Source organism: Massilia sp. (assembly GCF_032106685.1).
In the GTDB taxonomy this organism is placed as follows: Bacteria; Pseudomonadota; Gammaproteobacteria; order Burkholderiales; family Burkholderiaceae_D; genus Telluria.
The window spans coordinates 1-55,182 of record NZ_DAMCPG010000030.1; the positions used below are offsets into that span (position 1 = coordinate 1).

Here is a 55,182-nt window from a genome sequence, read left to right on the forward strand (position 1 = left end):
GCGCGACGAGACGCTGGCCGAGAGCAGCGCTCCCTCCGCCCAGTAGTGCTCGTAGGAGAGGTCGAAGCCCAGCGCCAGTTCCGGCTGCAGGTCCGGGTTGCCCTGGTAGTCCGGGTCGGTCGAGCGGTTGTCGACCGAGGTCTGGCGGCGCGGGATCAGGCTCGATACGCTCGGCGCCTTGTAGGTGCGGGTGACCGCGAAGCGCAGCTGGTCGCCCTTGGTCTCCGGGATCTTCCACAGGGTCTGCAGCACCGGGCTCCAGACGCTCGAGCGCGAGCGGCCGGTCTCGAAGGTATTGCCCGACGTGCGGGTGCGGATGCCCTCCCAGCGCGCGCCGAGATAGACCGACAGGCGCGGGCTGATGCTCCACTCGTCCTGCGCATACAGCGCCAGACGCGCGACCTGGGCCTCGAACTGTTCGCCATCCGGCAGGCCTGGGAACACCAGGCGCCCGGCCTCGGTCTCGACGCGTTCGTCTTCGCGCGTGTTGTAGCCGCCGTCCCAGCCCACGCCCAGCGCGTGCCCCTCGAAAATCGTTTTCGAGAATTTGCCGGTGCTGGTCACGCCGCGGTCCTCGCTGTTCGACGCGACGACGTTGTCGAGCGGCCGTGCCGCGCCGGCCGGCGTGACGCGGCGCTGCTCGGTGTCGCTCTCGCCGCGCTGCACGCCCAGCTTGGTGTCGAGCTTGGCGCCGTCGGCCATCTTGTGCACCCAGTTCAGCTCGGTGCGGAAGTAGCTGTTCTTCGATTCGTTGGCCAGGTCCAGGTTCGGATACGGCGCCGGCGCGCCGATGGCGGTGCTCGCGACTTCGTCCGTGCGCGTCCTGAACTTGCCGGCGTTGAGGAAGGTCTGGGAGGTGAGCGTGTCGCCGTTCTCCAGGTTCCAGTTCAGGCGCGGCGCCAGGTTGGCGAAGGTGAAGGAGCCGTGCTCGACGCCGGTCGTGCTGCGCGCCTGGGTCTGCACGCCGCCGTCGGCAAACGCGTCCTCGGTGACGGTGGCGCTGCGGTCGAAGCTTTCGTGGGCGGCCGCGCCGGAAATCGAATACGACATCTTGCCCAGCTTGTCGGACAGCTGCAGGTTCAGGTTCGGCCCACGCGTGCCGCTGCTGGTGCGGCGCACGCCGACCTTCACTTCGCGCTGGCCGCTCCGGATCGCCTTCTTGAGCACGATGTTGATGGTGCCGGCCACCGACTGGGTCGAGAACTCGGCGCTGGCCGCGCGCAGCACCTCGATGCGCTCGATCACGTCGGGCGCCAGCGATTCGATCGAGAAGCCGGCCGGCGCGCGTTCGCCGTTGATCAGGATCTGGGTGTAGCCGGCGCCCAGGCCGCGCATGCGGATCTCGCCGCCGCGGCCGTTGCTGCTGTTGACCGTGATGCCCGGCACGCGCTTGAGCACGTCGGTCACGCTGGTGTCGCCGTACTTCACGATCTCTTCCTGGCTGACCACGATCTTGGTCGCCGTGTCGTCGCGGCGCGGGTCGTAGGCGTCGGCGCTGCCCTTGACCTCGACCTTCTGCATCTTCTGCTCGGGCGCGGGTTGGGCCTGTTCAGCCTTGCTGGTGCGTGGTTGCGGGGTTTCCTGGGCGTGCAGCGGAAAGGTGGATGCCAGTGCCGCGGCCAGCAGCGTCAGGCGGATCGGGGAAAATGCGGCGTGCATATCGAACAGACAATGAAAGAAGCGCGTATTGTCGTCCAGTTTCCCTCATTTGAGTTGCCTGGGAGAATATTTTTTTGATATGCATGCCGCCAGGGGAACGGCCGGACGCCCGGCAAGAGGCCGATGCGCTACACTGGGCGGGCACGGCCGCTGCATAAAACAATGATATGCACCGGCTCGTCCCTTATTTATAATTCGCAATCCTTATTGTCTGGGGCCTCGAACCGTGTCCGACCGCTTTAAAGTACTGCCACAATACGTCCTGCCGAAGCAGGCGCTGACCTCGTTTGCCGGACGCGTCGCCGGCGCCAGGGGCGGCGCAATGACGACCCGCCTGATCCGCTGGTTCGTCGGCAAGTACGGCGTCGACATGGCCGAGGCCGCGAATCCCGACATCGCCAGCTACGCCAGCTTCAACGAATTCTTCACCCGGCCCTTGCGCGACGGCGTGCGTCCGCTGGCCAATGCCGACTTCGTCTGCCCGGTCGACGGCGCGATCAGCCAGTTCGGCGCGATCGACGACCACCGCATCCTGCAGGCCAAGGGCCACAAATTCACCACCGCCGAACTGGTCGGCGGCGACGCGCAGCTGGCCTCGCACTTCCAGCACGGCAGCTTCGCGAATCTCTACCTGAGCCCGAAAGACTACCACCGCATCCACATGCCCTGCGACGGTCGCCTGACGCGCATGATCTACGTCCCCGGCGCGCTGTTCTCGGTGAACCCGACCACGGCGCGCGGCGTGCCCGGCCTGTTCGCGCGCAACGAGCGCGTGGTCTGCGTGTTCGAGTCCGAGGAGTTCGGCACCTTCGTCATGGTGCTGGTGGGCGCGACCATCGTCGGCAGCATGGCCACCGCCTGGCACGGCGTGGTCAACCCGCCGCGCATGGCGCGCATCTGCGACTGGACCTACGACACCCAGCCGGTGGTGCTGAAGAAAGGCGAAGAGATGGGCCGCTTCCTGCTCGGCTCGACGGTCGTGATGCTGTTCAAGGAAAACACCATCGACTTCAATGGCGACTGGGCGCCGGAGCGTTCGGTGCGCCTGGGCGAGATGATGGGGAACCGGCCGGCCCGGCAGGCCTGAAGCGTTTCGCACCGAGGGGCCGCCGCGCGCGGCCCCTGCGTTTTCAGGCAGTCGCGGCGGCTTGCGCGGCGCCGCTCTGCATGGCCCCGGAAAACAGCACGTGCTTGCCGACCGCGCTCGGGACCAGGGTCAGCAGCGCCTGGGCCACGCGGTCCGCCTCGATCGGCCGCAGGTTCATCGGAATCAGGGGGCGCAGGCTGGCGCCGATCCGCGACGCGATCCCTTCGCCGAAACGGGCCGGTTGACCGAGCGCTGCGCGGTCGCCGAGCAGGAGCGAGGGCCGGGCGATCACCAGCGCCGACCATGCCAGCCTGGACAGCGCATGCTCGAGCTCCCCTTTCACACGGTTGTAGAAGACGCGCGAGCCCGCGTCCGCGCCCATGGCGCTGACCAGGCCGATGCGGCGCGCGCCCGCTTCGAAGGCGGCGTTCGCCACCGCCAAGTTGGCGTCCAGGTCGACGGCGCGGAAAGCGGCGCGGCTGCCGGCCTGGCGGATCGTGGTGCCGAGCGCCAGATACACCTCGTCCGCCTGCGGCAAGGCCGCCAGCTTCGCAAAATCGACGACATGCGCATGCAGCTTCGGATGCGCGCGCATCGGCGCGCGGCGGCCGACGACGTGCACCGCGCCGACGCTGTCGTCGGCCAGCAGCCGGTCGAGGATGTGTCCGCCCACCAGCCCGGTGGCGCCGGCGAGGATGACCCTGCGGCCAGGGGTGGGCGGGATGGAGGAAGCAGTGGTAGGCATGGGCGCCATTCTAGCAAGCCGCCGGTCAGCGCCGCGCTACCCGATCGCTTGCGCCGGATGCGGCGCTCCTTGTCCGGCTCAACGGGGACGGTAGATCGCGCACAGCTTGTTGCCGTCCGGATCGCGCACATAGGCAAGGTAGAGCGCGCCCATATTGCCTTCGCGTAGGCCCGGCGGGTTCTCGATCGAGGTGCCGCCGTTCGCCAGGGCCGTATCGTGGAACTGGTGGACCTGCTCGGGCGAGTGGCACTTGAAGCCGATGGTGGCGCCGTTGCCGGGCGCGGCCGCTGCGCCGTCGATCGGCTCGGTGATGGCAAAGTTGCTGCCGTCGTGACGGTAGAAATAGCGGACGTGGCCGGACGGCGCCAGGTTGCGCACCGGCTCCCCTGCCCCGAGCGTGCCCAGCACCGCATCGTAGAAGCGCTTCGAGCGCTCGATATCGCTCGAACCGAGCATGACGTGATTCAGCATCGTGGTTGTCTCCCTTGTGTGCCGGCCCAGTGCCGGCCTGGAGACGCAGTATAGATGAACTGGCGGCGCGCGTTTCAGGCCAGCGCCAGCGCCTCGAGCGCGGGAATCACTTCGCGCAGGCTGGCCGCTTCGACGCTCGGGATGGCGAGCGAGGTGTTCTCGATGCCGGCCGGGTTGAACCAGCAGCTGTCGATGCCGAAGCGGTTGGCGCCGAGGATGTCGGCATCGAGGCGGTCGCCGACGATCACGGTCTGTTCGCGCCGGAAGGCGCGCGCCATGCCGGCGGCGTAGTCGAAGAAGCGCGTGTCCGGCTTGGCGTGGCCGCAGGCTTCCGAGGTCGCGACGAACGAGATGAATTCGTCCAGCCCGGAGCTGGCGATGCGCCGCTTCTGGATGTGGTCTACGCCGTTGGTGATGATGCCCAGTTCGCCGATCGCGGCCAGGCTCGCGCACAGTTCGCGCGCGCCGTCGACCAGCACCACGGTCTGCGGCAGCGACTCGAGATACAGGCTGCTTGCGGCCTGCGGGTCGAGATCGAGCGCGCCATAGGCGAAGGTCTGGCGGAAGCGCTCGACCTTCAGGAAATCCTTGGTCACGGTGCCGGCTTCGAAGCTGCGCCAGAGCGCCACGTTGATCGCCTGGTAGTGGCGGAACAAAGCGTCGATGTCGCCTTGCAGGCCGAGCGCGCGCAGGGTGCGTTCGAAGGAGAGGTGTTCGGACGCGCGGAAGTCGAGCAGCGTGTCGTCCAGGTCGAAGAGGAAGAGCGTGTGTTTCAAATGCGGGCTGCGGATGGTTCGGTCTGGAGCGCATCATAGCATGCCCGGCAATGGCGTCCGGGCGCCCCACGGCCCGAAGGAAGCCGCAGCCATCGGGACTTGCTTCGGATCGCGCATCGATGCGCCCATTTGCTCCCGTGCCCGCTCTCCTCCACAATCGCGGTATCAGAAACCACCATGAGGTCCGCCATGCTCGTCAATGCCGATTTCTCGCGCCGCGCCGTCGTCGCGCCCGACCAGTACGAATGGGTCGCTTCGCCGGAAAGCGGCGTCGAGCGCGTCATGCTGGACCGGATCGGGGCCGAGAAAGCGCGCGCCACCAGCATCGTGCGCTATGCCCCCGGCTCGCGCTTTCCCCGCCACGCGCATCCGGCCGGCGAGGAAATCCTGGTCCTGTCCGGGGTCTTCTCGGACGAGGATGGCGATTATCCGGAAGGCTGGTACCTGCGCAATCCGCCCGGCTCGGCCCACGCGCCCTCCAGCCTGGGCGGCGCCACCATCTTCGTCAAGCTGCGCCAGATGGCTCCCAGCGAACGCAGCCGCGTGCGCATCGATACCCGTGCGCCCTCCTACTGGCGGCAGGAGGGCGCACGCGCGGTCTGCCCGCTGTTTTCCGCGGACGGCGAACAGGTCTCGCTGCAGCGCGTCGATGCGGGCGCAGCGATCCTTGCCGGGCCGGTGGAAGGCGCCGAACTGCTGGTGCTGGCCGGCGAGGTCGCCGCGGGTGCGGAGCGGTACGCGGCCGGCGCCTGGATCCGGCTACCGGCCGGCGCCTATCCGGACTACCGCGCCGGCGCGCAGGGCGCCAGCGTCTACCTGCGCATCGGTCCTCCGGCGGCGCTGCCGGACCGGGAGCAGCAACGCCCTCCGGCCTAGCGCCCTTCCTCCCGCCCCGCTTCGCTGCAGAACATCTCTTCCATCATGTCGAGGAAGGCCCGGGTCTTGGCCGGCATCAGGCGCCGGCCCGGGAACACCGCCCAGCCGGTGGCGGTCGGCATGTCCCACTCCGGCAGCACCCGCACCAGTTCCCCCTTGCGCAGCAGCGGCGCCGCGAACAGTTCGGAGCTGGCCGCGATGCCGGCGCCGCTGCAGGCGATGCGGGCCAGCAGGTCGGGCGAGTTCGCGGTCAGGCGCGCCGGCAGCGCGCGCTCCCAGCGCACCTTGCCGCGCGTGAGGACCCAGGGCACGGCGCCGCCGCTGCGGCTGAGCAGGCACAGCAGGTCGTGTCCGAGCAGGTCGTCCGGGTGCTCCGGCAGGCCGCGCACGGCCGTGTAGCAAGGCGAGGCGTAGAGGCCGAAGCGCTGCAGCGTGACGCGGCGCGCGTTCAGCGACGCGTCATCGGGCAGGTCGCCCATGCGGATCGCGATGTCGAAGTTCTCGGCCACCAGGTCGACCCGACGCGGCGACAAATCCAGCTCGACGTTCACCGCCGGGTAGCGCTCCAGGAAGCGCCCGATCATCGCGCTCATGCCGAGGTTGGCGAAGTCGGCCGGCAGCGAGATGCGCAGGCGCCCGCTGGGCGCGGCCTGGCGGTGCTGGGCCAGGGCGCCGGCCGCTTCGGCTTCCTCGGCCACCTTGCGCGCGTGCTCGAGCAGGCTGGCGCCGAATTCGGTCAGCACCAGCTTGCGCGTCGTGCGCTGGAGCAGGCGCTCGCCCAGGCGCGCCTCCAAGAGCGAAATACGGCGCGAGACGGTCGACTTCGGCAAGTTCACGCGCAGAGCGGCCTTGCTGAAGCTGCCGGCGTCCACGATGCGCGCGAACAGCAACAGGTCATTCGGTTCGACTTCCATACGATTGTTCCACTGGCTGAATAATGTTATCCATTCTAGCGGCTTCTGGTTTGATTTTGGAATTGCTAAAGTACGTTCCATCGAAACACCACCCGTCTAACGAAAAAGAGGAAGACACCATGAACATCCTGCAGATCACCTCCAGCCTGCGCGGCGCCCAATCCGAATCGACCCGCGTCGCCAACAGCATCGTCGCCAAGCTGGTCGCCGCCAACCCGGGCGCGGTCGTGACCACCCGCGACCTGGCGCGCGATCCGCACCCGCAGCTGGACGAAGCCGCCCTGGGCGCCCTGTTCACCCCGGCCGAGCAGCGCACTGCCGAGCAGGCCGCCCGCGTGGCCCTGGACGACGCCCTGATCGCCCAGGTGCAGGCTGCCGACGTGGTCGTGATCGGCGCGCCGATGTACAACTTCGGCATCCCGGTGCAACTGAAGAGCTGGTTCGACGCCATCGCCCGTGCCGGCGTGACCTTCCGCTACACCGAGAACGGCCCGGAAGGCCTCTTGAAGAACAAGAAGGTGTTCGTGGCCACTTCGCGCGGCGGCGTCTACCCGGTCGAGGCCGATCCGCAGGTGCCTTTCGTGCGCATGCTGCTGAACTTCCTGGGCATGCTTGACCACACCTTCGTGTACTCGGCCGCCCAATCGATGGGCCCGGACGCCGCGGCCAAGGGCCAGGCCGAGGCCGACGCCGCAGTCGACGCGGCACTGGCTTAAAAGACGTAACAGCCGCCGCGGCGGCGCAGAACAGGAGAAGACGATGACCCAGGTAGTGAACACCCAATCCGTGACGAAGCCGCGTGGCGTCGAGCGCGTGATCGCCGGACAGTACGTGATGGACGGCGCCGGCGTGAAGATCAACCGCGTCCTCACCGGAGCCCTGCAGCGCCGCCTCGACCCCTTCCTGATGCTCGACGCGTTCGGCAGCGACAAGGCCGGCGACTACATCGCCGGCTTCCCGGAGCACCCGCACCGCGGCTTCGAGACCGTCACCTACATGCTGAGCGGCCGCATGCGCCACCGCGACAGCGCCGGCAACGAGGGCCTGGTCACGGACGGCGGCGTGCAGTGGATGACGGCCGGACGCGGCGTGATCCACTCCGAGATGCCCGAGCAGAACGAAGGCCTGATGGAAGGCTTCCAGCTGTGGCTCAACCTGCCCGCCCAGGACAAGATGAGCGCGCCCTGGTACCGCGACATCCCGAACGAGGAAGTGCCGCGCTTCACGCTCGACTCGGGCGCCACCGTGCAGGTCATCGCCGGCAGCAGCCACGGCGTGGCCGGCGCCGTCCAGCGCGACGGCACCGAGCCGCTCTACCTCGACATCGAGCTGCCCGAAGGCGCGACCTTCGAGCAGCCGCTGCCGGCCGGGCACAACGCCTTCATCTACGTCTTCCGCGGCGAGGCGGTGGTGGCCGGCCGCGGCGTTCCGCAGACGCGCATGGCGATCTTCGACAACGCGGAAGGATCGGACGGCGTTGTGGTCAAGGCGGCCCAGTCGACCCGCCTGCTGCTGATCGCGGGCCGCCCTTTGAGGGAGCCGATCGCGCAATACGGGCCCTTCGTGATGAATACGCAGGCCGAGCTGCACCAGGCCGTCGAGGACTTCCGTTCGGGGCGCTTCGCTTAGCGCGCCGAAGAACGCTCCCATGGCGCTCAACCTGATGGGCTGAAACGCGGCCGGCGAGTCGATGGATTCCCCGGCCGCGCTTGCGTTACACTTGCGTCATGTGCACTGTCCGCCCTTCCCTGCCATGCCCCTGATGCCCATCGTGCTCGACCTGCTTTCGAAAGCGAGCCACGCGCTGGGCTTCGAGACCATCGACCGCTTCCCCGCCGGCCACGCCTACGCGCGCACGCGCTGGGACCGGGCCTATTTCGACATCGCCTCCGACCTCAAGCCCGACGCCATCGAGCGCTCGCTGTGCGCGTCGATCGCCAACACGCCGTCGGTGTTCGCCCACATCGTGAACCCGACCCCGGCCATGCAGCGCACCCTGCTCGGCGTGATCGATACCCGCCTGCGCCGCTCCTGCAGCGCGCCGACCGACCTGGTGGCCCTGCTGGTCGAGGCCTACCGCAGCCCGCACACGCTGGAAGCGCGGCCCGGCCTGCGCGCCGCCATCGAGGCGACGAACGGCATGGACATGCGCGAGCGCGTGCACGCGACCCTGGCTTTCCTGGGCGCGATGCCGGCCGCCTTCGACGTCATCGAGGCGCGCGACTGAACATCGGCCGCGCCTGGTTGCTCGGCACGTAGCGCTCGCGCAGGCGCATGAAGGGCGTCTCGACCAGCCGGTACAGGAGCCACCCTGCCAACACCGACAGCGCCAGCAGAGAGACGATCGCCACTGTCGTCTGCGGCCCGTAGCCGAGCGTGCTGAGGACCTGGGCGCCGAGCGCGCTCACGCCGCGGTGGCTCAGGTAGATCGCGTACGACCACAGGGCCAGGCCGGCGGCGCCGGGAATGCGCAGTTCGCGCAGCCCGGAGTTGTCCGACAGCGCGGCCAGGATCAGCAGGCCGAAGCCCAGGCCCAGCAGCGGATAGCCGAACACCGTCGGCGCGAAGCCGTAGCGGTCGTCGAGGAAGCGCCAGAACGCCAAGGCGGTCACGGCCAGGCCGGCGAGCAGCCACAGCTTGCCGTGGCGCGTCAGCGCGGCCCAGGCCTGCGGATGGCGGTTCTTCAGCAGCGCGAGGGCGACGCCGGCCACCAGCTCGTCGAGGCGGCATAAGCTCGAGTAATAAATGAGCTTGTAATAGAAGTAAATCCCATACTTGTGCGCGTCGACGTGGGCGCTCCACAGCCAGGCGCGCAGCAGCATGCCGCCGATGACCACGCCGCCGATGACGATCCAGGCCATCGAAATGCGCAGGCGCAGCGCCGCCCCCAGCATGGCCAAGGCCGGCAGCAGCAGGTAGAACTGCTCCTCGATGGCCAGCGACCAGCTGTGCGAAAAACCGGTGCCCGGCTCCAGGCCGATGTTCTGGGTGAAGCTCAGGTAGCGCCACAGCGGCAGCAGGGGCGCGTCCTCGCCGAAGGCCGGCCACAGGAAATAGATCGCCAGCACCACCCAGAAATTCGGCAGCGTGCGCAGCAGGCGGCGGGCATAGAAATGCTTCAGCGACAGTCCCTCTTTCGACGCCAGCGCGGCGAAGATCTGGTTGCCGATCAGGTAACCCGACAGCGCGAAGAACAGGTCGACCCCGGCCCAGCCGATGCGCCCGACCCAGCCGAAGGTGTCGTCGTCGTTCGAGACGAACAGCGTGTAGTGGTGCAGCACCACCAGGGTGACGGCCAGGGCGCGCAGGGTGTCGAGACCGTGCACGCGCGTACTGCGCGAAGATGTCATTGCGTGGACAGGTTGCCAGGGTTGCAAGGGTTGCGAATGATGCCACGGGACACGCACGCGGGCCAGGGATTCCCGATAAAATGTAGCCACCGATATTTCCTTGGATCACCACCGCATGAGCTCCGCCCGCAATTTCCAGTTCAAATCCGTCAACTATACCGGCCTCGGCCAGGGTCCGCGCGTCATCATCATGGGTGCGACGCACGGCAACGAAGTCTGCGGCACCGAGGCGATCAAGCGGGTGATGGCGGAACTCGACAGCGGCGCGCTGCGTATTGCGGCCGGCAGCGTCACCTTCGTCCCGGTGGTCAATCCCCTCGCCTACGCCAAGAACGAGCGCAACGGCGACCGCAACCTGAACCGCAACCTGTTCCCGAAAGACGAACCGCAGGACTTCGAAGACCAGGTCGCCAACTGGCTGTGCCCGCTGCTGGCCCAGCACGACGTGCTGCTCGACCTGCACTCCTTCAACGCCGCCCACGGCGAGCCCTTCGTGATGGTGGGCCCGGTCGACAACGACGGCGAACTGGAACCATTCAAGCATGCCGAGAAGGAACGCGCGCTGGCGCGCCGCCTGGGCGTGCGCCGCTTCGTGACCGGCTGGATGGCGGCCTACGGCGGCGGCGTCCAGCGCCGCATGCGCGGTAGCGCGGCGGAACTGGAAACCGTGCTGCGCTACGGCGTCGGCACCACCGAGTACATGCGCACCACGGGCGGCTACGCGCTGACCCTGGAATGCGGCCAGCACCTCGACCCGAAAGCGCCGGAAGTGGCCTACCGCGCCATCGTGAACACCCTGGCCCACCTGAAGCTGATCGAAGCGCCGGACCCGGAACCGGTTCCCTTCGACGAGATGGAAGCGCTGCACATGGTCGCGGTCTACGACAAGCTCGACGCCGCCGACGGGTTCAGCCGCGCCTGGGCCAGCTTCGACCCGGTGATCGAAGGCGAGCAGATCGGAACGCGCGCCGACGGGACCCCGGTGGTGGCCGAGTTCGGCGGCCGCATCCTGTTCCCGGACGCAAAGGCCGGCGCGAACTCGGAGTGGTACTACCTGACCCGACCGAATCCGGCGTTCGGCCGCGGCTAAGCCGTCCTCCTCCCGCTCGAAGGCGGCGCCGGCCCGCGCCTTCGAGCGCCCGACCAGCCTTTCGGAGTCCAACGAATCCATGCGCCCACCTCGCCCCTTCCCGCCTTCGATGGAACGCCGTCACCTCCTGTTCGCGCTTGCCGCCTTGCCGTTTGCCGCAGCCGCGGCGCCGACGACGAACGCCGGTTTCGCCGCGCTCGAAGCCGGGCTGGACGGCGAGCTCGGCGTGGCCGCCATCGACACCGCCACCGGACGCACGTTCGGCCATCGCCAGGACCAGCGCTTCCCGATGTGCAGCACGTTCAAGGCCGTGCTGGCGGCCGCGGTGCTGGCGCGCGCGGCCATGGAGCCCGGCTTGCTCGACCGGCGCCTGTCCCTGCCGAAGTCGGTGTTTGTCGACTGGTCGCCGATCACCGGCAAGCACATCGACGGCGACATGAGCGTGGCGCAACTGTGCGCCGCGACCCTGCAATACAGCGACAACACCGCCGGCAACGTGCTGCTGCGCGAGGTGGGCGGCCCGGCCGGGCTGACGCGTTATGCGCGCGCACTCGGCGACCAGGACTTCCGGCTGGACCGCTGGGAAACCGAGCTGAACACGGCAATCCCTGGCGACGAACGCGATACCACGACGCCGATGGCGATGGCGCGCACGCTGCGCAAACTGCTGTTGCTGGACGGCTTGCCGGCGGCGGCGCGCAACACCCTGCGCGACTGGATGCTCGGGAACACGACGGGCGCCGCGCGCATCCGCGCCGGCGTGCCGGCCGGCTGGCAGGTCGCCGACAAGACCGGCACCGGCAGCTATGGCAGCGCCAGCGATATCGCGGTGGTCTACCCACCGGGCAAGGCACCGATCGTGCTGGCCATCTACACCCGGCAGTCGGAAAAAAACGCCGACGCGCGCAACGATATGATTGTCCAGGCGACAAACATCGCCATCGCCGCCTGCGTGTCGTAAGCGCGCCCTCCAGCGCCGTCCGGCCAGTGCGGCTAGAATCTGGTCAGGCATGCAAGCCAACCCGAATCCAAGGAGAAATCGATGACCGACCAGCAGAAGCACGGCGTATACGAACCACCGAAAGTCTGGACCCCGACCGTTTCCGGCGGCAACTTCGCCAACATCAACCGCCCGGTCGCCGGCGCGACCCACGAGCAGGAGCTGCCGGTCGGCAAACATCCGCTGCAGCTGTATTCGCTCGCCACGCCGAACGGCGTGAAGGTCACCATCCTGCTCGAGGAGCTGCTGGCCTTGGGCCACAGTGGCGCCGAGTACGACGCCTGGCTGATCAAGATCAACGAGGGCGCCCAGTTCTCCAGCGGTTTCGTGGCCGCCAACCCGAACTCGAAGATCCCGGCCCTGGTCGACCGCAGCGGCGACAAACCCCTGCGCGTGTTCGAGTCGGGCTCGATCCTGCTGTACCTGGCCGAGAAGTTCGGCGCCTTCCTGCCAAAAAATATCGCGGCGCGCACCGAGACGATGAACTGGCTGTTCTGGCAGATGGGCTCGGCGCCCTTCTTGGGCGGCGGCTTCGGCCACTTCTATGCCTACGCGCCGGAAAAATACGAATACCCGATCAACCGCTACGCGATGGAAACCAAGCGCCAGCTCGACGTGCTCGACCGCCAGCTGGCCGAGCACCGCTACGTGGCCGGCGACGAGTACACCATCGCCGACATGGCGATCTGGCCCTGGTACGGCCAGCTGGTGCTGGGCCATCTCTACAATGCCGGCGAATTCCTGTCGGTGCACGAGTACAAGCACGTGCGCCGCTGGGCCGACGAGATCGCCGCGCGTCCGGCTGTGATCCGCGGCCGCAAGGTCAACCGCGTGTTCGGCAACCCGGAAGACCAGGTGCCGGAGCGCCACGACGCGTCCGACCTGGGCTGATCCGTCCCGCCCGCTGCGGCGGGTGTCGGAGCGTCTGACAAAGACGCTCGACATGCCGCCAACGGATGCGCGGGCAGGCAAGCGCAAGGAAGGCCTGCTCGCCTTTCGCATTCGATGCGCGGTCCGCGAAAGCGGTGGCGCCAGCCCGATGTGTGCTTGCAGCCTGCGCTCGCTCCTCGCTGCGAGGCGTTGGGCCATGATATGGACTGCGACAAGCGACTACAGACTCCAGGCGGCACCCAGGCTAGAAGGCTCCACTCGATGGAAACTGGCTGGGCTTCTTGCAGTGAGCCATCGCCTCAGCCATGTTCAGGCGCGCGTGCGGCGGCGGACGGCGCCGATGGCGGTCATGCCGGCCGCGAGCAGTGCCAGCGACACCGGTTCCGGAACGTCGGCGGGCGCATCGGGGAGGACAAAGTGCATCTCCGCGATCTGGCCCACATACTCGAATGCGCCGGGCAAGCGCGAGTAGCTGCACGAGCCGCCATTCTGCCGGCTGCATTCGGCCAGGCTCGTGTAGCGCTCGAAGCGGAAGAAAGTGGAAGTTGAACTGTTGAGCTTTGGCAGTTCGCCGAAATCGTGAACGTCGTTGAAGAGGGGCGTTCCCGTTGCCGAGATATACAGGTAGACAGCGCTGTAGGCGCGTTCCAGCCGCTCTCCGTCTGCGCTCGTCACGAAGCGGCCCGTGTCATTTACCAGGAAATAGTCCGCTCCCGTCGAGTCAAAGTAGGAGGACTGGTTGCGAACCACTCCGGACTGCGTGCCGCCGCCCGTGGCGTCGGGGATGAGACTGTACGCCCCGAACTCGCCGGAGAAGCTGGCCTGGAGGATCACGGGCGAACCGAGAACAGGCGCGTAGTTTGTGCATGTGCCATCGCGAAAGGCGCTGCAACCGCTATAAGTGTGCACTTCATCGCGGACGCTGCCGACATTGTTTTCGTACCGGTGGGGCTGCCCGGCAACATCGAAGGTCAGGGTTCCCGCGAAGGGTTTGCCGGCGTAATCGCCGTTGACGGTATCGCCTGGATGGGGCATATAGGGCAAGACGAGCGTACCGGAAAAACCGATCGTGACCGGTGCGGCCATTGCCTGGCTACCAGCGAGGGAAAGAGCTGCCGCAGCCAGCGCGAAACGGAGATGCATGTGTGCTCCAAATGTTAGTGATGTCATTACGCAAACATTATGACATTTCAACAATATTTGAGCTAGTAAATATTGCGCCGCCGTCACGCGCCGCGCCTGCGCGAATGATCGCTGGGCCGGCAGCCAGTGTCGCCTGCATATCAATGCACCTATCCATTGCCATCAAAACAACAGAAGGGTATGCCCAGGCGCTCTGATCGACCTGTCCGCACTTCCAGGAAGCCCTCAATCGACCTGCCCCAGCGCATAGCGCCCACGCCCCTCCTTCTTCGCGTTGTAGAGCGCCGCATCCGCCGCGGCGCCCAGGCACTCGGCCTCGACTTCGGCGCTGCCGCTGTAGGCCACGCCAATGCTGGCCGAGACCATCCGCTCGCCCTGTTCAAGGACCATCGGCCGCTCGAAGGCGTGCAGGATCTTGGCCGCCACCAGGGCCGCCTCGCCGGCCGATTTCACCCCTTCCAGGATCACCGTGAACTCGTCGCCCGCCAGGCGGCAGACCGTATCGGTGGCGCGCACCGCCCCCTTCACGCGCTGCGCGAATTCGTGCAGCACGGCGTCGCCGGCGGCGTGGCCCAGGGTGTCGTTGACCTGCTTGAAATGGTCGACGTCGAGGTACATCAGGGCGATCGACAGGCCGCTGCGGCGGGCGCGGCGCAGCGCTTCCTTGAGCCGCTCGCCGTAGCTGCGCCGGTTCGGCAGGCCGGTCAGCAGGTCGATGCGCGCCAGCCGGTTCAGTTCCTCCTCGTGGCGCTTGGCCGCCGACACGTCGGCGCTCAGGACATACACGCCGCGGCAGGCGCCGTCCTGGACGTCGGGAATCGCGGTGACCTCGACCGTCCGCGGGCCGTCCGGTCCCGACATGCGCGTCTCGAAGCGCACCGCTTCGCCGTGCAGGCCGCGGCGCAGGAAGTCGGCGTCGCGCGCGTACAGTTCCTCGCCGAAGGCTTCGCGCACGGTCTTGCCGACGATGTCCGCCACCGGCACGCCGTACCACTTCTCGTAGGTCGCGTTCACGAAGCGGTAGCGCTCCTCGGCGTCGATGTAGGCGATCAGCACCGGCAGGTTGTCGGTGATCGTGCGCAGCGTGCGTTCGCTCGCTTCCAGCCGGCGCGCCGATTCGCGCAGCTCCGTTACGTCCTTCAGGGCGATCACCGCGCCGATGTTGGTGCCGTCAAGCGCGTGCAGGGCGCGCCCGCTGGCGAACACCGTGCGCGGCGCACCGCCATGCAAGCGCTTGACGACGACCTCGGCGTTTTCCACCAGCTCCCCCGCCAGCGCCCGGTTCAGGGGCGTCTGCGGACCCGGGATCGGGGTCTCGCCGTCGGCCGCCAGCAGCTGGTAATGGCGGTCGCGTTCGCCGAGCTCGACGGCGCCCGGCGGCAGCCCGTTGATCTCGCGCGCCGCGCGGTTGCACAGGGTGACGTTGCCCTCGCGCGAACAGATGATGACGCCGACGTCGATCGATTCGAGCACCGCGTTCAGCAGTTCGCGCTCGCGCGCCAGCTCGTCCTCGATGCGCTTGCGTTCCGAGATGTCCTGCATGAAGGTGCCGAAGAAGTGGGTCGCGCCCTCGTTCACCAGGCCGATCGTCATCTCGACCGGGAATTCCTCGCCGTTCCTGCGCTGCGCCGCCAGTTGCAGGCGCCTGCCGACCACGCCGCCGCTGCCGGCGATCGAGAAGCGCTCGATGCCGCGGTCGTAGGCGTCGCGGTAGCGCTGCGGGATGATCAGGCTCGACACGCTGCGGCCCAGCGCCTCGTCGCGGGTCCAGCCGAAGATCTCCTCGGCGCGCGGATTCCAGTCGATGACCTTGCCGGCCGCGTCGACGCCGACGAAGGCGTCGAGGGCGGTGTCGATGATGGCCCGGGTGCGGCGCTTGCCGGCGCGGCTGGTGGCCACCGCCGCCTCCAGTGCGAGCGTACGCTCCTGCACGCGCGACTCGAGCGTCGCGTTCAGTTCGCGCAGGCCCTGTTCGTTCCCGCGCAGTTTCGCCAGCAGGGCGTTCAGGGCTTTCTGCAGGATCTGCACTTCCGCCAGCCGGCTGCCCACCGGCGGAATGTCGCGCAGCGCGCCTTCGCGCAGCTGGTCGGCGTAGGCGGTGATGGTCTGCAGCGGGCGGGTGATGCTGCGCGCCAGCGCCCACACGGCCAGCCCGCCCAGCAGCGAAGCGGCCAGGCCGCCCCAGAGCAGCTTGTCCTCGAGGACCGAGATCGGACGGTAGGCTTCCTCCAGCGGCTGGCGCACCACGACCACCCAGCCCAGCCCCGGATAGGGGCCGTAGGCCCGGCTCGGGCTGTAGCCCACCAGGTAGCGCCGGCCGTCGGGCCAGGTCTCGATCATCGAACCGGTGCCGCCCTGCCGGGCCAGGCGCACGCTTTCCTGGTCCAGCACCTTGCCGAGAAAGGCCTTCGGCCCCAACAGGACCGCGCCGGCGCGGTCCGTGATCAGGGTGTCGACGGCCTTGCGATCGGCCAGCGGGCGCAGGACCGAGCGTTCGACGTCGGCCGCCCACTGCCAGCTCAGGTGGGCGCCGAGCACCCCCGCGATCGCGCCGTCCTTGTCGCGGAAGGGAAAGGCGATGTCGACGAAGCGCCAGGGTTCGCCGCCCGGGTTCGGCAGCAGTTTCGCCAGCAGCACCGCCTCGTGGACGTCGTGCAGGTGCTCGCCCTTGTGCGCGGCTGCGAACCAGGGGCGCCCGGAGACCTTGGCGTCTTCCAGCAAGCCCCTGGTGGCCACCTTCACCCGCCCTTCCCTGTCGGTCAGGCCGATCCAGGCGTAATACGGATAGGTCGCCTGCATGCTGTCGAGCACGGCGCGCTTGGCGGCAGCGGGCACGGCGCTGTCGGTGATCTCGTGGCGCTCGGCCATCAGCATCACTTCGCGGTAGCGTTCGTACATGCCGCGGTCGAGCTTGTCGGTGGTCTGGAACGCCAGTTCGGCCAGGCTGCGCCCGGCGTCAAGCTCCGCCTGCTCACTGGCCGTATGGCCGACCAGCTGCAGCGTCACCAAGGTCAGCAGCAGCACGGCGGCGGCCATGGCGATGCCCAGCGACGGCGCCAGCGCGATATGATCGGAACGACGCAGGTTGAAACGGAGCTGTAAAGACATGGAGTGAAGACCGATCGACGTTGCAACCCAGAATCGTAACACGCAGTCGACCTCCGCGAACTCCCTGCAGTAACGAGGCAGGCACCGATCTATTCGGACGGCGCGGATCGGCCATCGAAACAAGCGGCCGCAAGACGCGCAGCGCCGCCATAGCGCCTGGTGCGGCGAGGATGTGCAACGCAGCAGGACGTTCGTTATCCAGGCCAAGACCGCCGTCACGAATGCATCGGTGCGTCCCTAGGTTTCGACCGGCGTCGCGGCGCGCGGTGCGGCCGCGGGCTTGACGGCGGTGCGATGCACCGCGGCGCAGGAGACCACGCCGCCCACCAGCAGGACCAGGGCCGCGCTCTCGGCGGACGTGGGCCAGCGCCCTTCCCACAGGAAGCCGTAGAGCGCCGCGAAGATGGTCTCGAACACGATCATCTGCCCCATCAGGCTGAGCGGCAGGGCGCGGCTCGCGTAGTTCCACAGGCCGTTGCCGATGACCGAGCAGAACACGGCGACCGCCGCGACCAGGCCGCCGAAGGCCAGCCAGTCGGCCGCCGCGTGCGTCCGCTCGGCGAACAGGAAGGCCGGCAGCGCCAGCAGCAGCGCCTGCGCGCCGGTCATCACGCCGGTCAGCAGGCTCCATTCGTGGGCGGAGACCGCGTCCAGCCGCGCCAGGGTGCGGCTGTTCGCCACCGCATACACGGTCCAGGAAGCGAGCGCACCGAGCGCGCAGGCCAGGCCGGCGAGCGAGCCCTGGCCCGGTGCGCGCAGGGATTCCCAGCTGATGCACAGCAGGCCGGCCAGGCCGAGCAGGAGCGAGGGCAGCAGCCGGCGCAGGGGCACCGCGCCCCGGTCGCGGCGGCCGGCCAGGGTGACGGCCAGCGGCAGCAGGCCGATCACCAGCGAGGCCATCGCCACCCCGCCGGCGCGCACCGCGCTGGCCAGGAACAGGTAGTAGACGATGTTGCCGCACAGGGCGAGCCAGAACAGCGTGCGCCATTCGCGCCGTCCGAGCCGCGGCGCCACGCGCCGCCAGGACGGCGCGAGCAGGAGCGCCGCCACCAGGCCGTAGACCAGGTAACGTCCGGCCGAGAGCTGCATCGCGTCGAAGCCGGAGGCCAGTTCCGGGGCGAGGAAGACCAGCCCCCACAATGCGCCGGCGAGGATGCCCGCGCCGATGCCGAGCCAGGTTTGTTTCACGAGCATGTCCAGTCTCCAGAAAACCTGGAGTCTGAACGGCGCGCCGCGAAAAATCTTGGCCGCTTCTACGGCGTTTTTGGCAAATCCTCCACCCCTGCCATCCTGGCGCCGGCCTGCGCCAGGATGGCCTGCGGCGCGTCGGTCTCGACCGGCTTGACCAGGCAGTGGTCGAAGCCCGCCGCCAGCGCGGCGTCGCGCTCGCCGTGCTAACCATAACCGGCGGACGCCACCAGCGTGGCGCCGGCGGTGGCGGGATCGGCGCGCAGGCGCTGCGCCAGCTCCTTGCCGTCCATGTCGGGCAGGCCGATGTCGAGCAGGCAGAGCGCGGGCGCCGCCGCGCGTGCCCGCGCCGGCGCCGCCCGCGTATCGCCGTCGGCATCGAATATCGGGCTGCTGCAGGCGCTCCGGAAACGCTCCGGAAGCGTTCCGGAAGCGCTCCGGAAGCGCTCCCCAAAGCGCACCTGACCATCGGGCAGCGTGAGCGGGCGCTTGTCGCCAGATCAAGCGTGCGCTGTCAGCCGTGCGGCTTTTCCCGGCTGCGGCGGCGGTAGGCGGCCGGCGTCGTCTCCAGGTGCCGGCGCATGGCGCGGGTCAGGGCGCTCTGGTCGGCAAACCCGGCCGCCAGCGCCACCTCGGCGACGGGCAGTTCGCTCGCCGCCAGCTGCCGGCAAGCCAGCGCGATGCGTTTTTCCAGCAGCCAGGCGTGCGGGCTGGTGTCCAGTTCGATGCGGAACAGCTCGTGCAGGCGGCTTGCGCCCAGGCCCGCGCGGCGCGCCATCGTCTCCACGTTCCAGGCCAGGCCGGGCTGGGCCTCGACCTCGGCCAGCAAGGCGGCCAGGCGCGAACGCGGCTGCGGCGCGTCCAGCGCCAGGGTGTCGAGCAGCAGCGGCACCCAGCCCGCGAGCAGGGGGCGCACCGGCTGGAGGCCGGCGACGATGCCCATGTATTCGACCAGCTTGCGGGCGGCGGCCCCGATCGGCGTGAAGGGACGCTCGCGCAGCCGTTCGAAGGCGGCGTGCGTCATCGCCGCGGCATCGATATCGACGATCAGCGAGCGGTTGGCGACCCGGCTGTATTGCGAATGCCAGGCGCCGGGCACGACCAGGGCGCCATGCAGGGCGTCGAGCCGCCCTTCCCGGCCCGCGATCTCGAGCCGCACCTCGCCCTCCAGCGGCAGCACCAGCTGGGCGAAGGGGTGGCGATCCGTCGCCGGCTGTGCCGGGTAGCTGCGGATCGCCAGGTCGAGGGATGGGGTCTCGAAGGTGGACACGGTTTGGAAGCATGCGGTTCGGATTCCGAGTCTAGCATGCCCTCCCGGCCGTCGCCTCAGGCCAGGTCACGCATCCCGGTGCGGCTGGCCAGCAGCGCCGGGTCCCAGCCCTGGCCGAGCAGGATCATGCGGGTGAACAGCGCCTCGCGCAGGCCGGGATCGACCTCGCGGCCCAGGCAGCGCAGCGACTTGTCGCGCAGGTCGACGTAGAGCAGCGGATGGCGCTGGGCCAGCGCGCGCCACAGCGCATGCGCCCCGCTCGACTGGCGCGCGCCGCTGAGCAGGCAGCGCCCGCTGTCCAGCCACCAGCGGTAGACCGCGGTCGCGATGCCGCGCCGCTGGTAGGCGCTCCGGTACTTCGAGTGCGGCGCGCGCAGGTGGCGCGCGGCGCTGCGGCCGGCCTCGGGCACGTGGTTGAACACCGTGTAGCCGGCCAGGATGCCGGTCACGGCGTCCTCGACGTAGACGTAGTGCTCGCCGCCGGCCTCGCGGTGGCGGAACACGAACCCGGGCAGCGCGATCCCCAGCAGCGGCAAGCCGTGCAGGGCGTCGCCGCGCAGGCCGATGCGCCGCTGCAGTTCGTCGAGCTCGCGTTCGAGGTCTTCCGCCGGGCGTTCGACGTCGATGCGCAGCTCGGACGGCTCGCCGCGCGCCGGGCCGGCGAACAGGCGTGCCAGGCCCTGCGGGAACCATGCCTGGAGCCACGCCTGGAGCCACGCCCTCGGCGCGGGCGCGGCATGCGCCAGGCCCGTCACGCCCCGGCCCACCAGCCGCTGAGCAGGCGCGCGGGACGCAGGCGCGCATGCACGCGCCCGCTCGACTCCCAGGCCTCGGCATGCACCTGCAGCCCGGCGTACACGCCGTAGCCGGCGCCGGCCTCGATCTCGTCGCCGGCCTGCAGGCTTTCGCCGGCCTTGATCGCGCCGAGGGCGACGATCGCCTCGCCGGCCTTGATGCCCCAGCCGGCTTCCATGTGGCTGGCGCAGTCGATGCCGGCGCCGGCCTCGATGCCGTGGCCGGTGCGGATGCGGCCGTGGGCGCGGATCGCGCCGCCGGCGCGCAGCCCCTTGCCGCAGTCGATGGCGGCGCCGGCGTCGATGCCGCCGCCGGCGATGCAGTTGGCGCCGACCGCCAGGTCGCGTTCGCAGGCGACGTCCCAGCCGGCGCGCAGTTCGCCGGCCACGCGGATGCCTTCCTGGGCCTGCACGCCCCAGCGCGCGTGCAGGCCGGCGCCGGCCTCGATCGCGCCGCCGCTGACGACCGCGCCTTCGCAGTGCAGCTCGCCGCCGCAGGCGATGACGCTGCCGGCGCGCATGCCGCCGCCGCAGCGGATGCCGCCGCCGGTACGCAGCACCGAGCCGATGTTGATGCTGCCTCGCACCTCGAGCGTGCCGGCGAAGACCAGGGCATCGGCCTCGAGCGAGTCGAGCGCCAGCACGGCGTCGGTCGGTCCGAACTGGGCCAGCAGCCAGCAGGCGTCGTCGACCCTGCCGTCGGCCACCAGCGCGTCGAGCAGTTGCTGGTAGCCGGCGCCGTCCTGGTGGTGGCGCAGGAACCAGCGGAAGCCGTCCGCGCAGGGACGCTTCGCCTTCACGAAAGTCTTGGTGAGTTCCATTTCTTGATCAAGCATCAAGCGACAAGGGCCGCGGCGGCGCTGCCGGCGGCCAGGACCAGGCCGATCACGGTCATCAGCGCGCTGTCGCGCCGGTTGTCCTGCCTGTGCTCGCGCCAGGCGGTCCAGAACAGGCAGGCGCCGATGATCGCCAGCGCCAACACGAGTTCTTCCATTCCTTTTTCCTCCATCATCCAGGGCAAGGGCAAAGGCCGCGACGGCCGCGTCAGCCCAGCAGGAGAGTATCGGCCATCGGGGGTCGCTTGCCTATTCGCCCAAGCCCCTAAGGGTTTCCCTTATGCCGGCGGCCGGGGAATTCCGTATACTCCCGCCTTTGCCCTCCTCGCGCGGCGCCGGCGCCGCCTTCACCATGAACGACTCCCGTGCAGTCCGCGCGGCCGGACGCGGCCTCGCCTTCGTCCTGGCCTACGTGGCCTTCGACATCCTCAGCGGCCCGGAAGCGCGGCTGCAGGTGATCGCCCCGGTCTGGCATCCGGCCGCCGGGCTGGCCCTGTACGCGCTGCTGCGCCACGGCCGCCACGCGGTGCTGCCGCTGGTCGCGGCGGCCCTGGTCGCCGCCGCGATCACGCCGGCCCTGCCCGCGCGTCCCGGCTTTTCGCTGCTGGTGGGGCTGATGCCGCTGCCGGTGCTGGTGGCGGCGGGCTGGCTGACGCGCCGCCTGCTGCCGGGCAGCGCCTTCTTCGCCACCCACCGCGGCCTGCTGTCCTGGGCCGGCATCGTCACCCTGGCCAGCATCGCCGGCGCGGCGCTGTACGCGGGCATGCTGCTCGGCCCCGGCACGCTGGCCGGCGAGGCCTGGATCGAGGCGGTGCTGCGCTACGCGGTGGCCGAGACCGCGGGCATGCTGGTGGTGGTGCCGGCCGCCTGGTGCCTGCTCGATCCGGCCCTGCGCGCCGAGGCGCTGCAGCGGGTGCGCTCGCCCGAGACGGCCGCCTACGCCGCCCTGATCGCGCTGGTGCTGTCGATCGCGCTGCAGGGGCCGGCCCTGGATTCCTTCGCCTACCACCTGTTGATCCTGCCGCTGGCCTGGGCCGCCGCGCGCCAGGGGATGGCCGGCGCGATGACTGCCGCCATCGTGCTGGAGGCCGGGGTCACCGTCGCCGCCCTGCGCCCGCTGGCCTACGCCGCGCACATGCCCGACGTGCAGATGCTGGTGCTGACGCTGACCCTGTCCGGCTTCCTGATCGGCATCGCGGTGGACCTGGCGCGCCGCGCCAGCGACGAGCTGCGCCAGTCGCTGCGCCTGGCGGCCGCCGGCGAGATGGCGGCGGCCCTGGCGCACGAACTGAACCAGCCGCTGACCGCGCTCTCGGTCTACGGCAGCGCCTGCCAACGCCTGGCCGGGCGCGACGGCGGCGACCCGCTGCTGCAAAAGACGATCGGGGCGATGGTGGTCGAGTCGCAGCGCGCCTCCGACGTGCTCAAGCGCCTGCGCGAATTCTTCCGCACCGGCAGCGTGCGCCTGGAGCCGCTGTCGCTGCCGGCCCTGGTCCAGGGCAGCGTCGATTCGCTGGCGGCGCAGGCGCGCGAGGCCGGGGTCGGGATCGCGGTCGGCGCGCTGCCGCCGGCGGCCCTGCTGGGCGACGGCGTGCAGCTCGAGATCGTGCTGCGCAACCTGCTGTCCAACGCGATCCAGGCGCTGGCCGGCATGCCGGAAGGCGCCGAGCGGCGCGTCGCGGTCGATGCCGGCCAGGACGGCGGCACGGTCTGGATCAGGATCGCCGACAATGGTCCCGGCATCCCGGCGTCGATCCGGCCGCGCCTGTTCGAGCCCTTCGTGTCGCTCAAGTCGAGCGGCCTGGGACTCGGGCTGGCGATCAGCCGCGCGATCGTCGAGGCCCACGGCGGCACCCTGGCCGCCGAGGCCGGCCGCCATGCGGTATTGAAGATCGTGCTGCCGGCATCCACGCCGGACGAAGAGAAAGAGGAAACCGATGAACCCTGACGACACCGTCTTCATCGTCGACGACGATGCCGCCGTGCGCGACGCGCTCGGCCTGCTACTCAGCCTGCACGGCTACCGCACCGCCTTCTACGCCGACGCCGCCGCCTTCCTCGGCGCCTGGCACCCCGGCATGCGCGGCTGCGTGCTGATCGACATCCGGATGCCCGGCATGGACGGCCTGCGCCTGCAGAAGGCGCTGCGCGAACGCGGTTCGCTGCTGCCGGTCCTGATCATCACCGGCCACGGCGACGTCGAGTCGGCGCGCGAGGCGTTTCGCGCCGACGCCGTCGACTTCCTGGAAAAGCCGCTGCAGGAGGCGGCGCTGGTGCGCGCGATCGAGGAAGCCTGCGCGCGCCAGGCCGGCGGCGCGGGCGAGGACGCGGCGCGCGCCGACTGGCTGCGCCGCCACGCCAGCCTGACCCCGCGCGAACGCGAGGTCATGCTGCAGGTGGTGGCCGGGCGCCACAACCGCGAGCTGGCGCAGGCGCTGGGCATCAGCGTGCGCACGGTCGAGGTGCACAAGGCGCGCATGATGGACAAGCTGGGCGCCCCGACCGTGGCCGACCTGGTGCGGCGCCACCTCCAGTACGGCGACGGACCTGGCGACACCGGCTGATGCCGCTCCCTGCCGGGGTCAGGCCTCCTGCGCCAGGACCAGCCCGGGCGCGCCGCCATGGGCGCGGCTGGCGGGCCTGAGCAGCGAGGTGGCGGGGCCGATCAGGACGTCGCAGTCGGCGTCGCGTCCGATGCGGCGCGCGGCCTCGCCCAGGGCGTCGCGTCCGCAGCGCGCGGTGCCCTGGCGCCCCAGCACGATCAGGTCGGCCCCGATGCGGCGCGCGCAGGCGCGGATCACCGGCACCGGGAAGCCCGAGTGCACGGCGCGCGCGCGCGGCTGGCGCATCGGCTTGAGGGTATCGATCCAGCTTGAAAGCCGCTCGCGCGCCTTGTCGATACCGCGCACCACGTAGGCGTCGATGACGCTGGCGGGCACCTCGAACTCGCGCATCAGGCCTTCGTCGGCCAGGCGGTAGGCGTGCAGGAAGGTGAAGTGGGCGCCGGGCGCGAGCGCCAGCGCCATGCGCGCGGCGGCCAGCGAATCGTCGGAAAAGTCGACCGCCACCAGCACCCGCTGGTAGACGTCGCAGGGCTCCCGGTGCACCACCAGCACCGCATTGCGGCTGTGGCGCACGATCTCGTCGCTGTCGGAATGCGCCAGCATCTTGAGGAAGGCGTTGCGCCGGTGCGGCGCCAGGATGGTCAGGTCGGCCCCCATCTGCTCGGCGCGCCCGACCACGACCGCCGCCGCCGACTTCGGCTGCACGTTCCACAAACTGTCGATGGCGTCCGGATGGTCGGGCATGGCGAAGGGGCGGCGCTGCCCGGCGATCCAGGCGCGCAAGCTGCCGCTGCCGACTTCGAGATGGCTGAAGGTGGTGGCCGGCGCGCCGATGCCGCGCCTGCTGTGCTTGACCGCGATCATGTCGAACACGCCGACGTCGAGCTGGGCGCTGAGCAGCGCCGCGCGCAGCTCGGCATTGCGCGACTGCTGGGTTTGACTCGTGGCCAACAAGATTTTCTTGATGTCGTGCATACGGTTCTCCTTTGCCATGGGCGGCGCCGCGCCTCGGGCGGGCGCCGATCGTGAAAAAACGGTGGTGCGGCAATGCGCGCCGCGTCCTGCGGCGCCTCGACTACCTAGGCGCTATAGGCGTACTGCGCCGAGCGCGACCGGTGCGGCGGCCAGTCGGCGCGCACCGGCGGCGTGACGTGCAGGATCTCGAAGCGGCAGGCGCCGTCGCCCCCGTCCTCGAGGCCGACCACGCTGCCGCTGGCGCGCCCGAGCACGGCCAGCGCCAGGGGGCTCAGGAGCGACACCCGGGCCAGCGCGAGGTTGGCATCCTGCGGGCAGGCGATGAAGACGCCTTCGCGCTCGCCGCTGCACAGGTGGCGGCAGCTGACGTGGGAATACAGCGCGGCGTAGGGCGCCGGCCGCACGGACTCGGGCAGCAGGATGGCGCTGGCCAGGACCTCGGCCAGGCGGGTGCCGGCGCGTGCGCGCTCGCCGCCGGCGCGCAGCCAGGCGGCGGCCAGCCGGCTCAGCACGGCGGCATCGTGTTGTTGCAGGTAGCGTGGTTCGGACATTGGAATAGCCTCCCGCGGCCGGCGCTTCCTGCGCGGCCGCCAAAACGACGTGGGACGCCGGCGCGCATGCGCCGGCTGCTCGAACGGATCGTGAGGTGGCTCGGGAGGCCGGGCGCCTGGGCGCCCGACGCTCGCCGAGCTTACGTGAGGCCGGCGATATCTCGCGTGGAGAGATGCACGAGGCGGGCGAAGCGGGCGCCGCACTCATGCGAGGAGAGGCTGGTGGCAGGACGTGAACGGCCGTGCGCGACGCGGCGCCCTGCCCGGTGCGGGCAAGCGTGTGCGGCGTGGCGGCGGATGCGGTGGGTGTTCACGTCGGTGCGATGGTGGTGTGATCGAAACGTGGTCGAGTATAGCGCATCTGGTATTTTTTGCAACGCCACGCGGCCCTGGCGCGGGTCAGTTTTCCTTGAACTTGGTGATGCTGACGGCCCCCTCGCCCTCGATGAAGGCGGCCTTGACCTCGCTGACGCAAGCGATGCTCTGCTGGCGCAGCGAACTCATGAGCTCCTCCTCGGTCAGGAACTCGCGCCGCATGTTACACCGGAGCAGGCGGCCGTCGCGGATCACCTGGATCGGCGGCGAGGACACCAGCTTCTCGATGAAGCGGAAGCGGTAGCTGGCGGCATTGATGAGGAAGTCCCAGCCGATCAGGACCAGGACCAGGATCAGGATCAGGCCCTCGGACACCGAGGTGTACAGGCCGAAGCCGTTCGACGCCGCCTCCGCGATCAACAGCACGAAGATCAGGTCCATCGTCGCCAGTTCGCCGCCGATCCGGCGCGGCATGAAGCGAAGCAGGACCAGGATTGCGAAATACAGGATCGTGCCGCGCACGGCCAGTTCGAGTACCGGGGTCTCGACCACGAACAGGTCGGACCACGCGTCGGGAAGCCAATTCATCGTCACCTCTACGCTGCGCACGTCGCGGATGCGCCGGCGCGGCAGCATCGCGCCGGCGCCCTTACTCTACCGTGCCGGGCGGTTTCGCGACGCCCGGCTCGACCTCAATTCCCCTCGGCCAGCCCGACCAGCGCCTCGAAGGCGAGCGAGGCGCGACTGCGGTAGCGCTCGCGGTGGCGCAGCAGCCAGAAGGCGCGCGGCGCGAGCTCCAGGTTCGCCTTCACCAGCCGGCCGCTTTCGAGGTCGGCCGCCAGCACCAGTTCGGAGACCGCGGTCGCGAACGGCCCGGCCAGCACCGCCGAACGCAAGGCCTCGTTCGACGGCAGCGTCAGCGCCACCGCGAGCGACTCCGGCGCCACGCCCAGCGCGCGCAGCGCCGCCTCGAAGGCCGAGCGCGTGCCCGAGCCCTGCTCGCGCAGGATCCAGGACGCCGCAAGCAGGTCGGCCGGCCCCAGCTTCCTGCCGTCGGCCCAGGGATGATCGGGCGCGGTCACCACCACCATCCTGTCCTCGGTCACCGGCCGCGCCGCCAGCGCGGCTTCGGCGATCTCGCCTTCGACCAGGCCGATGTCGGCCGCGCCTTCGAGCAGCGCGCGCGCCACGCCGTCGGTGTTGTCGACCGTGACCGCCAGCTCGATCTGCGGATAGGCCTTGCGGAAGGCGACCAGCCAGGGCGGCAGCCAGTAGCTGGCGATGGTCTGGCTGGCCTGGATCGCCAGCCAGCCGCGCTTCAGGCCGCTAAGGTCGGCCAGGGTCTGCTCGGCGCTGCGGGCGCTGGCGAGCGTGCGCCTGGCCTCCTGCAGGAACAGGCGGCCCGCCTCGCTGGTTTCGATGCGGCGGCCGATGCGGTTGAAGAGCGGCGTGCCGTAGCGCTCCTCGAGCGCCTTGATCTGCGCGCTGACGGCCGACGGCGTCAGCGACAGGGCCGCGGCCGCCTGCGTGAGGTGCTGGCGCTCGGCGACCGCCACAAAAATGCGCAACTGATCGAGGGTCATCATCGTTCGTTTTCCCTGAACGTTTTATCCGTAATTTCAAGATGGACCTAACGATCCACCGGGCAAGATAATGCAGATATTGAGTTTTGGAAAGAAGAAAAATCATGACATTATCGATATCTCCGGTGCGCGCGGCCCTGCCCGGCCTGCTGCTGTGCGCCGCCGTCAGCGCCGCCAGCCTGGCCCTGGCCGCCGGCGAAGCCGCCCTCTTCGGCCGGGCATGGGTCGAAGCCCTGGTGCTGGCGATCCTGCTCGGCGCCGCCGTCAAGACCTTCCACGGCGTCGATGCGCGCTTCCAGCCTGGCATCGACATCGGCGCCAAGCTGCTGCTCGAGATCGCCGTGGTGCTGCTCGGCGCCTCGGTCAGCGCCGCCGCCCTGCTTGGCCAGGGTCTGGCGCTGGTGGCCGGGATCGCGCTCCTGGTGGCGCTCGCGATCGTAATCGGCTACGCCATCTGCCGCGCGTTGGCGCTGCCGCCCAAGATGGCGCTGCTGGTCGCCTGCGGCAACGCCATCTGCGGCAATTCCGCCATCGCGGCGGTGGCGCCGGTGATCGACGCCGAGGGCCGCGACGTGGCCGCCGCGATCGCCTTCACCGCGGTGCTGGGCGTGCTGGTGGTGCTGGCGCTGCCGCTGCTGGCCGGACCGCTCGGGCTCTCGCCGGCGCAATACGGGATGTTCGCCGGCCTGACGGTGTACGCGGTGCCGCAGGTGCTGGCCGCGACCGCGCCGGTGTCGGCCGCCAGCGCCCACGCCGGCACCCTGGTCAAGCTGCTGCGGGTGTTGATGCTCGGGCCGGTGGTGCTGGTGCTGTCGCTGCTGGGCAGGCACGAGGCGCACCAGGAAGGGCGGCAGGAAGCGCACCAGGAAGCGCGGCAGAAGGCGCGGCAAAAAGCGCGGCGTCCGGCCCTGTCCGAGCTGCTGCCCTGGTTCATCGGCGGTTTCCTGGCGCTGCTGGCGCTGCGCTCGCTCGGCGCGATTCCCCAGGCCCTGCTCGGCCCGGCGCACGAGACGGCCGGCTTCCTGACCCTGATGTCGATGGCCGCGCTCGGGCTCGGCGTCGACGCCCGCGCCGTGCTGCGCGCCGGCCCGCGCGTGGCGGCGGCGGTGGTGCTGTCGCTGCTCGCGCTGTGTGTCCTCGGCCTGGGGCTGGTCGCCCTGGTCGGCCCGGCCTGAGCGGCGCCGTTTCAGGGGCCGTCGGCGCCGTGGGAGGTGCCGGGCAGGCCGGCGCCATGCTGCGCCATCAGCACCACGACCCAGTCGATGAAGACCCGCAGCTTCTTGCCGGGATGGCGGTTCGCCGGATACGCGATCGTCATCGCCAGCGGGTCGATTTCCCAGTCCGCGAACAACGGCACCAGGCCACCCTGGGCAAGGTGGGGCCGCGCCATGTAGTCGGGCAGCCAGAGCACGCCCAGTCCCGCCAATCCGGCCGCCAGGTAGGCATTGCCGTCGTCGATCGCCAGCAGGTGGCGCCCCTGGATCGACACGCTCTCGCCGCCGCGCCGCATGCGGTAGGGCGAGCCGGCGCCGCGCAGCCCGCGAAAGCGCACGATGCGGTGCCGGCCATCGTCCAGCGCCTGCGGATGCGGCGGCGTGCCGGCGCGCGCCAGGTAGCTCGGTGCGGCATACACGCCAAGGCGCAGTTGCCCGACGGTGCGCGCCACCAGCGACGCGTCGGCGATGACGCCGCCACGCACCACGCAGTCGACGTTCTCCCCGATCAGGTCGACATTGCGGTCGCTGACGCCCATGTCGAACTCGATGTCGGGGAACCGCGCGTGAAATTGCGGCAGGGCCGGCACCAGGACCAGCGTGGCGAACGGACTGGGCACGTCCACGCGCAGCTTGCCGCGCGGCGCCGCCGCCGCGTTCGGCAGGCTGGTCTCGATGTCGTCGATCTCGGCCAGCACGCGCACGATGCGCTCGTAATAGAGCGCGCCGTCGGCCGTGAGATGCACGCGGCGCGTGGTGCGGTGCAGCAGCTTCAGGCGCAGGCGGGCCTCGAGCTGCTGCACCAGCTGGGTCACGGTCGTGCGGCTCATGTGCAGCGTCTCGGCCGCCTTCGTGAAGCTGCCCGCCTCTGCCACGCGCACGAAAGCGCGCATCGCGTCGAACCTGTCCATGTGTCTCCCTGATGATTGTTTGGATTATACAAACAATGTTGACGCAACTTGCCCGTTTATCGGGGCTTCGCGCCTTGATAGAGTGCCGTTGCCGTCAACCGGCGGCATCCATTTGAGGAGATATCGATGACAATCCGCGACGTGGTGTTCCCGCCCGGACGCCAGGCCCTGTATGAAAAGAACCGCTATTCGCCCGCCGTGCGCTGCGGCGACCTGCTGTTCGTGTCGGGCCAGGTCGGCAGCCGCGAAGACGGCTCGCCCGAACCCGAACTGGACGCGCAGGTCAGGCGCGCTTTTGCCAACCTGAACGCGATCCTGGCGGCGGCCGGGGGCGGTTTCGGCGACGTCGTCGACGTGACGGTGTTCATCGTCGACCCGGAAGCGCGCTTCGAACGGATCTGGAGCGTGGCCCAGGAATACTGGGGCGAAGCGCCCTACCCGACCGTGACCGCCGTCGGCGTGACCTGGCTGTACGGCTTCCAGTTCGAGATCAAGGTGGTCGCGAGGATCCCGGCGCCCGTGCAGGCTTGACGCGCGGCCGGCGCCCCTTCAGCGCTGGCCGGCGAAGAACTCGCCCGGCGTGACCCCGGCGAACCGGCCGAAGGCGGCGATGAAGGCCGACATGCTGTCGTAGCCGCAGGCGATCGCGACGTCGGTGACGCGCTCGCCCCGTTCGAGCAGCGGCAGCGCCGCCAGGATGCGCAGGCGCTGGCGCCAGGCGCGGAAGGTCAAGCCGGTCTGCTGCTGGAACAGCCGGCTCAGGGTCTTTTCCGACACCGCCAGCCGGACCGCGTGCTCGGCCAGCGTGCGCGCGCTGTCGGGCCGCGCCTGCAGCTCGCGGCAGATGCGGCGCAGGCGCGCGTCGACCGGCAGCGGCAGCGCCAGGCCGGCCTCGGGCGCGGCCGCCAACTGGTCGAGCAGGACCGCCGCCAGCCGGCCCTGGGCCCCGTCTTCCTGGTACTCGACCGGGAACTCGCTGAAGCCGCGGATCAGTTCGCGCAGCAGGGGGGCGACCGCCAGCACGCGGCAGGCGCGGCCCGGCGCATCGGGCGCAGCGGGGAAATGCGGCGCCGCCAGCGCCGCCGGGTCGATGTAGAGGCTGCGGATCTCGGTGCCCTCGGCGCAGCGCACGGCATGCGGCACGCCCGGCGGCACCCAGACCGCGTGGCGCGGCGGCGCCATGTAGCGGCCGCCGTCGGCGATCACCTCGACCACCCCCTTCGCCGCGTACGACAGCTGGACCCAGGGATGGCGGTGGCGGCGCCCGATCGCGCGGTTCGACAGGCCGAGGACGTGGCCGTAGACCGGGCGCGGCAGCCTGGGCAGGGCCGCCAGGTCGGCGGGGCCGGCGCCGGGAATGTCCGTTTGCCGACGTTTCATGGGCGATTCACGATAAAGCTCTTCATCGCGCTACGGTACAGTACGCCCCGCCTCCGGGCAAGCGGCGCCCGCCAGGGCGTGGCGCGTGCGTCCGCGTTCGTCCGCATTGCCCGTACCCCGTGCCCTTTGCCTGGGCCTGCGCCCCAACCCGTCCCGACATGATCGATTTTCAAGACCGCCACGGCGAGCTGCGCCGTTTCCGCCGGCGCCTGCTGGCCCTGTTTGCCTTCGTCGTGCTGTGCTTCGGGCTGCTGGCCGCGCGCCTGGCCTGGCTGCAGTTGGCGCGCCACGCGCACTACATGGCGCAGTCCGACGGCAACCGCATCGCGCTGCTGCCGGTCATGCCGACGCGCGGCCTGATCCTCGACCGCAACGGGGTGGTCCTGGCGCGCAACCAGCCGGTGCACACGCTGGAAGTGACGCCCTCGAGGCTGCGCGCGCGCCTGGACTCGGTGCTCGACGAGCTGGCCAAGCTGGTCGCGATCGACGCGCGCGACCGGCGCCGCCTGCGGCGCCAGGTCGCCGACAACCCGCCGTTCGCGGCCAGCCTGCTGCGTAGCGGCCTGACCGACGAGGAGGTGGCGCGCTTCACCGCCCAGCGCTTCCGCTTTCCCGGGGTCGAGCTGCGCGCGCGCCTGCTGCGCGACTACCCGCTGGGCGAGGTCGCCGCGCACGCGGTCGGCTACGTCGGGCGCATCGACCCCGCCGCGCAGCGCGCCCTGGAGGCCAATCCCGACCCGGGGGTGGCGGCGAACTACCGCGGCACCGACACCATCGGCAAGGAAGGCCTGGAGAAGAGCTACGAGCGCCAGCTGCACGGGCGCACCGGCTACGAGCAGGTCGAACGCACCGCCGCCGGACGCCCGGTGCGCACCCTGTCGCGGGTCGAGCCGGTGCCGGGGGCCAACCTGGTGCTGTCGCTCGACGTCGGGCTGCAGCGCGTGGTCGAGCAGGCCTTCGGCGACGCCCGCGGCGCCCTGGTGGCGATCGACCCGGCCAGCGGCGAAGTGCTGGCCTTCGTCTCGCGCCCCGGCTACGACCCCAACCTGTTCGTCGGGGGCATCGACCCGCAGAGCTGGCGCGCGTTGAACACCTCGCCCGACCGCCCGCTGCTGAACCGGCCGCTGGCCGGCACCTATGCGCCCGGATCGACCTTCAAGCCCTTCATGGCGCTGGCCGCGCTCGAACTGGGCAAGCGCAACGCCACGCACAGCATCCACGACGCCGGCTACTTCATGCTCGGCGGGCACCGCTTCAACGACGACAAGCCGGGCGGCCACGGCGAGGTCGACCTGTACCGTTCGATCCTGGTCTCCTGCGACACCTGGTACTACCAGCTGGGCAACGAGCTCGGGATCGACGCCATCAGCGCCTTCATGGCGCGCTTCGGCTTCGGCGCGCCGACCGGGATCGACCTCGAGCACGAGCGCGCCGGGGTGCTGCCTTCGCAGGACTGGAAGCGCAAGCGCTTTGCCCGCGGCGGCCGCTGGAACGGCGGCGACACGGTCTCGATTAGCATCGGCCAGGGCTACAACAGCTACACCATGCTGCAGCTGGCGCACGCGGTGGCCCTGCTGGCCAACGACGGCTTGTCGCCCAGGCCGCACCTGCTGCGCGCGCTCGAAGACGGCGTCACGCATGCGCGCCGGCCCTTCGACCCCGGCCCGGCGACCCGGCTCGCGCTGCGCCAGGAACACCTCGACCTGGTCAGGCGCGCGATGGTCGGCGTCACCACCGAGCGCGACGGCACCGGCTACAAGGTCTTCCGCGGCGCCGCCTACACGGCCGCCGGCAAGAGCGGCACCGCCCAGGTCGTCGGCCTGAACGGCGGCAAGTACGACCACCACGGCACGCCGGAGCACCTGCGCGACAACGCCCTGTTCACCGCGTATGCGCCGGCCGACCGGCCGCGCATCGCGATCGCGGTCGTGGTCGAGAACGCCGGCTGGGGTTCGGCGGTCGCCGGTCCGATCGTGCGCAAGGCGCTCGACTACTACCTGGCGGAGCGCGATTGAGATGAACCGATCCGGTACGACGAAACCGGCGCGCCGGCAGCGGGTGGCGGGACGCGCCGGCCACGCCTTCGCCGCCAATCCGCTGCTGGCGCGGCCGCTGCCGCCATGGCGTTCGCGGCTGCTGCAATTGCTGCTGCTGTGCGCCTTCGCCGCGCTCGCCGGGCGCGCCGCCTGGCTGCAGCTGGTGAGCGTCGACTTCCTGCAGAAGCAGGGCGCCAGCCGCTATGCGCGCACCCTCGACCTGCCCGGCACGCGCGGCCAGATCCGCGACCGCGACGGCCAGCTGCTGGCCGCCTCCGTGCGCGCGGTGGCCGTGTGGGCGATCCCCGAGGACCTGCGCGCGGCGCCCGCGGCGGCCATCGCGGACATCGCACGGCTGCTCGGGACCGACGCTGCCGGCATGCGCCGGCGCATCGATCGCGCCCGCCACTTCGTCTACCTGAAGCGCCAGGTCGAGCCGGACGTCGCCGTGCGCCTCGCCGCCCTGAAGGTGCGCGGCCTCGGCTTCACCGACGAGTTCCGCCGCGTGTATCCGCAGGGGCCGGTGGCCAGCCAGCTGGTCGGCTTCGTCGGGCGCGAGGGGCATGGGCTGGAAGGCATCGAGCTGGCGCGCGACGCCGCGCTGAGCGGCAAGGACGGCTACCGGCGCGTGATCCGCGACCGGCTCGGCAACATCGTCGAGGACGGCGGCGCGCTGCTGCCGCCCACGCCGGGAACCGACGCCGTGCTGTCGATCAGCGGCGCCATGCAGTATGTGACCTGGAAGGAGCTGCGCGCGGCGGTCGAGACCTTCGAGGCCAGGGCCGGCAGCGCGATCGTGGTCGACGCCCACAGCGGCGAGATCCTGGCGCTAGCCAACTACCCCAGCTATGAGCCAAACGGCGCGAACGGCGCCGCAGCAATGCCCGGCGCGGCGCTGCGCAACAAGGCGATCACCGACAGCTACGAGCCGGGCTCGGTGATGAAACCGTTCACGGTCGCGCTCGCGCTCGATCGCGGGCAGGTGCGCGCCGACACCCTGGTCGACACCGGCGCCGGCCGCCTGGTGATCCGCGGCGCGCCGATCTCCGACACCAGCGCCCACGGCCTGATCAGCGTCGCCGACGTACTACGCTATTCCTCGAACATCGGCACCGCGAAACTCGCGCTCGACATGCCGCCGCGCGCGATGTGGGAGATGTACATGAAGCTCGGCTTCGGCCAGCAGCCCCAGCTGGGCTTTCCGGGCGCCGCGGCCGGGCGGGTGCGCCCGTACGCGGCCTGGCGCCCGATCGAGCAGGCCACCATGAGCTACGGGAACGGCATCGCGGTATCGCTGGTCCAGCTGGCGCGCGCCTATACCGCCTTCACCAACGACGGCGAGGTGATCCCGCTGAGCCTGATGAAGGGCGGCGGGCGGCCGGCCGGCACCCGGGTGTTCTCGCCCGCGACCGCGCGCACGCTGCGCGCCATGCTCGAAAACACGGTGCTGCACGGGACCGCGAAGCGCGGCGCCATCCCCGGCTACCGGGTCGGCGGCAAGACCGGGACTGCGTACAAGGCCATCAACGGCAGGTACACGCTGCCGCGCAAGTACATCGCCTCCTTCGTGGGGATCGTGCCGATGTCGGCGCCGCGCTTCATCGTCGCCATCATGATCGACGAGCCGGGCGGGCGCCAGCACTACGGCGGCCAGGTGGCGGCCCCGGCCTTCGTCGGCATCGCCTCCCAGGTGCTGCGCGTGGCCAACGTGGCGCCGGACGGCGGCGTGGCCGACCTGATCGCGCCCGCGCCGATCGATCCCGACGAGGTGCTCGACTAAGAGCGCTCCAAGGGCCGCGCATGGGGCCGGCAACGCGCCATGCGTGCGCGCCGTTGTACGCGGCGCGGTTCTGGTGGATAATTCGCACCCATGAACGATACCGCCACCCTCCCCCCGCTCCCAGACCGGCTCTCGATCGACCCGAGCAGCCCTTTCCATAACCGCGACGTGTTCCAGCGCGACATCGGCATCCGCTTCAACGACAAGGACCGCCACGACGTCGAGGAATACTGCATCAGCGAAGGCTGGATCAAGGTCGCCGCCGGCAAGGTGCTCGACCGCAAGGGCAAGCCGATGCTGATCAAGCTGAAGGGCAAGGTCGAGGCGTTTTACCGCTGATCGATCGCGGCCTATATTCAAGATAACGCAGGCGCCTCTCGAGGGCGCCTTTTTGTAGGGTGGGCACTTGTGCCCACGCGGTCTCACGGCATGAATGGTCGAACCGCAAATAAGATGGCCAGAGGATGATCGGCGCCGGATCGGTGGGTTCAAGAACCCACCCTAGGTTGTAGCAGCGCCGGTCGCAGCATCATCACGGCGTCAGCAGCTTCAACCCCGCAATCCCCAGCGCGATCAGCCCGATCGAGGCGATCCGCAGCGCGCCGGCCGGCTCGCCCAGCATCACCATCCCGAACACCGCCGTGCCGATGGTGCCGATGCCGGTCCACACCGCATACGCCGTGCCCAGCGGTAGCTGGCGCAGCGCCAGGCCCAGCATGGCGACGCTGCCCGCCATCGTGGCCAGGGTGAAGGCCGAGGGCCACAGGCGCGTGAAGCCTTCCGTGTACTTCAGCCCCACCGCCCAGGCCACTTCCAGCAGCCCCGCCACCACCAGGTAAATCCAGCTCATCGATCGCCTTTCGCGGCCACGGCCGCTGTCAAAAAAACCGGCGCAGTATACCGCTGCGCGCGCAAATCGGCCCCGGCCGTACGACGCCGCCGCAAAAACGAGGCGTCCCCGGCAGGAATCGCGCGCTTCCCTTAAGATGGCCGCCAGCAAATTATTCGAGGAGCATGCATGACCACCCTGTTCGACCCGATCAAGATCGGCGCCTTCGAGCTGCCGAACCGCATCGTCATGGCGCCCCTGACCCGCGCCCGCGCCGTCGGCGCAGGCCGCGTGCCGAACGCGCTGATGGCCGAGTACTACGCCCAGCGCGCCAGCGCCGGCCTGATCCTGTCCGAAGCGACCTCGGTGACGCCGATGGGCGTCGGCTACGCCGACACGCCGGGCATCTGGTCCGACGAGCAGGTCGCCGGCTGGAAGCAGGTCACGGAGGCCGTGCACGCCGCCGGCGGGCGCATCGTGATGCAGCTCTGGCACGTCGGCCGCATTTCCGATCCGGTGTTCCTGGACGGCGCCGCCCCGGTCGCGCCGAGCGCGATCAAGCCGGCCGGCACCGTGAGCCTGGTGCGCCCGAAGCGCGAGTACGCCACGCCGCGCGCGCTCGAGACCGAGGAAATCGCCGGCATCGTCGCCGCCTACCGCCAGGGCGCCGAGAACGCGAAGCGGGCCGGCTTCGACGGCGTCGAGATCCACGGCGCCAACGGCTACCTGCTCGACCAGTTCCTGCAAGACAGCACCAACCGCCGCACCGACGGGTACGGCGGCACTATCGAGAACCGCGCGCGCCTGATGCTGGAAGTGGCGGATGCCTGCATCGAGGTCTGGGGCGCCGACCGCGTCGGCATGCACCTGGCGCCGCGCCGCGATTCGCACGACATGGGCGACTCGACGCCGGCGGCGACCTTCGGCTACGTCGCCCGCGAGCTGGGCAAGCGCGGCATCGCTTTCATCTTCGCGCGCGAAGCGGTGGGCGAGGACAGCCTGGGGCCGCTGCTGAAGAAGGAATTCGGCGGTCCCTACATCGCCAACGAGAAGATGTCGGTCGAGACCGCCGAACAGCTCCTGGCCGAGGGCAAGGCCGACGCCATCGCCTTCGGCCTGTGGTTCATCGCCAACCCGGACCTGCCGCAACGCCTGCAGCAGGGCGCCGCGCTCAATCCGCTGCGTCCGGAGGTGATCTACGGCCAGGGCGGCGAAGGCTATACCGACTACCCGGCGCTGTCGGCGTAAGCGCCCCGCGGGCGGCCGCGGCCGCCCGGCCTGCCCCTGCGCTGTTTCCAAAGCGCGCCCGTCAATACAGGCGCCGCGTGCATACGCAACTCCTGCGCAACGCCCGTTGCGCCCGTGATATTCTTGCGCGATTCGCAATGTGCGCTCCCGGCGGGAGCGCCCTTACAAGGAATCGCTTTGAATATTTTCGCTCCCCGCGCCATGGCGCTGGCCATTGCATCCGCCCTCGCCTGCGGCGCCGTCCATGCCGCGCCAGTCCAGGCCAAGGCGCCCGTGCGCGCCGAGAACGCCTTCCTGTCGCAAGAGGACGCCGCCGCCCGTTCGGCGCGCGTGTCGAACGTCGCCTACGCGCTCGCATTCACGCTGACCGGCAAGGAAAGCTTCAGCGGCGTCACCACCGCCAGCTTCGACCTGAAGGACAATGCGGCGCCGCTGACGATCGACCTCGACAAGGCCACCGTGAAGTCGGTGACGGTCAACGGCAAGCCGGTGGAGGCGAAGTACAACGGCTGGTTCGTCACCATTGCGGCAAGCGACCTGGTGGCCGGCCGGAACACCGTCGTCATCGCCTACGAGCGCCTGCACAGCACCAACGGCGAAGGCCTGCACCGCATGGTCGACCCGGTCGACGGCCGGGTCTACACCTATTCGCACTTCGAGCCGGCCGCCGCGCACCAGATGTTCGCCGTGTTCGACCAGCCCGACCTGAAGGCCACCTACCAGGTGACCGCGACCGCGCCCGCCGACTGGCACGTGGTCTCGACCACCCGCGAATCGAAGATCGAGCAGGCGGGCGAGATGCGCCGCTGGACCTTCCCGGCGACGAAAAAGCTGAGCCCCTACAACTTCTCGCTGCACGCCGGCCCGTATAAGGTCTGGGAAGACAACAGCGGCAAGTACCCGATGCGCTTGTTCGCGCGCCAGTCGGTGGCGGCCCAGGTGACGCCGCAGGACTGGTTCCGCTACACGAAGGATGGCCTGGCCTTCTTCGACAACTACTTCGGCATCCCCTACCAGTTCGAGAAGTACGACCAGCTGCTGGTGCCGGACTTCCTGTACGGCGCCATGGAAAACGCCGCCGCGATCACCTTCGCCGAGGGCCGCTTCCTGCACAAGGCGAAGATGACCGACGCCCAGCGCCAGTCGCTGGCCTCGGTGATCATGCACGAGATGGCCCACCAGTGGTTCGGCGACCTGGTCACCATGCAGTGGTGGAACGGCCTGTGGCTGAACGAGAGCTTCGCGGCCTTCATGGGCACGCTCGCCACCGCCGAAGCGACCGAGTTCAAGGACGCCTGGCAGGCCTTCTATTCGGGCGGCAAGCAGGCTGCCTATGCCCAGGACCAGAAGGTCACGACCCACCCGATCGAGGTGCCGGTGCCGTCGACCGCCAACGCTTTCGACAACATCGACGCCATCACCTACTCGAAGGGCGCCTCGACCCTGATCCAGCTGCGCCACCTGCTGGGTGCGGAAACCTTCCGCAAGGGCGTGCACAACTACCTGGTCAAGTATGGCTACCAGAACGCGAAGCTGGACGACTTCATCGGCAGCCTGGGCCAGGCCGCCGGCCGCGACCTCTCCGGCTGGACCCGCCAGTGGCTGTATCAGCCGGGCGTGAACACGATCGCCGCCGATTTCACCTGCAAGGCCGGCAAGATCGCCACCTTCAGCCTGAAGCAGAGCGCGAGCAAGCAGTTCCCGACCCTGCGCGAGCAGCGCGTCCAGGTCGCGACCTTCAAGGTCGACGGCGGCAAGGTGGCGCTGGCGCAGAACGTGGCCGTCACCTACTCCGGGGCGGCCACGAAAGTGCCGGGCCTGGTGGGGACGAGCTGCCCGGACCTGGTCTACTCGAACTACCAGGACTGGGGCTTCGTCAAGGTGCAGCTCGACGGCCGCTCGTTCGCCACCGCGCGCGCCAGCCTGTCCCGGGTCGAGGATCCGCTGCTGCGCACCATGCTCTGGCAAAGCTTGTGGGACGGCGTGCGCGACGCCCGGCTGCCGCTGAACGAATTCATCGAGACCGCGCTGGCGAATGCGCCGCTGGAGAAGGACTACACCCTGCTGGGCGACGTGCTCGGCAAGGTCGCCGCATCGAAGGAGTACCTGGACGCGATGAACCTGGACACGCCATGGGCGCGCCAGACCCGCGCCGCGCTGGAAGAGATGGCGTGGAAGGGCGTGCTGGCGAACAAGGGCAACGAGAACTTCCAGCGCCGCTGGTTCTCGAGCTACCTTGGCCTGGCGAGCACCCCGGCCGCGCTCGAGCGCCTGCAGGCCCTGCTGGCCGGCAGCACCAGCGTCGACGGCCTGAGCATCGACCAGGACCTGCGCTGGGCCATCATCAAGCACCTGAACCGCTACGACGCCGCAGGCGCGGCAAGCCTGGCCGAGCACGAAGCCCGGCGCGACAAGTCCGACACCGGCCAGGCCGCCGCGCTGGCCGCCACCGTCGTGCGTCCGGATGCGCAGGTGAAGGCGCAGTGGCTGGGCACCGTCGAGGACCTGCAGACCACGCTGCCGTTCTCGAAGATCCGCACCGCCATGGGCAGCCTCTATCCGAGCGAGCAGAACGCGCTGTCCGAGCAGACCGCCGACGCGCGCCTGGCGAAGCTGCCGGCGATCGACAAGGCGGCCGGCCCGGTCTACATGCGCTCCTACGGCGGCGCGCTGATCCCGGCGACCTGCACGCCGCACAGCGTCAAGCGCCTGGGCGCGGCCGCCGACAAGTACCGCGACCTGTCGGCCGGCACCCGCCGCGCCCTGCTCGACGCGCTGCAGGAAGACCAGCGCTGCGTCGCCATCCGGCAGGCCATGACGGCGCCGAAGTAAGCCGCGTGCCGGGCGGGCTGCTCGCCTCGCCGGGCCGCATGGCCAGCCGAATCGGCCCCGGACCGGGCAATGGCGCCAGCCCGATCAGCGGGGATCCGGAGCGCAAATGGGAGCGCTTCGCCGGCGCCGGCCACGGCGTGACGGTCTGCCGCAAGGCCGTAGACAGCCGCGTGCGCCCGACCCGGCTCCAGTCGCCCGCAGCCGAAGCTCAGGGCGCCGGATTGCCCGACGGCCGGCACAGCTCGGCCACCCGGCGCCAGTCGCCGCTGGCGACGCAGCCGGGCAGCGGGCCCTGGCGCAGCAGGTCCTCGATGTGCAGCGGCGCCATCTCCTTGACCCGCACCTCGCGGTTGATCGGCAGGCAGGCCGCGTCGTGCCACGCCGCGCTGACGCCGGCCGGGGCCGGCAATGGGCCGCGCAGGTGCACGGCCGCGGCTTCGCATTCCTGTTTCGTCTCGTAGGCGCCGCGCAAGCTGCTGCCCTCCAGCGTCACTTCCAGGTTCTGTTGCAGGTAGAGCAGCAGGACGATCGTGTACATGGAACCTCCGCGACAGTACAGCCGGGTTCGCTCACCAAGCCTGCGCTGGATCAGCCCGGCTCGGCGCTAGAAGCTTAGGCTGTGCGCTTCGAACAAAAGAGGACAGCAATGCCCAAGCTTATCACCTGGAACATGCAGTCGGCCCGCACGGCGCAAGGCGGCGCCGACCTCGATCGCGTTGTCGCCACACTCTCGCGCTTTTCCCATTTCGATGTCCTGTGCCTCCAGGAAGTAGCCTGCGGATACGAGGCGCGCGACGGCAGCCCGCTCGGCGACCAGTTCAAGGGCCTGGCCCTGCGCCTGCCCGGCTACAACCTGGCCACCTGCGCCACGCTCGACACCCTGGCGCCCGAGGGCAGCCGGCGCCGCATCGGCACCATGATCTTCTCGCGCTACCGGATCCTGCAGGTCTTCCGCCATTCCCTGCCCTGGCCGCCCGACCCCGGTGTGATGAGCATGCCGCGCAGCGCGCTGGAAGTGACGCTGCAGACGCCCTGCGGCCTGCTGCGCGTGCTGTCGGTGCACCTCGAGTATTTTTCGCTGGTCCAGCGCATGGCCCAGGTCGAGCGCCTGCGCGAGCTGCACCGCGAAGCCGCGCTGCATGCGCGCACGCCGCGGCCAGGGGAACCCGAGGCCGGCCCATTCGAGGCGCTGCCGCGAGCCGCCCACGCGATCCTGCTGGGCGACTTCAACATGCTGCCCGGCTCGCCCGAATACGCGCGCCTGCTGGCGCCCTTCCCCGACGGCACGCCGGCGCTGCGCGACGCCTGGAGCCTGACCCAGCCGGGCCGGCGCCATGCGCCGACGGTCGGCCTGCACGACGACAATCCGGACGCGGGCGCGCCCTTTACCTTCGATTTCGCGTTCGTCAGCGCGGGCCTGGCCGAACGCGTCGGCCGGGTGCGGGTGGACGCCGCCGAAACCGGCTCGGACCACCAGGCGCTGCTGCTCGAACTGGCCTGAGCCTGCGCGCCGCCGGCCCGGCGGTTAGAATGGCGCTTTGCCGGCGGGCCCGGGCGGCGCAGCAGCGCGCGCGTCGGCCGCGGCCGACGCTTGAAGGGAACCGATTTGAACTGGGATTATCCGCAACCGTACACCCTGCCGCTGGCGCCCCGTCCCGAGGACATCGACGGCCTGAACCACACCAACAACGCCGTCTACGTCCGCTGGTGCGAGCAGGTCGGCTGGGCCCACTCGGTGTCGCTGGGCCTGAGCCTCGAGGATTACCGGCGCCTGGACCGCGCGATGGCGATCCGCCACGGCGAATACGACTACCTCCTGCCCACGCTGCTGGGCGAAGAACTGACCTTGGGCACCTGGCTGGTCGGCGGCGACGGCAAGCTGTCGATGGAGCGCCGCTTCCAGCTGATCAGGAACAGCGACGGCGCGACCGTCCTGCGCGGACGCTGGGAACTGGTCTGCATCGACATCAGCGGCGGCCGCCCGCGCCGCATGCCGCCGGAGTTCCTGGCGGCCTACATGCCCCAGGTTGTCCAGGTTTGAGCCATGCACGGGCGCGCGCGAGCTATCTTGCGTGTGCTCAAAAGAAACCTTGATCAAACCGGGCTGGGCAGCGGGAGCGCCGGGTGAAACTTTGGGAAGCACTGATCTATTCCGACGGATGGGATTGGCATGGAGAAAAGCGGCCGGCAAGGCGCAAACCACAGCCATACCGCGTGGTATGGCGAGGATTTGCAACGCGGCAGGACGTTTTTTCTCCACGCCAAGACCGCCGTCATGAATAGATCAGTGCTTCCCTAAGTGCACCCTGCTACAAGGAACACCATGACCGGCCCCGCCCACCGCGCTCCCCTTCGCCGCGCCCATCCGCTCGCCGCCCTGCCGTGCAGCCTGCTCCTGTTCGCGCTCGCTGGCTGCCGCTGGGGCGAGGGCTCGTCCGAGCAGCTCGTGGTGCCCGAGGTCGTGCGCACCAACCTCTACGTCGCGCCGAACGGCTCGGACGCCAATCCCGGCACCGAGGCCGAGCCTTTCCGCACCATCAGCCGCGCGGCCCAGGTCGTCACGCCCGGCACGACCGTCTACGTCGCGCCCGGGCAGTACACCGGGGGCTTTCGCACCGAGGTCAGCGGCAGCGCGGAAGCGCGCATCATCTTCCAGTCCGTCGAGCGCTGGGGCGCCCGCATCGTGCCGCCGCTCGACTCGCGCACCACCAGCGCCTGGGACAACCGCGGCAGCCACGTCGACATCGTCGGCTTCGACATCGACGGCACCCAGTACCAGAGCGGCAACAAGTGGCTGAGCGGCATCCACAACGGCGGTTCGCACAACGTCATCCGCCACAACCACGTGCACCACCTCGGCCTGGACGTGCCCTGCGAAAGCGCGGGCGGCGCCGGCGTCGTGGTGGACAGCCTGTACAAGGGCAGCGAATCCGACCTGGTCGGCAACAACGTGCACGACATCGGCCCGGCCAACTGCCGCAGCCACCATGGCCTGCTCATCGGCACCGAGGCGCGCGTGAAGAGCAACCTGGTCTACCGCGTCACGGGCGCCGGCATCCTGCTCTGGCACGACGCCCACCGGGTCGAAGTCACCGGCAACACGATTTCCACCTCGGGCTCGGGCATCGTGGTGGGCGGCGGCGACTACCGCCATACCCAGGGACCGAACGACCATACGGTGGTGGCGAACAACATCGTGTTCGACAACCTGCTCGGCATTCTGGAGCAGGGCCAGACCGGCGAGAACAACGGCTACCGCAACAACCTGGTGTTCCAGAACGCCGTGGCCGACTGGCTGCTGCCCCCGGGCCGCAAGCACGTCGGCACGGTCGCCGCCGAGCCGGCCTTCGTCGAATACACCCGCACCGGCACCCCGGACTTCCGCCTGACGCCGCGTTCGCCCGCCATCGGCCGCGGCGCCGGCGACGACGCGCCCGAGCAGGACTACCAGGGCAAGGCGCGCAGCAAGGCTACCGGGTACGACATCGGGGCCTACCAGCACTAGGCGCCGGCGCGCCTATCCGGGGCGGTGGGCCGGGTTGACCGTTGCTAGAGGATTTCCCGCACCAGCTCGAAGGGCCGGCACAGGCGCACGCCCTTGGGCGTCACCACGAAGGGGCGGTTGAGCAGCACCGGATGGGCCAGCATGGCGTCCAGCAGGGCCTCGTCCGAGGTGCCGGGGGCGTCCAGGCCCAGCTCGGCGTACAGGCTTTCCTTGCTGCGGATCGCTTCGCGCGGCGTCAGGCCGGCGGCGGCCAGCATGGCCTGCAGTTGCTCGCGGGTGGGCGGGTGGCTCAGGTACTCGATGACGCGCGGCTCGTGGCCGGCGTCGCGGATGGCCGCCAGGGTATTGCGCGAGGTGCCGCAGCGCGGGTTGTGGTAGATCGTGATGTCCATGGTCGTGAATCGGCCTCCTCGAAGGCCGGCAATGATCGGTCGATGAAGCGCGCATGATACTACGCCGCCGTCTTACAACAGACGCGGCGGTTTTGCTTGTCGCCCTCCCGCCGCCGCTATAGAATCCTTCGCTTGGTTTTCCGGGAAGTAAGCTTGCTTCCTTACAAGAACAGCAAAATACAAGACTACGGCCGGCTCAGTCCCTCATCTGACGCACGGCGCGACGGAGAGAACATGAGCGACCACCTGCTGCGTCCCGCGGCACTGCCCACCTGGGGCCAGCGCACTTCGCTGCGCCTGCTGAACCTGATCGGCTGGAAGATGCACTACAAACCGCTGCCCGGTCCGCACGGCATCGCGGTCGTCTACCCGCATACCTCGAACTGGGACTTCCTCGTCGGCCTGCTGGGCAAATGGGCGCTGGGCCTGCAGTTCCGCTGGCTGGCCAAGGACTCGCTGTTCAAGGGTCCGATGGGCGCGCTCATGCGCTACTGGGGAGGGATCGCGGTCGACCGCCGCGCGCCGATGGGCGCCACGCGCTCGCTGGCGCAGAACATGCTGCGCGAAGAATGGTGCTGGGTCGCGATCACGCCGGAAGGCACGCGCGGCTACCGCCCGCACTGGAAGAGCGGCTTCTACCACCTGGCGGCGGCCGCCGACGTGCCGGTGCTGCTGGTCTACATGGACTACCGCGAAAAAGTGCTCAGCGTGGTCGATACCGTGCGCCTCACCGGCGACCAGGACGCCGACATGGCCGCGATCGCCGCGGTCTACGCCGGCAAGCAGGCGCTCTACCCGGAGCTGGCCGCGCCGATCAAGCTGGCGCCGCCGCATACCGGCCCGGAGCGCAGGAAGAGCGCCTGAGTTTGCGTAAGGCGGGATCGTCGAGGCCGGGGGGCTCGATGACGTGCCCACGCGTCATGTTCGAATGGCGCTGGCGTAGCAAGATGGGCCAACGATGTTCACCGTTCACGCGTGGGCACGGGGCGCCCACCCTACGGGTACTGACTAAACAGCATCATCCCGATCCTGAGTGACGTTCTCAGGCCGCGACGCCCTTGCGCTCGCGTACGAACAGGGTCTTGTAATAGATCGCCGTCGCGCGCCAATGGCCGTCGGGCGTCGCACAATACTCCGGCAATTCGCCGACCCGGGTATAGCCCAGGCGCCGGTAGAGCGCCTCGGCGCTTGACCCCGCCTCGGTGTCCAGGAACAGCAGGCCGCGCCCCAGGGCCAGCGCCTGCACCTCCAGCGCCTCCATCAGCGCCGTCGCCGCGCCGGCGCGCCGGGCGCCGCTGTGCACCAGCAGCTTCTGCACTTCCGCGCGGTTCAGGCCGTTCGGCTTCTGGCACAGGTCGAGCTGGACCGTGCCGACCAGCACGTGGTCGCGCCAGGCCACCAGCAGGACCCGCGAACCCTCGGCCAGCGCCGCGCGGACGTCGTTCCAATAGGCGTCGGCTGCCGCCTCGTCGATCGTGGCGGTGAATCCCACCGAGGCGCCATGCGCGACCGCGTCGAGCAGCAGTGCGCGCAGCGGGGCCGCGTGCGCCGCCGCGCCGGCGGCGTCGAGCATTCGGATCTGCATCATCGTTTCCTCCGTTGTTGACGACGCAGAGCGTGCAGGATTCGTGCCTGCCTGTCCAGCAGCGGCAAGCCACGATCGGCCGCCAGCATGCACCGTTCTGGTGCAACTGAGTTGTGCATGCACTAGAAACGGACCCCGGCGGCGAGCGCCGCGACGTCGCGGTCGGCAACCTGGTTGTAGTCGCCGCCCCAGCCCGGCAAGTACTGCAGCTCGAGCAGGTAGCGCTGGCGGTACTCGAAGCGCAGCGCCAGGTTGGCCGTCCTGCGTCCCTCGTTGAGGAGAAAATCGCCGGACCAGCCTTGCACGTCGTGCGCGAACGTCAAGCTGGCGCTCGCCGCCAGCCCTTGCGCCAGGGCCGGCAGGCGCGCGTCCAGCCGCAGCCGGTAGCCCCAGGCGTTCGCCGTGGCGTAGCCGCGCAGGCTGCACTGGCGCGCCGCGTCGCCGGTGGTCACGGCGCAAGCGCCGTTCACCGGGCCGGCGCCGAAGATGTCGGCGCGGCCATAGCGCCGCAATGCCTGGTCCGGCAGCTCCGCCGCATGCTTGCCCACCGCCTCGGCGGTGCCCGCCAGCGCCACCCGGCCCCATTGCCATTCGTGGCGCGCGCCCAGCTGCAGCTGCGTCATCGCGTACAGGTCGTAGCCGTGGAAGATGCCGCCCGGCGGCACCGCGTTGGCGTCCGCGCGCAGCAGGGCCGGCACGGTGGCGTTCAGGAAGGGCGGCAGCACGTCGCCCGGGGCCAGCATGAAGGGCTGGCGCGGCCGGTACGAGGCTTCGCCGTAGAAGCTGGCGCGCCCGCGCTGGTGCTGGACGGTGAGCGCGGTGATCGCCAGGTCCTGCGGGTACTCGGTGAAGTACGCCATGTTGCGCCCGTCCGGGTCGCCGGCGACCAGGGCCGGGCCGTTGGGACGGGTGCTGCGCCGCAGGCTGGGCAGGGCGGTGCGCGCGTTGTAGCGCGCATGATACAGGCCAAGGTCCAGGCCGAGCGCCTGCGACTTCCAGCTCAGTCCGAGACCGTATTCGGGCCCGTTCACCTCAGGCGTGGACAGGCGTTTCTGGTAGGCGCGCAGCGGGATGCGGGCGCGGTCGCTGACCATCGGCTGGCCCGACATCACCAGGTCGCAGCCTTCGGCCAGGTAATCGCTCAAGGCCCACAGGGTGCCGCACATGTCGAGCGCGGTCGGCTTGTGGCGGGTCTGGTAATACGCTTCGACGCCGAACGCGGGCGTGACATCGATCCGGCCGGACAGCATCGGCACGGCCACGCGCAGTTCCTGGGGGACGGCGCCGGCCCTGCGCAGGGCCGGCAAATCCTTTGGGTTGAGCGCCTCCAGGCCGCCGGGCGTGATGGCGCGGTCGCCCCAGCCCAGGGATTGCTGCCCGAGGCGGGCGCTGTAGCGCAGCGTGCCGGCCTGGCCGGCATACTGCAGCCAGGCCTCGCCCAGGGCCACGCCGGAAAAACGCGACAGGCGCGCGGCGCCGGCATCCGATAGCGGCGCGCCGGCCGCATAGCCGTTGGCGACGTTGCCCCAGGGCCGCCCGCGCTCCTCCAGCGCCTCGTCGCGCCAGGCCTTGACCCGCACCAGCGCCGACCACCCTCCCTCGCGCAGGCTGAGGTCGACGTAGGCCTTCAGCGCCAGCGAAGCCAGGTCGCCGCGGCGGTAGTTCAGGTTGGCGTCGTCGGCGTTGCCGCCGGCGCCGAAGCCTGCCAGGCCGAGCGCGGCGGCGTTCACGCCGGTCAGCAGGCGCGGGTCCTGGGACTCGACGCGCGCGACGGCGCCGACGTTCACGCGTCCGCTGACCTTGGTCTCGATGGCGTGGGCCGCCGGCAGGCCGGCCAGCGCCAGGCCAAGGACGGCCGCGCCGCGTTTCAGGTTGAGGGAAACGCCGATGCTGGTGCCGGGTCCGGCGCAGGGTCCGGACGATGCGAGCGCAGCCATGGCACGGCCCGGCTCAGGGCGTAACGCGTGCCAGCATGCGCTTCCAGAACACCAGCTCGAACAGGCCGGCGGCCGCGAACAGCGCCATGGAATGCGCTGCCTGCCCTGCGATCCACAGGCTCGTGGCGGCGATCGCACAGCCGACGGTGACGGTACGGTGCATGGCAGCCTCCCTCATTTTTTTGATTGTAGGTAAATACTGCCATAGCACTTAACCCATCGCAATAACCATCAGGAACTTTTGTTGTTGGACAACGCATCCCAGGCCATCGCCGTGCTCAGAAACACTTGTCCGTTCAACCGGGCCAGCAAGTCGCTCTGCTTGAGCCTATCCATCACCGGTCCCTTCACCTCGGCCAGGTGCAGCACGATCGCGCGCGCGCCCAGGCTCGCGTTCAGTTCGGTGAGCGCGAACAGCGCCGTGGTGTCGACCTCGTTCACCGCCGACAGCACCAGCACCAGGTCGCGCGTGCCCGGATGCGCCGCCAGCTCGTCCTCGATGCGTTCGTTGACCGCGTCGACGTTGCCGAAGAACAAGCCGGCATCGACCCGCAGCATCAGCAGGCCCGGCACCGTCTCGGCCGCATGGCGGGCGATGTTGCGGAAGTGCTCGGTGCCGGCGATGCGGCCCAGCACCGCGATGTGCGGGCGGCTGGCGCGCCAGATCAGGGCGCCCATCGACAGCGCCACGCCGATCACCACGCCGGCCTCGACGCCCAGCGCCAGCACGCCGCCGGCGGTGGCGACCAGGGCCGCGGCGTCGGCACGGTCGAAGCGCCAGGCGGTGCGCAGCGTCGTCGTATCGAGCATGCCGAGCACCGCCACGATGATGGTCGCCGCCAGCGTCGGCAGCGGCATCAGCGCCAGCCAGCCGGTCGGCGCCACCAGGGCCAGGGCCAGCAGCGCCGCCGTGATCAGGCTGGCCAGCTGGGTGTTGGCGCCGGCGGCGTAATTCACGGCCGAACGCGAAAAGCTGCCGGTGACCGGGAAGCCGCCCGTCAGCGCGCTGCCGAGGTTGGCCGCGCCCAGGCCGACCAGTTCGCGGTTGCTGTACAGCTTCTCGGCGCGCTTGAGCGCCAGCGCCTGCGCCCCCGACATGCTGATCAGGAAGACCATGAAGCCGATCAGGAGCGCCGGCTGGAGCAGCGCCTGCCAGTGGCTGGACGAGGTCTCCAGCGCCAGGATGGGCAGGCCGGTCGGCACGCTGCCGGTGGTGTGCACGCCCAAGGCCTGCAGGCCGAGCAGCGGCACCAGGGCCGTCGACCCGAGCACCACCACCATCGGCGCGAGCTTGGCGCCGATGTCGGCAGCGGTCGCCGGCATGCCGAGGCGGCGCAGCAGCGGAGCGAGGCGGCTGCGCGCGAACAGCAGCAGGAGCAGCGAGCCGATGCCCAGCGCGGCGCTGGGCAGGTGGACATCGGGAAGCTTCGCGCCGAGCAGCGCCGGCAGCTGGCCGAGCGCGATCACGATCGAGGACCCGATGGTGAAGCCGCTCATCACCGGGCGCGAGAAGAAGTTGGCGATGAAGCCGATGCGCAGCAGGCCGCACAGCAGCAGCACCGCGCCCGAGATCAGCGCCAGCTGCGCCGCCAGCGTCGCGTAGAGCGCGCTGCCAGCCGGGGCCAGCGGGGCCAGCGCGGACGCGGTCATCAGCGAGATGATCGCCATCGGCCCGACCGACTGGGTGCTGCTGGTCCCGAACAGCGCATACAGGACCGGCGGCACGATGCTGGCGTAGATCCCGACCACCGGCGGCAGCCCCGCCACCAGCGCATAGGCCATGCCTTGCGGGATCATCATCATCGCCACCACCAGCCCGGCGCTGATATCGCCCGGCAGCATGGCGCGCCGGTAGTGCCTCAACCAGTCCAACATCGTGTTCTTCTCATGCGTGTGTTTCGAAGGCGCAAGCGTAGCATGCCGGACGGTGGGAATGACCGCCCTTCCGTAGGGTGGACTCGCGAGCCCACGCGGGATGGTGCGTTAACCCGCCGCGGGAATGCCCGGAGAAGCCAGCTTCGAAAGCCTTGTAGGGTGGACACCTGTGTCCACGCGGATTGGTGCCGTGGCGAACCACGGGAACCTCCTGAGCCGGAGGCTGCGACGGTACAGTGGCTGAGCGAACGGTCAGGCAGCGCGGGCTCGAGAGCCCACCCTACGCCCCCATCATTGCATCGCCAGCTCGACGCAGTTGCGCCCTGCCCGCTTGGCCCGCGCCAGCGCCGCGTTCACGCGCACCATCAGCGAGTCGGCGCTTTCCTGCTCGCCCAGCTGGGCCACGCCGAGGCTGACGGTGACCTGGTCGCAGCCGGGAATCGCGGTCGCCGCGATCGCCGCGCGCAACTTCTCGGCGACCTTCAGGCCGTCGATCGCGCTGGTGTGCGGCGCGATCACCTGGAATTCCTCGCCGCCGGAGCGCACCACGATGTCGCTCGAGCGCAGCAGCTTGTGCGCGGCCTCGGCCACCGCGCGCAGCGCGACGTCGCCGACCGGATGGCCGTAGCGCTCGTTGACTTCGCGGAAGCGGTCGATGTCGAAGGCGATCAGGGCCAGCGGCAGGCGGTAGCGGCGCGCGCGCTTGATTTCCAGTTCCAGCAGGGCTTCGCCGTGGCGGCGGTTGGCCACGCCGGTGAGCGCGTCGACGGTCGAGACGTGGGTCAGGCGCGCCAGCAGTTCCTCGCCCTCGCGTCCCATGTCGGCCATGCGCAGGCCGACCTCCGCCAGCGCCGCCAGCTCTTCCAGCGCATCGAGCTGGTCGCGCGAGAACGCGCGCGCATGGTCGAACAGCAGGCACAGCGAGCCGCGCGCGCTGTTCAGGCCGCTGCCCGGCCCGCCGGCGGGAATCGGCAGCGCGAGCGCCATCTCGACCCCGTGTGTGCGCAGCGCCTGCGCCAGTTCCGGCTCGCCCGCCTTTTCCGGCGCATCGAGCAGGGCCACGGTATTCGCGGCGACGGCCAGCAGGCCCGGGAAGGCATGGCGCAGCGGCGACTGCAGCAGGCGCTCGCCGCGCTGCAGGACCGAGGCCAGGTTCAGGCCGCGCCGCGTGCCGTGCTGCGCCTGCAGCCGCAGGTCGCCGCCGGGCTGCAGGTAGAACAGCGCCGCATGCACGACGCCGGGCCAGCTGCACAGCGCCTCGCACAGGCGTTCGGACAGCGCCACCGGGTCGTCGCCCTGGCCGAGCGCCGCCTGGACCCTGGCGCGCAGGGCGGCCAGTTCCTCCAGCTCGCTTTCGCGCGGGGTCGGCGCCCGCACCAGGGTGGGGCCGGCCGCCAGCCGCGCCGCGACCAGCGCGCGCAGGGCCGGGAGCGCAAGCGGCGCGATCGCGTACTCGACCGGGCCGCAGGCCATCAGGGCCGGCAGCCAGCGCGCGTTCGCGAACGGGCACAGCACCAGCGTCGGCGCCCCCGCGCGCGCCGACACCAGCCGGGCCAGGCCCGCCAGGTCGAGTTCCGGATCGAAGCGCTCGAGGTCGATGACGAGGAGGTCGACCGCTTCGCGCTGCAAGGCCTCGAGTGCGGCGTCGGCGCCGTCGGCCAGCGCCAGGCGGGCGAACTGGCCGCCGCAGCCGGCCTGGAACTCCTGGCGCCGCTGGGCTGCCGGGTTGACGAACAACCCGGCGCGTTGGCCTTGCGGCTCGGCCTGCTGAGGCATGGTTTTCTCCTTGTCATGCATATTTGTTACGAAGCAGTATGAATTTTGACATATTTGGCTGGAGCCGAACAGGCAAGCCCCGTCTTGTGTGTGGAAGCGCACCGTCGCGCATCCGTGCGCGGCCGATACTGGCCCGGTCAAGAACCAGGATGCGAAAGGAAGCGTGCGATGGCCAACCAGGACGATGTAGCGAACCACCAGAAGGCGATCCAGAACCGCCAGGACCAGCTCGACGCGAGCCAGCAGGAACAGGAAGGCGAGAAGCCGGTCCAGATCGGCGCCGAGCAGCCGGTGCCGCCGATGCCGCAGCAGCATCTCGCCAAGCCGGGGCTGGAAGCGCAGATGGAGGTCAAGCCGCGTTTCATGGCCGAACACTACAAGGGCAGCGGCAAGCTCGAAGGCCAGGTGGCGATCGTCACCGGCGGCGACTCGGGCATCGGGCGCGCGGTGGCGGTGCTGTTCGCGCGCGAAGGCGCCGACGTCGCCATCCTCTACCTGAACGAACACGAGGATGCGGCCGAGACCCAGCGCTGCATCGAGGCCGAGGGCCGGCGCTGCGTCACCATCGCCGGCGACGTCAAGGACATGGACTTCTGCCAGCAGGCCGTCGACCGCGTGGTGGCCGAATGGGGCCGCCTGGACGTGCTGGTGAATAACGCCGCCTTCCAGGAACACGCCGGCAGCCTGATGGACATCACCGAGGAGCGCTTCGACGAGACCATGCGCACCAACATCTACGGCTACTTTCACATGGCCAAGGCCGCCCTGCCCTACATGAAGCGCGGCGCCGCGATCGTGAACACCGGCTCGGTCACCGGCCTGAAGGGCTCGAAGATGCTGCTCGACTACTCGTCGACCAAGGGCGCGATCCACGCCTTCACGATGTCCCTCGCAGCCAACCTGCTCGACCAGGGCATCCGCGTGAACTGCGTGGCGCCGGGGCCGGTCTGGACCCCGCTCAATCCGGCCGACCAGTCGCCGGACAAGATCGTCCACTTCGGCGAGAGCACGACCTATGGCCGCGCGGCCCAGCCCGAGGAGCTGTCCCCGGCCTACGTATTCCTGGCCTCGAACGCCTGCTCGAGCTACATCACGGGCATCGTGCTGCCGGTGACCGGCAGCGTCGGCGAGTAAGAACAACAACGAGGAGGAGAAGATATGGCGCGCAGCATGTGGAAGGGTGCGATCAGCTTCGGGCTGGTCCACATCCCGGTCGAGATGTATCCCGCGGTGAGCAACAATGCGCTCGACCTCACCATGCTCGACCGCCGCGACTTCTCGCCGATCGGCTTCAAGCGCTACAACAAGAACACCCAGAAGGAAGTCTCCTGGGACGACATCGTCAAGGGCTACGAGTACGAATCGGGCGAATACGTGGTGCTGTCCGACGAGGACCTGCGCCGCGCCAATCCCGAGGCCACGGCGACCATCGACATCCTGGCCTTCGTCGATGCCCAGGACGTGCCCCTGCTCTACTACGACCATCCCTACTATCTCGCGCCCGGCAAGGGCGGCGACAAGGTCTACGCCCTGCTGCGCGAGACGCTCAAGAAGGTCGGCAAGATCGGCATCGCCCACGTCGTCATCCGCGTCAAGCAGCACCTGGCGGCGCTGGTGTGCGAGGGCGACACCATCGTCCTGAATACCCTGCGCTACCCGGACGAGATCCGCGACGCCGGGGAACTGAAGATCCCCTCGGCAAAGGCGAAGAGCGCCGCGATCAGCGACAAGGAGCTGAAGATGGCGATGGCCCTGGTCGAGGGCATGAGCGAGGATTGGGACCCGGGCCAATACCACGACGATTACCGCGAGGACCTGCTGGCCCTGGTGGAAAAGAAGATCAAGGCCAAAGAGACCAAGACCATCACGATGCCCGACCCGGACGAGAAGCCGGCCAAGTCGGCCAACGTGATCGACCTGGTCGCATTGCTGCAGGCCAGCCTGGGCAAGAAGCCGGGCAAGGGCAAGGCCGCACAGGGTGACGACAATGCGGACGACGACGACGAACCGCCGCCGCCGAAACGCGCGCCGAAGCCGGTCGAGGACGAGGACGAGGAAGAAGCGCCGCCGCCGCGCACGCGCCGGACGGCCGGCTCGCGCGAACCGGCCACGGCCAGCGCCAGGACGAAACGCCCGGCCGCGAAGGCGGCCGCCAAGCCAGCCGCAAAAAAAGCGGCGGCGAAGACCACCCGCGCCGCTTCGGCCGCAAGCAAGGCGCCGGCGCGCCGCAAGAAAGCGGCGTGACGGCACATGGATGAATTCCTCGACTTCCTCCAATGGCCCGCGATGGCGGTCAGCCTGTACGCCGCCTACCTGATCGGCTCGCAACGCGCCGGCCGGCGGGTGTTCGGCTTCTGGATGTTCATCCTCAGCAATTTGCTGTGGATCGTCTGGGGCGTGCACGACGAAGCCTGGGCGCTGATCGCGCTGCAGGTGGCGCTGATGGCGATGAACATCCGCGGCATCTGGAAGAACGATGCGCACGAATCGACACCATCGGCCGAGGCCGGGGTGGACGACGCGCCGACGGCCGGCGCAGGCCGGCGTTCCGCCGGCGGACGCTGAAATATCGATCCACGCGGCACGATTCACTTACCTAATCCGACTACTTCAAGGAGGTTCACATGCGCAAGATGATCATGATGGCGATTGCCGGCTTCATCTGGAAAAAGATCCAGGCCAAACTGAACGGCCAGACCAGCGGATCGGTACGTCGCTACTGACCGTGTAATGCAGTGCTTGCAGGCCCGGCGCAGGACACACCGGGCCTGCTTGTCTTGCTTTTAGGAATTTCCTATCAAGCCCATCAAATCAATCAAATTTATCTTTCGCTCATCGGTAATTAAAATCCTCTTCATCAAATTCGTCATTTCGAAGAGGAGAGAGCATGACCCAGCCCCGCCTGACCACCGCTTCCGGCATCCCGGTCGCCGATAACCAGAATTCCATGAGCGCCGGCCCACGCGGCCCCCTGCTGCTTCAGGACTTCCACCTGATAGAGAAGCTCCAGCACTTCAACCGCGAGCGCATTCCCGAGCGCGTGGTCCACGCCAAGGGCTCGGGCGCCTACGGTACCTTTACCGTCACCCACGACATCAGCCACTTCACCAAGGCCAGGCTCTTCAGCGAAATCGGCAAGAAGACCGAGACCTTCCTGCGCTTCTCGACCGTCGGCGGCGAGAAAGGCAGCGCCGACACCGAGCGCGACCCGCGCGGCTTCGCCCTGCGCTTCTACACCGAGGAAGGCAACTGGGACCTGGTGGGCAACAACACGCCGGTGTTCTTCATCAAGGACCCGATCAAGTTCCCCGACTTCATCCACACCCAGAAGCGCTGCCCGGACAGCAACCTGAAGTCGGCCAACATGATGTTCGACTTCTGGAGCCGCGCTCCGGAAAGCCTGCACCAGGTGACAATCCTGTTTTCCAGCCGCGGCACCCCGGATGGCTACCGCCACATGGACGGCTTCGGCAGCCACACCTACAGCCTGATCAACGACGCCGGCGAACGCGTCTACGTGAAATGGCACTTCAAGACGCGCCAGGGCATCAAGAACCTCAGCAATGCCGAAGCGGTGCGCCTCGCCGGCGCCGACCCGGACCACGCCCAGCGCGACCTGTTCGACGCCATCGCTTCGGGCAACTTCCCGCAGTGGGACGTCAAGGTGCAGGTGGCCACGCCCCAGCAACTGGCCGACTGGGAAGCGCGCACCGGCTGGAACCCTTTCGACCTGACCAAGGTCTGGCCGCACGGCGACTTCCCGCTGTTGCCGGTGGGCGTGCTGGAGCTGAACCGCAATCCGGTGAACTACCACGCCGAAGTCGAGCAGGCCGCCTTCTCGCCGGCCAACGTGCCGCCGGGCATGGGTTATTCGCCGGACAAGATGCTGCAGGGCCGCCTGTTCGCCTACCACGATGCCCAGCTCTACCGCGTCGGCACGAACCACCAGCACCTGCCGGTGAACGCCCCGCGCTGCCCCTTCCACAACCAGCAGCGCGACGGCGCGATGGCGATCGCCAACGCCGGCGCGGCCCCGATCTACGATCCGGTCGTCCCGGTCGGCAAGGGCGCGCTCGGCATGGGCCATGGCGAACAGGAATTGCCGCTGGTCGGTAACGCCGGCCGCTTCGACTTCCGCGGCCAGGAAGACGACACTACCCAGCCGGGCAACCTGTTCCGCCTGATGTCGCTTGACGAGAAGCAGAAGCTGTTCGACAACCTGGCCGGTCCCCTGAGCCAGGTGAGCGACGAGATCCTGCAGCGCCAGCTGCGCCAGTTCGACCTGGCCGATCCCGACTACGGCCGCGGCGTGCGCGCGGCGCTGAAGGCGCGCGGCCGCAACGTCGACTGAGTCGTCCGCAACACGGCCGGCAGCGCCGGCCCTCCCCTCCTCCTCCTTGGCGCCGCAGGCTTCCTGCCGGCGCCTTTTTTCATGCCATCAGGATAGGCTGCATGGCGCCTGTTGCCGCAAGGAATGAGTGCGACTACACTCGCCCGTATTCGAACAACAGGAAAGCAGATGCGTAGCGCAAGGATACCCCGTTACCAGGGGAAGATCAGCAGTTGGAAGGACGAGCAGGGTTTCGGCTTCATCGCGCAGAACGGCGGCGGGCCCAGCGTGTTTTTCCACATCAAGGCCTTCACCGAGCGCGGCATCCGCCCGGCGCCGGGCGACGAGGTCACCTACGAATTGAGC

General features: G+C 69.6%; 53 protein-coding genes and 1 pseudogene (1 of these 54 only partly in view). 26 read left to right on the forward strand and 28 right to left on the reverse strand.

Annotation, left to right across the window (positions count from 1 at the left end):
- On the reverse strand, positions 1-1,659 hold a 1,659-nt coding region (locus RT688_RS16030; protein WP_313705850.1), incomplete at its 3' end, for a TonB-dependent receptor domain-containing protein.
- A gap of 226 nt (positions 1,660-1,885) precedes the next feature.
- Here RT688_RS16030 and asd point away from each other — a divergent pair.
- Positions 1,886-2,746, forward strand: coding sequence for an archaetidylserine decarboxylase (asd, locus tag RT688_RS16035; RefSeq protein ID WP_313705851.1), 861 nt, complete (start codon positions 1,886-1,888; stop codon positions 2,744-2,746).
- A 43-nt stretch (positions 2,747-2,789) separates the two neighbouring features.
- On the opposite strand, the gene RT688_RS16040 is transcribed toward asd, so the two are convergent.
- The 3 genes from RT688_RS16040 to RT688_RS16050 form a co-directional block, all read right to left on the reverse strand.
- Positions 2,790-3,491, reverse strand: a complete 702-nt coding sequence (locus RT688_RS16040) for an NAD(P)H-binding protein (RefSeq protein WP_313705852.1) — start codon at positions 3,489-3,491, stop codon at positions 2,790-2,792.
- Between the two features lie 78 nt (positions 3,492-3,569).
- Entirely contained in the window at positions 3,570-3,962 is a 393-nt protein-coding gene (locus RT688_RS16045; protein WP_313705853.1) for a VOC family protein, read from the reverse strand.
- Between the two features lie 74 nt (positions 3,963-4,036).
- A complete protein-coding gene (locus tag RT688_RS16050; protein WP_313705854.1) occupies positions 4,037-4,738 on the reverse strand; it encodes a YjjG family noncanonical pyrimidine nucleotidase in 702 nt (233 codons plus the stop codon).
- A gap of 189 nt (positions 4,739-4,927) precedes the next feature.
- On the opposite strand from RT688_RS16050, the gene RT688_RS16055 reads away from it, so the two are divergent.
- Entirely contained in the window at positions 4,928-5,614 is a 687-nt protein-coding gene (locus tag RT688_RS16055) for a cupin domain-containing protein (RefSeq protein WP_313705909.1), read from the forward strand.
- On the opposite strand, the gene RT688_RS16060 is transcribed toward RT688_RS16055, so the two are convergent.
- Entirely contained in the window at positions 5,611-6,528 is a 918-nt protein-coding gene (locus tag RT688_RS16060; protein ID WP_313705855.1) for a LysR family transcriptional regulator, read from the reverse strand. The genes RT688_RS16055 and RT688_RS16060 overlap by 4 nt on opposite strands.
- A 119-nt stretch (positions 6,529-6,647) precedes the next feature.
- On the opposite strand from RT688_RS16060, the gene RT688_RS16065 reads away from it, so the two are divergent.
- The 3 genes from RT688_RS16065 (at position 6,648) to RT688_RS16075 (ending at position 8,755) form a co-directional block, all read left to right on the forward strand.
- Complete coding sequence (locus tag RT688_RS16065; protein WP_313705856.1) at positions 6,648-7,244, forward strand: FMN-dependent NADH-azoreductase; 597 nt, start codon at positions 6,648-6,650, stop codon at positions 7,242-7,244.
- Between the two features lie 43 nt (positions 7,245-7,287).
- Positions 7,288-8,157, forward strand: a complete 870-nt coding sequence (locus RT688_RS16070) for a pirin family protein (protein WP_313705857.1) — start codon at positions 7,288-7,290, stop codon at positions 8,155-8,157.
- 124 nt (positions 8,158-8,281) lie between these two features.
- Positions 8,282-8,755 carry a hypothetical protein gene (locus RT688_RS16075; RefSeq protein ID WP_313705858.1) on the forward strand — a complete coding sequence of 158 codons (474 nt, stop codon included), beginning with the start codon at positions 8,282-8,284 and terminating at the stop codon, positions 8,753-8,755.
- On the opposite strand, the gene RT688_RS16080 is transcribed toward RT688_RS16075, so the two are convergent.
- The gene (locus tag RT688_RS16080) at positions 8,736-9,878 is read right to left on the reverse strand and encodes an acyltransferase (RefSeq protein ID WP_313705859.1); all 1,143 of its coding nucleotides are present in this window, start codon (positions 9,876-9,878) and stop codon (positions 8,736-8,738) included. The genes RT688_RS16075 and RT688_RS16080 overlap by 20 nt on opposite strands.
- A 115-nt stretch (positions 9,879-9,993) precedes the next feature.
- Between RT688_RS16080 and RT688_RS16085 the strand changes: the two genes are divergently transcribed.
- From RT688_RS16085 to yghU, 3 genes are all read left to right on the forward strand, one after another.
- Positions 9,994-10,968 (forward strand): succinylglutamate desuccinylase/aspartoacylase family protein, encoded by a 975-nt coding sequence (locus RT688_RS16085; protein WP_313705860.1) that lies wholly within the window; start codon positions 9,994-9,996, stop codon positions 10,966-10,968.
- A gap of 109 nt (positions 10,969-11,077) precedes the next feature.
- Complete coding sequence (bla, locus tag RT688_RS16090) at positions 11,078-11,929, forward strand: class A beta-lactamase (RefSeq protein WP_409521928.1); 852 nt, start codon at positions 11,078-11,080, stop codon at positions 11,927-11,929.
- Between the two features lie 81 nt (positions 11,930-12,010).
- Positions 12,011-12,859 (forward strand): glutathione-dependent disulfide-bond oxidoreductase, encoded by an 849-nt coding sequence (gene yghU, locus RT688_RS16095; RefSeq protein ID WP_313705862.1) that lies wholly within the window; start codon positions 12,011-12,013, stop codon positions 12,857-12,859.
- A 309-nt stretch (positions 12,860-13,168) separates the two neighbouring features.
- Here the strand turns inward: yghU and RT688_RS16100 are convergent, their stop codons facing one another.
- From RT688_RS16100 to RT688_RS16135, 8 genes are all read right to left on the reverse strand, one after another.
- Positions 13,169-14,002, reverse strand: a complete 834-nt coding sequence (locus RT688_RS16100; protein WP_313705863.1) for a PEP-CTERM sorting domain-containing protein — start codon at positions 14,000-14,002, stop codon at positions 13,169-13,171.
- A 225-nt stretch (positions 14,003-14,227) separates the two neighbouring features.
- The gene (locus RT688_RS16105) at positions 14,228-17,110 is read right to left on the reverse strand and encodes a PAS domain S-box protein (protein WP_313705864.1); all 2,883 of its coding nucleotides are present in this window, start codon (positions 17,108-17,110) and stop codon (positions 14,228-14,230) included.
- A 237-nt stretch (positions 17,111-17,347) separates the two neighbouring features.
- The gene (locus RT688_RS16110; RefSeq protein ID WP_313705865.1) at positions 17,348-18,304 is read right to left on the reverse strand and encodes a DMT family transporter; all 957 of its coding nucleotides are present in this window, start codon (positions 18,302-18,304) and stop codon (positions 17,348-17,350) included.
- Between the two features lie 200 nt (positions 18,305-18,504).
- Positions 18,505-18,759, reverse strand: coding sequence for a hypothetical protein (locus RT688_RS16115; protein WP_313705866.1), 255 nt, complete (start codon positions 18,757-18,759; stop codon positions 18,505-18,507).
- 53 nt (positions 18,760-18,812) lie between these two features.
- Positions 18,813-19,568, reverse strand: coding sequence for an AraC family transcriptional regulator (locus RT688_RS16120; RefSeq protein ID WP_313705867.1), 756 nt, complete (start codon positions 19,566-19,568; stop codon positions 18,813-18,815).
- A 56-nt stretch (positions 19,569-19,624) separates the two neighbouring features.
- Positions 19,625-20,245, reverse strand: coding sequence for an N-acetyltransferase (locus RT688_RS16125; protein WP_313705910.1), 621 nt, complete (start codon positions 20,243-20,245; stop codon positions 19,625-19,627).
- Between the two features lie 74 nt (positions 20,246-20,319).
- Complete coding sequence (locus RT688_RS16130) at positions 20,320-21,183, reverse strand: hypothetical protein (protein ID WP_313705868.1); 864 nt, start codon at positions 21,181-21,183, stop codon at positions 20,320-20,322.
- A gap of 14 nt (positions 21,184-21,197) precedes the next feature.
- Positions 21,198-21,356 (reverse strand): hypothetical protein, encoded by a 159-nt coding sequence (locus tag RT688_RS16135; protein WP_313705869.1) that lies wholly within the window; start codon positions 21,354-21,356, stop codon positions 21,198-21,200.
- Positions 21,357-21,550: 194 nt separating this feature from the next.
- Here RT688_RS16135 and RT688_RS16140 point away from each other — a divergent pair, with 194 nt between their 5' ends.
- Both RT688_RS16140 and RT688_RS16145 read left to right on the forward strand, forming a co-directional pair.
- Entirely contained in the window at positions 21,551-23,146 is a 1,596-nt protein-coding gene (locus RT688_RS16140) for an ATP-binding protein (RefSeq protein WP_313705870.1), read from the forward strand.
- A complete protein-coding gene (locus RT688_RS16145; protein WP_313705871.1) occupies positions 23,136-23,762 on the forward strand; it encodes a response regulator in 627 nt (208 codons plus the stop codon). The genes RT688_RS16140 and RT688_RS16145 overlap by 11 nt, the downstream gene beginning before the upstream one ends.
- Before the next feature lie 18 nt (positions 23,763-23,780).
- Here the strand turns inward: RT688_RS16145 and RT688_RS16150 are convergent, their stop codons facing one another.
- From RT688_RS16150 to RT688_RS16165, 4 genes are all read right to left on the reverse strand, one after another.
- Positions 23,781-24,713, reverse strand: coding sequence for a universal stress protein (locus RT688_RS16150; protein WP_313705872.1), 933 nt, complete (start codon positions 24,711-24,713; stop codon positions 23,781-23,783).
- Between the two features lie 128 nt (positions 24,714-24,841).
- Entirely contained in the window at positions 24,842-25,288 is a 447-nt protein-coding gene (locus tag RT688_RS16155) for a GreA/GreB family elongation factor (protein WP_313705873.1), read from the reverse strand.
- A gap of 399 nt (positions 25,289-25,687) precedes the next feature.
- Positions 25,688-26,191 carry a YetF domain-containing protein gene (locus RT688_RS16160; protein ID WP_313705874.1) on the reverse strand — a complete coding sequence of 168 codons (504 nt, stop codon included), beginning with the start codon at positions 26,189-26,191 and terminating at the stop codon, positions 25,688-25,690.
- Positions 26,192-26,295: 104 nt separating this feature from the next.
- The gene (locus RT688_RS16165; RefSeq protein WP_313705875.1) at positions 26,296-27,189 is read right to left on the reverse strand and encodes a LysR family transcriptional regulator; all 894 of its coding nucleotides are present in this window, start codon (positions 27,187-27,189) and stop codon (positions 26,296-26,298) included.
- Between the two features lie 101 nt (positions 27,190-27,290).
- Between RT688_RS16165 and RT688_RS16170 the strand changes: the two genes are divergently transcribed.
- Complete coding sequence (locus RT688_RS16170; protein ID WP_313705876.1) at positions 27,291-28,361, forward strand: putative sulfate exporter family transporter; 1,071 nt, start codon at positions 27,291-27,293, stop codon at positions 28,359-28,361.
- A gap of 11 nt (positions 28,362-28,372) precedes the next feature.
- On the opposite strand, the gene RT688_RS16175 is transcribed toward RT688_RS16170, so the two are convergent.
- Positions 28,373-29,311 (reverse strand): LysR family transcriptional regulator, encoded by a 939-nt coding sequence (locus RT688_RS16175; RefSeq protein ID WP_313705877.1) that lies wholly within the window; start codon positions 29,309-29,311, stop codon positions 28,373-28,375.
- 126 nt (positions 29,312-29,437) lie between these two features.
- On the opposite strand from RT688_RS16175, the gene RT688_RS16180 reads away from it, so the two are divergent.
- Positions 29,438-29,842 (forward strand): Rid family hydrolase, encoded by a 405-nt coding sequence (locus tag RT688_RS16180; protein WP_313705878.1) that lies wholly within the window; start codon positions 29,438-29,440, stop codon positions 29,840-29,842.
- A gap of 18 nt (positions 29,843-29,860) precedes the next feature.
- Here the strand turns inward: RT688_RS16180 and RT688_RS16185 are convergent, their stop codons facing one another.
- Positions 29,861-30,691, reverse strand: coding sequence for a helix-turn-helix transcriptional regulator (locus RT688_RS16185; RefSeq protein WP_313705879.1), 831 nt, complete (start codon positions 30,689-30,691; stop codon positions 29,861-29,863).
- Between the two features lie 158 nt (positions 30,692-30,849).
- Here RT688_RS16185 and mrdA point away from each other — a divergent pair, with 158 nt between their 5' ends.
- The 3 genes from mrdA to RT688_RS16200 all read left to right on the forward strand — a co-directional run bounded on the left by mrdA (position 30,850) and on the right by RT688_RS16200 (position 34,846).
- Positions 30,850-32,706 carry a penicillin-binding protein 2 gene (mrdA, locus tag RT688_RS16190; RefSeq protein WP_313705880.1) on the forward strand — a complete coding sequence of 619 codons (1,857 nt, stop codon included), beginning with the start codon at positions 30,850-30,852 and terminating at the stop codon, positions 32,704-32,706.
- A 1-nt stretch (position 32,707) separates the two neighbouring features.
- On the forward strand, positions 32,708-34,507 hold the full coding sequence (locus RT688_RS16195; protein WP_313705881.1) for a penicillin-binding protein 2: 1,800 nt from the start codon (positions 32,708-32,710) through the stop codon (positions 34,505-34,507).
- Between the two features lie 90 nt (positions 34,508-34,597).
- Positions 34,598-34,846 carry a DUF3297 family protein gene (locus RT688_RS16200; protein ID WP_312550929.1) on the forward strand — a complete coding sequence of 83 codons (249 nt, stop codon included), beginning with the start codon at positions 34,598-34,600 and terminating at the stop codon, positions 34,844-34,846.
- Positions 34,847-35,039: 193 nt separating this feature from the next.
- On the opposite strand, the gene sugE is transcribed toward RT688_RS16200, so the two are convergent.
- A complete protein-coding gene (sugE, locus tag RT688_RS16205; RefSeq protein WP_313705882.1) occupies positions 35,040-35,357 on the reverse strand; it encodes a quaternary ammonium compound efflux SMR transporter SugE in 318 nt (105 codons plus the stop codon).
- Between the two features lie 168 nt (positions 35,358-35,525).
- On the opposite strand from sugE, the gene RT688_RS16210 reads away from it, so the two are divergent.
- Together RT688_RS16210 and pepN are read left to right on the forward strand one after the other, a co-directional pair.
- The gene (locus tag RT688_RS16210) at positions 35,526-36,584 is read left to right on the forward strand and encodes an alkene reductase (RefSeq protein WP_313705883.1); all 1,059 of its coding nucleotides are present in this window, start codon (positions 35,526-35,528) and stop codon (positions 36,582-36,584) included.
- Between the two features lie 177 nt (positions 36,585-36,761).
- The gene (gene pepN / locus RT688_RS16215) at positions 36,762-39,416 is read left to right on the forward strand and encodes an aminopeptidase N (RefSeq protein ID WP_313705884.1); all 2,655 of its coding nucleotides are present in this window, start codon (positions 36,762-36,764) and stop codon (positions 39,414-39,416) included.
- Positions 39,417-39,624: 208 nt separating this feature from the next.
- On the opposite strand, the gene RT688_RS16220 is transcribed toward pepN, so the two are convergent.
- Positions 39,625-39,954, reverse strand: coding sequence for a hypothetical protein (locus tag RT688_RS16220; RefSeq protein ID WP_313705885.1), 330 nt, complete (start codon positions 39,952-39,954; stop codon positions 39,625-39,627).
- Between the two features lie 108 nt (positions 39,955-40,062).
- Between RT688_RS16220 and RT688_RS16225 the strand changes: the two genes are divergently transcribed.
- The 3 genes from RT688_RS16225 (at position 40,063) to RT688_RS16235 (ending at position 42,921) form a co-directional block, all read left to right on the forward strand.
- Complete coding sequence (locus tag RT688_RS16225; RefSeq protein ID WP_313705886.1) at positions 40,063-40,917, forward strand: endonuclease/exonuclease/phosphatase family protein; 855 nt, start codon at positions 40,063-40,065, stop codon at positions 40,915-40,917.
- Positions 40,918-41,022: 105 nt separating this feature from the next.
- Positions 41,023-41,457: a thioesterase family protein gene (locus tag RT688_RS16230; RefSeq protein ID WP_313705887.1), complete on the forward strand. Its 435-nt coding sequence runs from the start codon at positions 41,023-41,025 to the stop codon at positions 41,455-41,457.
- Between the two features lie 282 nt (positions 41,458-41,739).
- On the forward strand, positions 41,740-42,921 hold the full coding sequence (locus RT688_RS16235; RefSeq protein ID WP_313705888.1) for a DUF1565 domain-containing protein: 1,182 nt from the start codon (positions 41,740-41,742) through the stop codon (positions 42,919-42,921).
- 47 nt (positions 42,922-42,968) lie between these two features.
- On the opposite strand, the pseudogene arsC reads toward RT688_RS16235, so the two are convergent.
- Positions 42,969-43,313, reverse strand: a pseudogene (gene arsC / locus RT688_RS16240) (arsenate reductase (glutaredoxin)); the annotation flags it as partial.
- 234 nt (positions 43,314-43,547) lie between these two features.
- Between arsC and RT688_RS16245 the strand changes: the two are divergent.
- Positions 43,548-44,177: a 1-acyl-sn-glycerol-3-phosphate acyltransferase gene (locus RT688_RS16245; RefSeq protein WP_313705889.1), complete on the forward strand. Its 630-nt coding sequence runs from the start codon at positions 43,548-43,550 to the stop codon at positions 44,175-44,177.
- Positions 44,178-44,355: 178 nt separating this feature from the next.
- Here the strand turns inward: RT688_RS16245 and RT688_RS16250 are convergent, their stop codons facing one another.
- From RT688_RS16250 to RT688_RS16270, 5 genes are all read right to left on the reverse strand, one after another.
- Positions 44,356-44,901 carry a GNAT family N-acetyltransferase gene (locus tag RT688_RS16250; RefSeq protein WP_313705890.1) on the reverse strand — a complete coding sequence of 182 codons (546 nt, stop codon included), beginning with the start codon at positions 44,899-44,901 and terminating at the stop codon, positions 44,356-44,358.
- A gap of 119 nt (positions 44,902-45,020) precedes the next feature.
- Entirely contained in the window at positions 45,021-46,835 is a 1,815-nt protein-coding gene (locus RT688_RS16255; protein ID WP_313705891.1) for a DUF1302 domain-containing protein, read from the reverse strand.
- Positions 46,836-46,848: 13 nt separating this feature from the next.
- Positions 46,849-46,998 (reverse strand): hypothetical protein, encoded by a 150-nt coding sequence (locus RT688_RS16260; protein ID WP_313705892.1) that lies wholly within the window; start codon positions 46,996-46,998, stop codon positions 46,849-46,851.
- Positions 46,999-47,066: 68 nt separating this feature from the next.
- Positions 47,067-48,710, reverse strand: coding sequence for a sulfate permease (locus RT688_RS16265; RefSeq protein WP_313705893.1), 1,644 nt, complete (start codon positions 48,708-48,710; stop codon positions 47,067-47,069).
- A 291-nt stretch (positions 48,711-49,001) separates the two neighbouring features.
- Complete coding sequence (locus RT688_RS16270) at positions 49,002-50,486, reverse strand: GGDEF domain-containing protein (RefSeq protein WP_313705894.1); 1,485 nt, start codon at positions 50,484-50,486, stop codon at positions 49,002-49,004.
- Between the two features lie 168 nt (positions 50,487-50,654).
- On the opposite strand from RT688_RS16270, the gene RT688_RS16275 reads away from it, so the two are divergent.
- From RT688_RS16275 to RT688_RS16295, 5 genes are all read left to right on the forward strand, one after another.
- The gene (locus RT688_RS16275; RefSeq protein WP_313705895.1) at positions 50,655-51,620 is read left to right on the forward strand and encodes an SDR family oxidoreductase; all 966 of its coding nucleotides are present in this window, start codon (positions 50,655-50,657) and stop codon (positions 51,618-51,620) included.
- Positions 51,621-51,644: 24 nt separating this feature from the next.
- A complete protein-coding gene (locus RT688_RS16280) occupies positions 51,645-52,730 on the forward strand; it encodes a Ku protein (RefSeq protein WP_313705896.1) in 1,086 nt (361 codons plus the stop codon).
- Positions 52,731-52,736: 6 nt separating this feature from the next.
- Positions 52,737-53,051: a hypothetical protein gene (locus tag RT688_RS16285; protein WP_313705897.1), complete on the forward strand. Its 315-nt coding sequence runs from the start codon at positions 52,737-52,739 to the stop codon at positions 53,049-53,051.
- Positions 53,052-53,373: 322 nt separating this feature from the next.
- Entirely contained in the window at positions 53,374-54,837 is a 1,464-nt protein-coding gene (locus tag RT688_RS16290) for a catalase (RefSeq protein WP_313705898.1), read from the forward strand.
- 168 nt (positions 54,838-55,005) lie between these two features.
- Positions 55,006-55,182 carry the 5' portion of a cold shock and DUF1294 domain-containing protein gene (locus tag RT688_RS16295; RefSeq protein ID WP_313705899.1) on the forward strand. Its footprint extends 456 nt past the window's final position, so 177 of the gene's 633 nt are visible here — the first part of the coding sequence; it begins with the start codon at positions 55,006-55,008; its stop codon lies beyond the right edge, outside the window.

Excerpts from the sequence above, each read along its gene's own strand:
- RT688_RS16060 (WP_313705855.1), bottom strand. The coding sequence starts at position 6,528 with ATGGAAGTCGAACCGAATGACCTGTTGCTGTTCGCGCGCATCGTGGAC.
- RT688_RS16100 (WP_313705863.1), bottom strand. The coding sequence starts at position 14,002 with ATGCATCTCCGTTTCGCGCTGGCTGCGGCAGCTCTTTCCCTCGCTGGT.
- RT688_RS16235 (WP_313705888.1), top strand. The coding sequence starts at position 41,740 with ATGACCGGCCCCGCCCACCGCGCTCCCCTTCGCCGCGCCCATCCGCTC.
- RT688_RS16175 (WP_313705877.1), bottom strand. The coding sequence starts at position 29,311 with ATGGACAGGTTCGACGCGATGCGCGCTTTCGTGCGCGTGGCAGAGGCG.
- RT688_RS16040 (WP_313705852.1), bottom strand. The coding sequence starts at position 3,491 with ATGCCTACCACTGCTTCCTCCATCCCGCCCACCCCTGGCCGCAGGGTC.
- RT688_RS16145 (WP_313705871.1), top strand. The coding sequence starts at position 23,136 with ATGAACCCTGACGACACCGTCTTCATCGTCGACGACGATGCCGCCGTG.
- RT688_RS16260 (WP_313705892.1), bottom strand. The coding sequence starts at position 46,998 with ATGCACCGTACCGTCACCGTCGGCTGTGCGATCGCCGCCACGAGCCTG.
- RT688_RS16155 (WP_313705873.1), bottom strand. The coding sequence starts at position 25,288 with ATGTCCGAACCACGCTACCTGCAACAACACGATGCCGCCGTGCTGAGC.
- RT688_RS16200 (WP_312550929.1), top strand. The coding sequence starts at position 34,598 with ATGAACGATACCGCCACCCTCCCCCCGCTCCCAGACCGGCTCTCGATC.
- RT688_RS16135 (WP_313705869.1), bottom strand. The coding sequence starts at position 21,356 with ATGGAAGAACTCGTGTTGGCGCTGGCGATCATCGGCGCCTGCCTGTTC.
- RT688_RS16110 (WP_313705865.1), bottom strand. The coding sequence starts at position 18,304 with ATGCTCGTGAAACAAACCTGGCTCGGCATCGGCGCGGGCATCCTCGCC.
- RT688_RS16265 (WP_313705893.1), bottom strand. The coding sequence starts at position 48,710 with ATGTTGGACTGGTTGAGGCACTACCGGCGCGCCATGCTGCCGGGCGAT.
- mrdA (WP_313705880.1), top strand. The coding sequence starts at position 30,850 with ATGATCGATTTTCAAGACCGCCACGGCGAGCTGCGCCGTTTCCGCCGG.
- RT688_RS16285 (WP_313705897.1), top strand. The coding sequence starts at position 52,737 with ATGGATGAATTCCTCGACTTCCTCCAATGGCCCGCGATGGCGGTCAGC.
- RT688_RS16070 (WP_313705857.1), top strand. The coding sequence starts at position 7,288 with ATGACCCAGGTAGTGAACACCCAATCCGTGACGAAGCCGCGTGGCGTC.
- RT688_RS16185 (WP_313705879.1), bottom strand. The coding sequence starts at position 30,691 with ATGAAACGTCGGCAAACGGACATTCCCGGCGCCGGCCCCGCCGACCTG.
- sugE (WP_313705882.1), bottom strand. The coding sequence starts at position 35,357 with ATGAGCTGGATTTACCTGGTGGTGGCGGGGCTGCTGGAAGTGGCCTGG.
- bla (WP_409521928.1), top strand. The coding sequence starts at position 11,078 with ATGGAACGCCGTCACCTCCTGTTCGCGCTTGCCGCCTTGCCGTTTGCC.
- RT688_RS16045 (WP_313705853.1), bottom strand. The coding sequence starts at position 3,962 with ATGCTGAATCACGTCATGCTCGGTTCGAGCGATATCGAGCGCTCGAAG.
- RT688_RS16165 (WP_313705875.1), bottom strand. The coding sequence starts at position 27,189 with ATGATGACCCTCGATCAGTTGCGCATTTTTGTGGCGGTCGCCGAGCGC.
- RT688_RS16160 (WP_313705874.1), bottom strand. The coding sequence starts at position 26,191 with ATGAATTGGCTTCCCGACGCGTGGTCCGACCTGTTCGTGGTCGAGACC.
- RT688_RS16275 (WP_313705895.1), top strand. The coding sequence starts at position 50,655 with ATGGCCAACCAGGACGATGTAGCGAACCACCAGAAGGCGATCCAGAAC.
- RT688_RS16210 (WP_313705883.1), top strand. The coding sequence starts at position 35,526 with ATGACCACCCTGTTCGACCCGATCAAGATCGGCGCCTTCGAGCTGCCG.
- RT688_RS16130 (WP_313705868.1), bottom strand. The coding sequence starts at position 21,183 with ATGGAACTCACCAAGACTTTCGTGAAGGCGAAGCGTCCCTGCGCGGAC.
- RT688_RS16250 (WP_313705890.1), bottom strand. The coding sequence starts at position 44,901 with ATGATGCAGATCCGAATGCTCGACGCCGCCGGCGCGGCGGCGCACGCG.
- RT688_RS16290 (WP_313705898.1), top strand. The coding sequence starts at position 53,374 with ATGACCCAGCCCCGCCTGACCACCGCTTCCGGCATCCCGGTCGCCGAT.
- RT688_RS16105 (WP_313705864.1), bottom strand. The coding sequence starts at position 17,110 with ATGTCTTTACAGCTCCGTTTCAACCTGCGTCGTTCCGATCATATCGCG.
- RT688_RS16085 (WP_313705860.1), top strand. The coding sequence starts at position 9,994 with ATGAGCTCCGCCCGCAATTTCCAGTTCAAATCCGTCAACTATACCGGC.
- RT688_RS16170 (WP_313705876.1), top strand. The coding sequence starts at position 27,291 with ATGACATTATCGATATCTCCGGTGCGCGCGGCCCTGCCCGGCCTGCTG.
- RT688_RS16180 (WP_313705878.1), top strand. The coding sequence starts at position 29,438 with ATGACAATCCGCGACGTGGTGTTCCCGCCCGGACGCCAGGCCCTGTAT.
- RT688_RS16245 (WP_313705889.1), top strand. The coding sequence starts at position 43,548 with ATGAGCGACCACCTGCTGCGTCCCGCGGCACTGCCCACCTGGGGCCAG.
- RT688_RS16220 (WP_313705885.1), bottom strand. The coding sequence starts at position 39,954 with ATGTACACGATCGTCCTGCTGCTCTACCTGCAACAGAACCTGGAAGTG.
- yghU (WP_313705862.1), top strand. The coding sequence starts at position 12,011 with ATGACCGACCAGCAGAAGCACGGCGTATACGAACCACCGAAAGTCTGG.
- RT688_RS16075 (WP_313705858.1), top strand. The coding sequence starts at position 8,282 with ATGCCCCTGATGCCCATCGTGCTCGACCTGCTTTCGAAAGCGAGCCAC.
- RT688_RS16225 (WP_313705886.1), top strand. The coding sequence starts at position 40,063 with ATGCCCAAGCTTATCACCTGGAACATGCAGTCGGCCCGCACGGCGCAA.
- RT688_RS16280 (WP_313705896.1), top strand. The coding sequence starts at position 51,645 with ATGGCGCGCAGCATGTGGAAGGGTGCGATCAGCTTCGGGCTGGTCCAC.
- RT688_RS16255 (WP_313705891.1), bottom strand. The coding sequence starts at position 46,835 with ATGGCTGCGCTCGCATCGTCCGGACCCTGCGCCGGACCCGGCACCAGC.
- RT688_RS16055 (WP_313705909.1), top strand. The coding sequence starts at position 4,928 with ATGCTCGTCAATGCCGATTTCTCGCGCCGCGCCGTCGTCGCGCCCGAC.
- RT688_RS16195 (WP_313705881.1), top strand. The coding sequence starts at position 32,708 with ATGAACCGATCCGGTACGACGAAACCGGCGCGCCGGCAGCGGGTGGCG.
- RT688_RS16065 (WP_313705856.1), top strand. The coding sequence starts at position 6,648 with ATGAACATCCTGCAGATCACCTCCAGCCTGCGCGGCGCCCAATCCGAA.
- RT688_RS16270 (WP_313705894.1), bottom strand. The coding sequence starts at position 50,486 with ATGCCTCAGCAGGCCGAGCCGCAAGGCCAACGCGCCGGGTTGTTCGTC.
- RT688_RS16080 (WP_313705859.1), bottom strand. The coding sequence starts at position 9,878 with ATGACATCTTCGCGCAGTACGCGCGTGCACGGTCTCGACACCCTGCGC.
- RT688_RS16140 (WP_313705870.1), top strand. The coding sequence starts at position 21,551 with ATGAACGACTCCCGTGCAGTCCGCGCGGCCGGACGCGGCCTCGCCTTC.